This window comes from Corynebacterium sp. HMSC078A10, from assembly GCF_001811565.1.
Taxonomy (GTDB): domain Bacteria; phylum Actinomycetota; class Actinomycetes; order Mycobacteriales; family Mycobacteriaceae; genus Corynebacterium; species Corynebacterium hesseae.
On sequence record NZ_KV805230.1, the window covers coordinates 58164 to 113173 of the forward strand.

Below are 55010 nucleotides of genomic sequence, written 5' to 3' on the forward strand. Positions count from 1 at the left end.
GCGACCGCCAGCGTGCCCACACCGCGCCCGGCCACGATATCCCGAGTCAGCGGCTCCACCCCACGGGTGGGCCCGATTTCCAGAATCCAACGCGCCCCGGCCTGAAGCGCTGTGTCAACGCGCTCGGGCCAATCCACGTAATCGGACAATACCGCCCGCGCGAGCTGCGCGGTGGGCTCAGGATCCAGTCCGATCCGGTCCGCCCAGATTTCCACCTGTTCCACCGCACACTGCATGGTGGGATGGTGGAAAGCGGCTGACACGTCAAGGTCGGAAACGGTAACTGCGGCGGGCTTCCCTTCCTCCCCTTCCGCCTGAGTCGCGTCCTCTTGCAGCGCGTCCTTCACCCGGGAAAGCTCAGCCGGTGTTCCGACGATGACGAAGCGCCCCCGCCCGTTATCGAGTCCGATATGGGCGCCGGCGTCGCGTAGTTGCTGCTTCGTCGCGCCGGTCACCGCCGCCATGGGCGCGCCCTGCGGGGTGCGGACCAGCCCAGCACTGCGTGCGGTTGTCTCCAGAGCCGCGCCGATGAGGCGTGCCAGCGCCAGAGCCTCGGCTGGGCTCATGCGTCCCTCAACGACCGCCGCGGCAAGCACGCCCTGGGAATGTCCGATGCTGGTGACGGCATCCTCGAGTTCTATTCCCTGCGCACGCAGTGATTCGAGGACCGCTAGCTGCGCGGTGAGGATGCCGGGGGTGGAAAGCGAGGCGTCGGCAAGCGCGTGCGCCCACGCCGGCTCCTCGTCTGCCCAGGCCAAAGGGGCAAACCCGTGCGGAGCAGCAGCCAGAAGCTCCTCCTCCAGCGGGGCGAGGAGTTCCTCGGCCGCGGAGAGGAACGCCGCTATCATGGGTCGGACGCCGGTGGCGAGGGCATCGCGCAACGTCGGCAGCCAGGCATAACCCTGACCGGAGAAAGACAGCGCAAAGGGCTCGGAGCCCAAGCGCGCAGACAAAGGCGACAAAGGCGCAGAGACGTGAAAATCAGACACCTGCACTACTCCCCCAAGGTGTGGGCGACGAGTTGAACCGCCTCTTCGAGGGAAGACTGGGCCTTCGGCTCAGGCGCATCACAAAAGACCTGGCAGGCGTGGTCCGGGACAACCTCGGCCGAGCGCGTCAGACCGCGTTCAGCGAGGTACTCGTCAAAGAACATATCGATACTCATACCGTGTGCCGATTCTACCCACTAGGATCAATGCGTCATGGCCTCTCGTACCCCGTTCTTCATCGCCGCGCTGCTCAACGCCGCGGTAGCAGTACTAGTGGCCATCGGCCTTATCCTCCCCGCCCCAACCGAACCTACGCCCGAGCGGCCCAGCTCCACTACGTCAGCGGCGCCCACGCAGAAAGGCCCAGCAGAAGAACAAGCCGAAGAGGCCACACCCGCGCCAAGCATTGCGCCGGACATCGCCGAAGCTCTCGCCGCCTTAGAATCCTTGGAGGTCAAAGGCCGCGCGCCCAAAACCGGCTATGAGCGCGAAGAGTTTGGCCAGGCGTGGTCCGATGACGTCACGGTGGAGTTCGGCCACAACGGCTGCGATACCCGCAATGACATCCTTCGCAGGGACCTGGATCCAGAGAGCCTTGTTCTCAAGGAAGGAACTCACGACTGCGTGGCGCTTTCCGGCACCTTGCACGATCCCTATTCGGGCCAGGACATTGAGTTCCAGCGCGGGGCGCAGACATCCCGTGCGGTACAGATCGATCACGTTGTGCCGCTTGCCGACGCCTGGCAGAAAGGCGCCCAGCAATGGTCACCAGAAAAACGCCGCGACTTTGCTAATGATCCCCGCAACCTCCTTGCCGTCGATGGTCCCCTCAACCAGCAAAAAGGCGCTGGCGATGCCGCCACGTGGCTGCCACCTAACAAAGGATTTCGCTGCGAATATGCGCGCCGCATCGTAGAGGTGAAGGCGGCCTATGAAATCTGGGTCACGGCGGCGGAGAAGGATGCGCTCCGTCGGCTACTGAATGCTTGCTGAGTATTTTTACCCCTTTTAGATGCCCTGATACCCCTCCCACTACCCCCGAAATTATGCGCATAATATTCACTCACCCCTAAACGGTTATGCAGGGTTTTCGGCGGCGGGAACCTTGGTGCGCACTGCACCTACATTCCTCACGCCCGATAATTTCTATAGGCCTATTAATATGTAATAAATGCAACCTACGGACGTGCAGGTGATACCCCCCATGAAACAAAAACAATAAATCTTTCCCTCCTGTCTCACATTTCTTTTAATATGTGACACAGCACCTAGCCTGAGGTCTAGGTCACATGGATGCCGTGAGTTTTCACGGCTCCATACTTCCCAAACCCGTTGAGACCACACCCTGCGAAGGAATAGTGATGTTCAAGTACATCATCAAGAAGACCGCCAGCTGGCTGGTAGTCATCTTCCTCGCGACTAATATCGCGTACCTCCTGGCCGCAACCTTCCTTGATCCCCGATCAAATTATGTCGGCCGCAACCCACCGCTCGGGCCGGAAGAAATCGGCCGCATCCTCACGCCACTCGGCCTCAACCCGGAGACCCCTCTCATTGAGCGCTGGTGGGGATGGCTGTCCAACATCATCTTCCACTGGGACTGGGGTACCTCCCCTCTCGGTGACCCGGTCAGCGCACAAATCGGGCACCGCGCTCTCGTCTCGGCACAGCTACTGCTCGTGGCCACGATTCTCTCCGTCGTCATCGGCGTCGCCCTCGGCGTCTACACCGCCTCCCGCCAGTACAAGGCGGCCGACCGCTTCTGGCAGGGAGTCTCCATCATCACGATGAACACGCACGTCGTCGTGGCCTCCATCTTGGTCGTCGCCGGTGGTCTGTGGATCAACCGCGTGACCGGCCACCGCGTAGTCTACGTGACGGGCGCTTCCAGCCTCGGCGTCGAAGGCTTCTTCCCCAAGCTGCTGGATATGGCGCAGCACCTCATCTTGCCGTCCATCTCGCTCATCATCATCAGCTACGCCGGCTACCACATGATGCAGCGCACCTTGCTGCTGGATAACTTGAACGCCGACTATGTGCGCACCGCCCGGGCCAAGGGCCTCACGCGCTCCCAGGCCATCCGCAAGCACGCCCTGCGCACCTCCATCATTCCGGTCGCAACCTCCGTGGCCTTCTCCGTTCCCGGTATCTTCACCGGCGCCATCATGACGGAAACCATCTTCGCGTGGAAGGGAATGGGCCAGTACTTCATCGAAACCATCAGCCGCAACGACGTCAACGGCACCACCGCCGTCGCCGCATTCGGTGCCGTCATGATTGCCTTCTCCGCAATCCTGGCTGACCTCGTCGTCGTCGCCCTCGATCCGCGAGTAAGGGTGAGCTAAATGTCTCCAGAAAAGAAATCTACGTCGCCACGCTCCGAAGCGCGCCACACCGAGCGCCACCGCCGCAACGACCTCGCTATCGATACGGCAGCTGATAACCTCGGCGTGCGCCCGCATGCCGCCACTGCGGACTTTTCACCGCAGACCGAACCCAGCGCACAATCCGCACTCGGCTCCGGCGTCGACGTCGATGACGCACAGCGCAAGCAATTCTCCAGCAGCGATTTCCGCGGCACCTCCAAACTCAAGCTGTACGTTCGCCGCTTCTTCCGCAACAAGGCAGCTGCCGTCGGACTCGTCATCTTCGTGCTACTCGCGCTACTCTCCATCTTCGGCAGCTACCTCACCCCGTGGTCCTTCGACGAGCCTGACTTCTTCAACCTCTCCACCGGGCCTTCCCCGGAGCACTGGTTCGGAACCACGGACTCCGGAAACGATCTCTTTGCGCAGACCGTCCACGGCTTGGGCCGCTCGCTGATCATCGCACTCATCGTCTCGCTGGCTTCTACCCTGCTGTCCGCCTTCATCGGCGCGGCCGCGGCCATGTACGGCGGCGCGGTGGAAAAGGTCATCCTGGCAGTCATTCACTTCTTGCTGGCTATCCCGACCTTCCTGCTCATCGCCCTGGTGGTGTCTGATTCCGGCGGTGACTGGAAGCTGCTCATCGTGGTGCTCATCGCCTTCGGCTGGATGTACCCGGCGCGCGTCATCTGGGCCATGGCGCTCAGCGTGCGCGAGAACGACTATGTCCGTGCCGCCGACTACATGGGAGTCTCGCGTCTGCGCACCATCTTCCGCCACGTGGTTCCCAATATCGGCTCGCTGCTCATCATCCAGGCGGCCCTGGGCGTGGTGTCCACCATCATGTCGGAGACCGCACTGTCCTTCCTGGGCTTGGGCGTGAAGCTTCCCGACGTCTCCCTGGGCACCCTCCTGGCCGGCGGCGCCAACGCCGTCGAGGCCTCGCCCTGGCTCTTCTACTTCCCCGCAGGCATCCTCACGCTGCTGACCGTCTCCATGGCGTTCATCGCCGACGGCCTGCGCGATGCCATTGACCCCAACTCGAACTCCGGAGGCCGAGCATGACCCCGCAGAATACTGCACACACCGCCAACGCCGTCCCGGCCCGCCGCGCCACCGACTCCACTGCATCCACCGAGCCGGTGCTGTCCGTGCGCAACCTCACCGTCACCTTCCCCTCGGAGGCCGGCTCCGTCCACGCGGTGCGTGGCGTCGACTTCGACCTCATGCCGGGCCGCACCCTGGCGATTGTGGGCGAGTCAGGCTCCGGTAAGTCCGTGACCTCTTTGGCCGTCATGGGCCTGTTGCCCGACTACGCCAAGGTGGAAGGCTCCGTGGTCTATGCCGGCACCGAGCTCATTGGCAAGTCCGACAAGGAAATGTCGAAGATCCGCGGCAAGGATATCGCCATGATCTTCCAGGATCCTCTCTCCTCCCTGACCCCGGTGTTCTCCATCGGTGACCAGCTCATCGAAGCCATCCAAACCCACCGCGATGTCTCCACGAAGGAAGCGGAGAAAGAGGCCATTCGCCTGCTCGAGCTCGTCGGCATCCCGGAGGCGGAAAAGCGCGTGAAGTCCTTCCCGCACGAATTCTCCGGCGGCATGCGCCAGCGCGTCGTCATCGCTATTGCCATGGCCAACAACCCGCGCGTCATCATCGCCGACGAGCCCACCACTGCGCTCGACGTCACCATCCAGGCCCAGATCCTGGAGGTCCTCAAGGTGGCCCAGCGCGAAACGGGCGCCGCGGTCATCATGATTACCCACGACATGGGTGTAGTCGCCGGCACCGCCGACGACGTCCTGGTCATGTACGCCGGGCGCCCGGTGGAGCTCGGTGATGTCGACACTATCTTCAACAACCCCAAGATGCCCTATACCGTGGGTCTTCTCGGGTCGACGCCGCGCGTGGACAAGGCCACCGACGAACCACTGACCCCCATCGTGGGTACCCCGCCGCAGCTTATCGACGTCGCCGCCGAATGCCCCTTCGCGGACCGCTGCCCGGTGGTGAAGGATGAGTGCCGAACCTTGGAACCGAAGCTGCGCGCGCTTGACGACGTCCCCGGGCACTTCGCCTCCTGCCTGCGCTCCGATGAGATCGAGGACGGCACCATCGGCGGCGAGCGCATGTACCCGTTGCCGAAGATTTCCGCCGATACCCTGGGCGATACTCCCTACGAGCAGCGGCCGGTTACCTTGGAGGTCAAGAACCTGGTCAAAGACTTCCCGCTCATCAAGGGAGCAATTCTCAAACGCCGCGTCGGCACAGTACACGCGGTCAAGAACGTCAGCTTCGACGTGCACCAGGGCGAGTGCTTTGCCATCGTGGGCGAGTCCGGCTCCGGCAAGACCACCACCCTGCTGGAAATCATGGACCTCAACCCGCCAGAGGGTTCCACCATCGTGGTCAACGGCACCAACACCTCCGGTTTGAGCGCGTCGGCGCGCCGCAAGCTGCGCAAGGATATCCAAATCGTCTTCCAGGACCCGATGAGCTCGCTCAACCCGCGTATGACCATCCGCGAGATCATCGCCGAGCCGCTGGAGTCGCTGGGGTATGAGGGGGACGTCGGCCAGCGCGTGGCCGAGCTGATGCAGCTCGTCGGTCTTGAGTCCCACCAGGTGGACCGCTTCCCCGGACACTTCTCCGGCGGACAGCGCCAGCGCATCGGCCTGGCCCGTGCTCTGGCCACCAACCCCTCCATCGTGGTGCTCGACGAGCCCGTTTCCGCCCTCGATGTGTCCATCCAGGCCGGCATCATCAACCTGCTGCACGACCTGAAGAACCGCCTGGGCATCTCCCTGGTCTTCGTGGCCCACGACCTCTCCGTGGTGCGCCACCTTTCCGACAAGGTCGCCGTGATGTACAAGGGCGACTTCGTGGAATACGGCCCCACGGACGAGGTCTTTGACAACCCGCAACACGCCTATACCCGCGCGCTGCTCTCCGCCATCCCGGTGCCGGATCCAGCCGTGGAACGTGACCGGGTACGCGAGATTTACCAGCCCGCCGAAACCCCGGCTTAGCAAGACTTATAACTAAATACTCACCTTTGTCTCCATGTTTCCTCTCGAAAGGACACACACATGAATATGAAGCTCCGCAGGACCGCCCTCGCAGTGGTCACCGCCTCTGCCCTCATCCTGACCGGCTGCGCCTCCGATGGCGGCTCCGGCTCCGATGGATCAGGCAATTCCGCCTCCGGCGAGAAGCTCGACGTCAAGCTGGACGGCTCCTACAACCCCAAGGACCGCTCCGAGCTCAAGGAGGGTGGCGAGCTGCGCTTGGCTATCGACGAGATCTCCCAGCAGCAGAACACCTTCCAGGCCGACGCCACCTCATACACCCTGAGCCTGTGGAAGTACTACAACCCGCAAATTGGCCTCTTCGATGGCGCGGGGGAGTTCCACGTCAACAATGACTACATCACCGACGTCAAAGACGAAGAAAAGGACGGAAAGACTGTCGTCACCTTCACCATCCACGAGAAGGCGCAGTACAACGACGGTACTCCGATTGACTGGAAATCCTTTGAGAACACGTGGAAGTTCAACAACGGTGAGAACAAGGACGTCAACGTTAGCGCCACCGACGGCTACGAGCTCATCGAGTCCGTCAAGCCGGGTGAGAACGACAAGCAGGCCGTCATCACCTTTAAACAGGCCTATCCGTGGTGGCAGGGTCTGTTCAACGTCCTGCTCCCGCCACAGGTTGACTCCGCGGAGAAGTTCAACGAGGCCTACCTGGGCAAGGTCCACCCGGAGTGGGGTGCGGGCCCGTACAAGGTCGAAAGCGTCGACTTCAAGAACGGCAGCGCTACCTTCGTTCCGAACGAGAAGTGGTGGGGTGATAAGCCATTCCTAGACAAGGTGACCTACCGCCAGATGGAGGACCAGGCCTCAATCAACGCGTTCAAGGCCGGCGAAATTGACGCCACCGGCGTGGCCAACAAGGAACGCCTGGCGGCCGTAAAGGACATGCCAGACGTTGAAATTCGCACCGCCATGACCCCAGGCAAGAACCTGTACACGCTCAACTCCAAGAACGAGATCCTCTCTGATATCAAGGTGCGCGAAGCCATCATGACTGGCATCGACCGCGCCACGCTCTCCGGCATCCGCTTCAACGGACTCAACGGCTACACCGAGGACCTGCCAGGTTCCTTCAACCTCTACCAAACCCAGAAGGGCTACGAGGACAACGTTGGCGCGGTCATCACGTTCGACCCGGAGAAAGCTAAGTCGCTCCTCGATGAGGCCGGATGGAAGGAAGGCAGCGACGGCATCCGCGAGAAGGACGGCAAGAAGCTGTCCATGCGCTACACGCTGCTGGGAGATTCTTCCATCAGCAAGGCCATGGCCACCGCCACCCAAAAGATGATGAAGGATATCGGCGTGGACCTGAAGGTGGAGGAACGCCCAGTCTCTGACTTCTCCGAGATCACCTCCAAGTACGACTTCGATATTCTGCCTATGGGTTTCTCCTCCGGCGATCCCTTCGGTGTCGCTTACTTCGGCCAGACCTATCGCACCGGCTCCCAGCTCAACCGCTCCGGCACGGGCACACCAGAACTGGACAAGAAGATCGACGAGCTATCCCAGATCGCTGACCCAGACGAGCAGATCAAAAAATCCAATGAGCTGGAGAAAGAGGCCCTTGCCCAGTACGGCATCATTCCTATCTTCAACGGCCCGACCATGGTTGCGACCCACCCCGATATCGCAAACTTCGGCGCCAACTCCTTCGCCGTCATCGAGGTGGAGAACATCGGCTACACCAAGTAAGTAACGGCCGCCTAGCACCACCCAAGGCAGCGAAAGAGGGCCTTCCCCAAGCGGGAAGGCCCTCTTTTTATGTGCTGAGCTTAGTCTTAAGCGCTGTGCTTAGTTATTGCCCTTGTTGAGCTGGTTGCGCAGCTGGTCAAAATAGTCGCGCGCGCTCTGCGGCTGGTTATTGCCCTGCGGCGGGGAAGGGAAGCTCGGAATCTGGCTAAAGCCCTGGCCCTGCTGTGGTGCGTTCTGCACCTGCTGCTGTGCTTGTTGCTGCGCGCGCTGCGCCTGCTCCATCATCTCAGCATCGCGGCGGGCGCGCTCGTCGCGCTCATGGCGCTCCTGCTCCTCGCGGCGGCGACGTGCAGCACCGGAATCCTCACGGCTGTGCTTGTTGTCGGACAGGGAAACCGACGGCTTCGGCGCTTCATTAATAGCGTTGGTGGACAGCAGTGCGTCGCGCATACCGCCGAAGAGATCCTGCATGCCGCCCGGATTAGACGGCATGTAGAGCACATTGGTGTGGGCGCGGTCGGCCACGTCTACCATGGCGTCGAGGTACTGGGAGACCAGCATGAGGGTCTCGGGGTTCTCTTGCACGCCGGCAGCACGCAGCAGCTCATACTGCTGGGCAATACCTTCGACGATCTCCTTACGCTGGTCAGCCACACCGCGACCCTGCAGCTTCTTGGCCTCGGCAGCACCTTCGGCCTCCTTGACCACGCGGATCTTCTCGGCCTCTGCCTGGGCAACGGCCGCCTCGCGCTCACGCTGCGCCGCGTTAATGGAGTTCATGGACTCGCGCACGCGGGCATCCGGGCGGATATCGGTGACCAGGGTATTGACGAAGTTCCAGCCATAGGCGGCCATGTTATCGCGCAGGGACATCGCCACGTTGCGGGCGATGGTGTCCTTGGATGAGAAGGAATCATCCAGGTTCATGTTTGCCACGGAGGAGCGGACGTTGTCCTGAACGTAAGCCACGATCTGCTGCTCGTGGTTGGACAGGGTGTAGAAGGCCTGGCGCTCGCTGCCTTGAACTACCTCGTACTGCACGGCAACGGGGATCTGGACGAAGACGTTGTCCTTGGTCTTGGTTTCCACCATGACGTCGAGCTGACGGATCTGCAGGCTGATCTTGGCGCGCACGCGGTCGACATAAGGCACCTTGAAGTGCAAGCCCGCGTGAGCAACGTTCACGAACTTGCCCATCCGCTCAATGATGGCGGCCTCCTTCGTCCGGACGATGTAGAAACCGTCGAAGGCGGTGGCAATAATAATTAGAAGAATCACGCCGATGACGATGAGTCCGCCCATAGGCTTATCCTTTCTGCTTCGGTTGGATTTTCCTAACCAGTTTGCCACACGGTGACCACCACCACATCTTGGGGGAGATTGCTCCCCGAACGCACTCGACGCCCGTTAACGCTCGTCAGCCGCCCGGAAGAGCTCGCCCAAAATCCCCGCGCCGTCTTCGCTAATACCGTTGTGCTGGAAGCGGTTGGTCACCACCGGGCGCAAGTCACGATAGGTCTCCCCCGTGGCAAGGGAATCTTCGAAGGGCACGAAGATATCGTCAAGGTAGATGGCGGCGGAGGCGGTCACGGGGGCGTCGGCAAGCACGGCAGCATCGTACGGCGAGCTTACCCACTCGTGGGCGGCGAGTTCCTCGGCGGCCTGCTTGAAGGGGCGCAGCGCCGGGTCCTCGTCGAACTGCCAAGGGAAAATGTGCTCGCCGGTCAGATAGGTGCCTTCCTCGGCGAACTCGGGGAATTCCTCGCGCACGCGGTGCGCCGCCCAACCAGTCACAGCCTGGCCGCCGACGCCACCGTAAATGGACTCATGAATCGCCGCGTAGAGAGGACCGGCCTGGAAGCTCACGCGGCTACCGACGTTGTTGAGGAAGTCCGAACGCAAGCGCTTCTCGCCGTTCACGGTGCGGAAAGGCTCCTCCAGCAGGTAACCCAGAGAATCGAATCCGGTACCGCGGCCCAGTTCGATGCCGATAGTGCGGAAGCGGCGGGAGGACAGGCGCTCCCCTGTCGGCAGCAGCTCTTCCGAGTTGTCCAGGTGGTGGATGAGCTCCTCGATGCGTGCTTGAGCCCACGGGAACTGGGCATAGAAACGTTCGTGACGCACCTTGAGCTTGGCAAAGGTCGTGCGGTAGAGATCATCCGCACCTTTGGTCAGGGTGGGCAGGCCGCCGGTAAGGAAGGCGCGGCCGATGGAATCGGGGAACATCGAAATATAGGCGGTAATGATGAAGCCGCCAAAGGATTGGCCGTAGAGATCCCAGGAGTCCTCGCCGAGGTGCTCGCGCAGGTGCTCGGCATCGCGCACGATATTCTCCTGCCGCAGCTGCGCTAGGCGCGCAGCGCTGCGATCCTCAGCGGGGCTGAGCTCATCGATGCGGTGGCTGCGCCCAGTGCCGCGCTGGTCCATGAGGATCCAGCGGTAGCGCTCCAGGCCTTTCCCGATGAGCCCGGTGGCACCCGTCGGCCGCGGTGCCGGGAAACCCGGCCCGCCCTGGTTATAGAGCAGCGCCGGGTAATTCTCACCGCCCGGCGGGATGATCTCCCGGGCGTAGAGCTCGAACTCCCCCGCGGCTGGATTGTCATAGTCCCAGGGGACGGTGATGGTGTGTTCCTTGATGGTGTGGCCGAAGCGTTTCATGCTTCTAGTAGACCACGAAACCTTCCTTGCGGAACACCTCGCGAATCTTCTCCACGTCTTCCGGCTTCGGCGGCTTTGTATCCTCCAGGGTGTACGGGTAGCCCAGCTCGTGCCACTTGTCCGCGCCCATGTTGTGGAAGGGCAGCACCTCGACGCGCTCAACGTTGCTCTTCCAGCGGGAGACAATGTTGGCCACGTTGGCGACATTCTCGGGGCTGTCGGTAAGCCCCGGCACCACCACGAAGCGGATCCAGACCGGCTTGCCTATGGCGTTGAGGCGATCCCCAAAGTCGATCGTCGGCTGCAGCTCGCGGCGGGTGACCTTTTTATAGGTCTCCTCGTCACCAGACTTGACGTCGAGCAGCACCAGGTCGATGTTGTCTAGATCCTCATCGCGCAGGCGCGCGCCGAGGTAACCCGAGGTGTCGATCGTGGTGTGGATGCCTGCATCGTGGACTTCCTTGAGCAGGCGCCGCGCGAAGGCGATCTGGAAGAGCGGCTCACCGCCCGAAATGGTCAGCCCACCACCGGAGGCCTTGAAGACGGGCTTATAGCGCTTGATGCGCTTGACCACATCCTCGATGCGCTCCAAGGTTCCGACCTTCATCTCCATGGTGTCGGGGTTATGGCAATACTGGCAGCGCAACGGGCAACCCGACATGAACATGGTCATGCGGGTTCCGGGTCCATCCACGGCCGTCACCAGCTCCCAGGAGTGCACGAGCGCGACATCGCCAGAGCGGCGGGCCTGCATCAACTCCGGGCGGGTGTAGCCCTCGAGGTCATTATCCGTTCCTAAACCGGCGGCGGCGCCGCGCACCTTCTCCCCTTCTTCAGGGTTGAGGTGCACGACGCCGGTAATGCCATCTGCCATTTAGGAGCCCTGGTGGAAGGTACGGGAGATGACGTCGAGCTGCTGCTCGCGGGTGAGCTTCACGAAGTTCACCGCGTAGCCGGAAACGCGGACCGTGAGGTTCGGGTACTTCTCCGGGTGCTCAACGGCGTCCTCCAGGGTGGACTTGTCCAGGACGTTGATGTTGGCGTGGTAGAGGCCCGAGTTCATGTTGTTGGCGGTGCGGCTGGCCTTCATGGAAGCGAGGCGCTCGTCGAAAGTTTTGGTTGCCATGTTGTGTTCTCCTTAGGAAGTGGTGTGGATGTGGTCTATTCGGAATCCATGATGAAGCCGGCGTCGAGGACGCCCACCAGGTTGGTGATGCGCTCCTCCGGGGTGCGGCCCAATCCGGACGGGGTGATGGTGTTGGTCAGCGAGATGCCGTCGAGTGCATCCTTGTAGTCCAGCTTGCCTACCGACAGCATGGAGGCAACCATGCCGTGGCTATCCGCGCCGTTCTCCGGGTTGGCACCCGGCGCGAACGGGGTGCCCGCCTCGTGGCCGGACGGGAAGGCACCGGTGGCCTTGCCGTAGACAACGTTGGAGGTAATGGTCAGCACCGACTGGGTGGGGATGGCGTTGCGGTACATCGGGATGGCCTTAATCTTCTCCATCACGGTGTGAACGATGGTGGCAGCGATGTCATCGGCGCGGTCGTCATCGTTTCCGTAGAAGGGGAAGTCACCTTCCGTCTTGTAGTCCACGATCAGCCCGGAATCATCGCGCACCGGGTAGACCTTGGCGTACTTGATGGCGGAAAGCGAGTCAGCCACGATGGACAGGCCGGCGATACCGCAGCCCATGGAGCGCACGATATCGGAATCATGCAGCGCCATCTCGATGGCCTCGTAGGCGTACTTGTCGTGGCAATAGTGGATGATGTTGAGGGCCTCAACGTAGGTGCCCACAACCCAGTCCAGCATCTCCTCGTACTTCTGCCAGACCTCGTCGAAGTCGAGCGGTCCATCGCCCTTGATGGGCTCGTAACCGTCGACGACCTGCTTGCCACTGACCTCGTCGCGGCCGCCGTTGATGGCGTAGAGCAGGGCCTTCGCAGCGTTGACGCGGGCGCCGAAGAACTGCATTTGCTTGCCGACGGCCATCGGGGACACGCAGCACGCAATTGCGGCGTCGTCGCCCCACTGCTCACGAATCTGCTTATCGGACTCGTACTGGATCGAGGAGGTCTCAATCGAGATGTGGGCGCAGAATTCCTTGTAGCCCGCCGGCAGCTGCGGATCCCAGAAGATGGTGATGTTCGGTTCCGGGGACGGGCCCAGGTTGATCAGTGTCTGCAGCAGACGGAAGGAAGTCTTGGTCACCATGTGGCGGCCATCGTCGCCAAAGCCGGCATCGGACCAGGTTGCCCAGTACGGGTCACCGGAGAAGATCTGGTCATAGTCCTCGGTGCGCAGGAAGCGGACGATGCGCAGCTTGAGCACCAGCTGGTCGATGATTTCTTGGGCGTCTTCCTCGGTGATGATGCCAGCGGCAAGGTCGCGCTCGAAGTAGCAGTCGAAGAATGCGGAGAGGCGGCCGATGGACATGGCGGCGCCGTCCTGGGACTTGATGGAGGCCAGGTAGCCAAAGTAGGTCCACTGGACTGCCTCGTGGGCGGTCTTCGCGGGCTTCGAGATATCGAAGCCATAGGACTCAGCCATGACCTTGAGCTTCTTCAGAGCCTTGATCTGCTCGGCGTGCTCCTCGCGGTAGCGTGCCCAGTGCTCGGAGAATCCGATATCACCGACTGCGTGCTTGGATGCCTCCTTCTCAGCGATGAGGTAATCCACGCCGTAGAGGGCCACGCGGCGGTAGTCACCAATGATGCGGCCGCGGCCATAGGCATCCGGCAGGCCGGTGATGATGTGAGAGGAACGCGCTGCGCGGATGCGCGGGGTGTAGATATCGAAGACCGCGTCATTGTGGGTCTTGCGGTAGCGGGTGAAGATCTTCTCTACGTCTGGGTCAACTTCCTTGCCGGCCTCAAAGATAGCCTGCTTGACCATGCGCCAGCCGCCGTTGGGCATCATGGCGCGCTTCAGCGGAGAATCCGTCTGCAGGCCCACGATGACGTTGTCGTCCTCACAGATGTAGCCGGCCGGGAAAGCATCGATATCGCTCGGGGTGTGGGTGTCCACGTCGAAGATGCGCTTCTGGCGCTCGATGGACAGGTAGTTCTCCTCCAGGTGATTCCACACATTCTTGGTCTTCTCGGTGGGTCCAGCAAGGAAGGAGGAATCCCCGTCATAAGGGGTGTAGTTGCGCTGGATAAAATCACGAACGTCAATGTTCTCAGTCCACGGGCCGGGCTCGAAGCCCTTCCATGCCTCGAACTGCACGGACTGTTCAGTTGCGGTGGTCACTATATTGACTCCCTTCGTAGTTCACACGACGCGTAATGCTTAGTCGCAGAAGGGCTTTAGGTGACTTCAATTCACGGGCAATTCGGTCAACCCGTCCGTCACCGAACCCCTCTCTGTAGCCCATAGTAGGGGTAAAGACGCACAAGCTCATATCGGCAAATGCGGGCCGCGCACCACCAAGGGTGCCAGTGTGAGCACTGCACAGGTCAGCTCCGTCATAGGTAACGGCCGTACGGTTGGATGCGGGGGTAAAGTACCCCCTGACGTGGCCTTTCCCACACTTTTTGGGGCGAGCTCTTGGTGCGTGTCCTTGCCGCGCTCTATTGTTATGCGCAGTATCCTCGTCTCGCTTTTTAGCAAGGAGCCTCCCCGCGTGTCCGACATCGCAACCGCCCCTCAGCCCACACACCCGGTCGACGCCGTCCCACCAGCCCCGAAGTTGGCAGCGCTCGGACTCCAGCACGTCCTCGCATTTTATGCTGGCGCGGTCATCGTCCCGCTGCTTATCGCGGGCTCGCTGGGGCTGGATGAGGCCACAACGATCCACCTCATCAACGCCGACCTGTTGACCTGTGGTCTGGCGACGTTGATCCAGGCGGTGGGCGTCGGCAAGCACATCGGCGTTCGCCTGCCCATCATCCAGGGTGTGACCACCACGGCGGTCAGCCCCATCATTGCTATCGGACTCAGCGCGGGTGACCAGCCGCTGCCTACGATTTATGGCGCAATTATTGCCGCCGGTATTTTTACGTTTTTCGCCGCGCCGGTCTTTGGACGAGTGCTCAAATACTTCCCGCCGATTGTCACCGGCACCGTGCTCTTGGTCATGGGTACATCGCTGCTGGCGGTATCTGCAAATGACTTTGTCAATTACGCCGACGGGGTTCCGGCCGCGCGCGATCTGCTGTATGGCTTCGGCACGCTGGCCATCATCATCGTGGTTCAGCGCTTCTTCCGTGGCTTTCTGGGGACGCTGTCGGTGCTGCTTGGTTTGATCATCGGCACCGCTTTGGCGCTCGTGTTGGGTGATACGTCCTTCGACGGTGTGCGTGAGGCCGACGCCATCGGCATGACCACGCCTTTCTATTTCGGCATGCCGCGCTTCGACATCATGGCGATTCTCTCCCTCATCATCGTCATGATCATCACCATGGTGGAGACCACCGGCGATGTTTTCGCCACCGGTGAGATTGTAAAGAAGCGCATCAAGCGCGATGACGTTGTGCGCGCCATCCGCGCCGATGGCCTCTCCACCACCCTGGGCGGCGTGATGAACTCCTTCCCGTATACCTGCTTCGCGCAAAACGTCGGCTTGGTTCGCCTGACCGGTGTGAAATCGCGCTGGGTGGCAGCATCGGCAGCCGGTTTCATGATCATCCTGGGACTACTGCCCAAGGCCGCCGCCGTGGTGGCGGCTATCCCCTCCCCGGTGCTCGGCGGTGCCTCGTTGGCGCTCTTCGCCAACGTTGCCTGGGCCGGCCTGCAGACCATTGCGAAAGAAGACATCACCGACGGCCGCAACGCCGCCATCGTTACCACCGCGCTGGGCTTGGCCATGCTGGTCACCTTCAAACCGGACGTAGCCACCGCCTTCCCGGAGTGGGCGCAGATCTTTGTCTCCTCCGGAATGTCCATCGGCGCAATTACGGCGATTCTCCTCAACTTACTGTTCTTCCACGTCGGTGCGCAGTCGGGTGATGATGTCAGCCGCCTCGACGGCGCCGGCGTCTCCCTTAAGGAGCTCAACGAGATGGAGCGCGACAGCTTCGTCAGCGCCCTGCGCCCGCTCTTTAACAACGAGACCTGGCCGCTTGAGGCCGCCTGGGAGCTGCGCCCCTTCCAGGACGTCAGCCAACTGCGGGAAGCAATCCAGGTTGCGGTGCTCACCGCCCCGAGTGAGAAGCACCGCGCACTGATCCACGACTACCCGGCGATGGATGAGCTGCTGCTTGTCGACGCTGACTCGGCCGCCACCATCTCCGCCGACCGCGGATCCTTGGCCTTGGATGACCTCGATGATGTACAGACGCAGCAGCTTATCGACGTTTCAACGGCCTACCGCAAGCGCTTCGACATGCCCTTTGTGGCATACCTGGACACCAACGACTCGGCCGACCGCGTTATCGATGCGGGCGTGCGCCGCTTGTCCAACTCGGATGAGCTGGAACAGCGCGTGGTCTTGAGCGAAATCATCGAGATTGCCAACGACCGCTTCGACATCCTCCTCGCGGACGCCAACCCAGTTCGGGCTTATTGGGACCGCAAGTTCACGGAGGTCGAGTGACCAGAAGTCACTCGACGTAGAAAAGGTTCATTCCACGTACAAGGCCACTCGACGTTAATAGGTTCATTCCGAGTAGGAGAAGGTTCATTCCGCCTTCAAGGTCACTTGGCGGGCGAAGGTTTGTGGAACTCCATGGTGACCTGGGCTTCGGAGTCCACTCCGCGAATGATGCCTTCATAAAAGCTGCGGGCTTGGTCTTGTAAGAGCTCGCGGTTGTCGTTGATGTCCTTGCGCTTCTTATCGGCGCTGAGGACGTCCGACACCGTGGATGCGGCGTCGAGCGGCTGCGTGGTCCAGCTGAGAACTCCGTTGTTCTCCACGGCGGTCTTAAACTCCTCGTCGGTGTGCCCGATGAAGATAAAGTCCGGAATGTGGACCGTGTAGGAATGCTCGCCGGTTTCGGTGACGCTCACGTCCTTGCCCTCAATACCAAGCTTGGCTTTGTAGGAATACTGCACAAACTGGGTGCGGCCGGTCCACGGAACCCTCACGCCAAATACCTGCCCGGCGGAGGACTTCTCCGTGAGTCCTTGGATACCGAGGCTAAGCAAGACGACTTGCTCCTCGCGCTCGACTGCGTTGATTACCTGCGAAGTGGTTGACTCTACCGGCGCGGTGTACACCTCATGTGGTTGGCGCACGGCATACACACCTAAACCGGCACAGGCGAGTGAAAGAAGCACCACCAACGCGATGAGCGTGGTGCTGAGTTTGCGAGGAGACATGAGGCTTAGCCTTTCGTGCGTAGTAGAGATAGCTACGCTCCAGATTAGTCTCCGCAGTTTTAGTACACGTCACCTGCAACCACCGAGACGAGAGCCTGCTGCTCAGCGAAAGCAGCAAAAGCCATTAACAGGGTGTCGATATGCGTGCGCAGGTGACGATCCATGACCACCGAGCCCGACTTCCGAAGGCGCTCTTCGGCGGCTCCGTTGACGTCGCCAAGCACCAGCACAACCTGGCCGGGAAGAACACCAGCGAATTCTGTGGCGTCGACAATCACGCCGTCGCACGCACGCGCTTCCGTTTCGCTACCGATCCACCGGACAGAGACTCCTTGCGGCGCATAAGCGGCGATGTCATCAGCGAGCCGTTTGCTCATCATAAGCCCAAGGGTTATGGTCTTGCGCATTTCAATCATCTTCCTTAATCGTGCATGACGTGGCTTTTTGCCTTGACAAGCTACAGATTAAAGATTGAAGCGTTCACCGACCATGGTCATTTCATGACGATACAATCAAGCCCATGGACAAGGAAGAACGCCAGCGCAGAATCATTTGGGCCGTTGACTCAGGAAGCAAAACGGTCAGCCAATTACAAGAACTCACCGGAGCTTCCGCTATTACCATCCGCCGCGACCTCGCGGCGCTGGAAGAAGTAGGGGCCCTCGAACGATTTCACGGAGGAGCGCGCCCCGCGGTTCGAAGGGGCGCCCGCTATCCCCTGGAGGTACGCCGAAAAGAGGATCCCGCCGGCAAACGGGCGATTGCTGCTGAGGCTGCCCGCCTCGTTGAACCAGGCTCCTGCGTGCTCGTTGACTCAGGGACAACACCAACTGCCGTTGCCCGCAATCTCGCCGGCATGGACATCACAGCACTAGCGATGTCCCTGTACGCGGGCGCAGCATTAGCCAAGACGCCGGGCAGTGACGTCATCATTCCCGGCGGAACCGTCAACAGCGACGATCTTGCGGTGTACGGGGCGGAAGCGGTTGAAACAGTCCTGTCTATGCGCTTCGACCTCGCGATTGTCGGAATCTGCGCGTGTACTCCGTCGGTAGGCCTTATGTCCCCGAACCTCACCGAGGCGACCATTAAGCGGGCCTATTTCCAAGCCGCCCGACGAGTCATCGTTGTCACCACACCAGAGAAATTCACGCGCATGTCAGCCCACCGCGTGGCCACATTTGATCAAGTAGACACGGTCATCACAACGACTGACCTATCCCAGGATCTAGCCCAGGATGTGGTCGATGCCGGCGCCAACCTCACGATGGTGCCGGTGGAAGGCGCCTAAAGCTGGAACTTTTCGACGATTTCAGTGCGACGCTTGTGCTCCATCCAGAAGGACAGGAACGGGACAACACCGGCAAGCGCCGTGGTGAACAACTTGCTCACCGGCCACATGACACGCGGCCCAAGAACCAGGATGGAAACGAGGTAGACCATATAGGCCACGCCGTGGGCTTGGGCAATGAGCGTGGCCCACGACGGCATTTCCATGCCTACGCCGTACTGCAGGATCATGCGCACAACCAAAATAAGAAGGAAGATACCGGTAACCGTGGCGGCGATGGAAAAGAACTTCAGCGGACCACGGATGCGGGCCTGGCGGTCTGGGTGGACGGCGTTGCTCACTGAGTTGCTCATTAATTCTCCTCTTCGGTGCCGCGACGGCGGCGCTGTTTGTTCATGGCGTTGAAGGTTTCCACATCAACCTGCGGCCGAGGTGGCAGGAAATCCTCGTCGATCTTGGTCACGGCTTGTTCCTTGGTTGACCTCACGCTCTTTGCTTCATACTGAGCTGGTTCTTCTCCCCGCTCGAGGGCTTCGTTCTCTGCGTCGATACGCTCATTCTCGTAGCGCATAGCGGTGCGATATGCGTAGACCACGAACACCGCGAAGAGCGGCCACTGGAAGGCGTATCCCAGATTTTGGAAGGTTCCCGAGCCAGAGCGGAACCGAGTCCACTGCCAATAGGCAAGGAACAAAAAGAGCACGACAAAGAACACGATGAGGACGATGTGCCACCATCGAACCTTCATCCGCTTTTTCGGTGCTGGGTTGGTGCTCACCCACAACAGCCTACCCACCACGCCGTGAAAAGTGGATTTCCTTCCGCGGCCTGCTGCCCTGTAGGCTAGTGGACGTTGCGCAGAGAAGGTAGAACTCCGCAGCAACGAAACCAGCGCCCGTGGCGGAATTGGCAGACGCGCTAGATTTAGGTTCTAGTGTCTTATGACGTGTGAGTTCAAGTCTCACCGGGCGCACAATTTCAAACCCCGCTCGGCAAATTTCGAGCGGGGCTTTTGTTATTTCCAGTTCCGCGCGCTTAGGCTTGCCCGGCGAGGGCCGCCAAAGGTTCGCGCAGCTGCGCCAGTGCGCGGCCACGGTGCGACACCGCGTTCTTTTCCTCCGGGGACATCTCCGCGGCGGAACGGGATTCGCCCTCGGGCTGGAAGAGGGGATCGTAGCCGAAGCCATTCTCGCCCTGCGGCGCAGTGAGCAAGGAGCCTGGCCACCGGCCCTCCACCACGTGCTCCTGGCCATCCGGGGTCACCAGGGCACAGACCGACACGAATGCTGCTGCGCGACGCTCCGCGGGCACGTGGGACATCTGCCCCAACAGCAAACGATTATTCGCTTCATCGTCGCCGTGTCCGCCCGACCACCGGGCCGAGAGCACACCAGGCATGCCGTTGAGTTCTTCCACCGCGAGGCCGGAATCATCCGCAATCGTTGCCAAGCCGGTGTGCTGCACCCCGGCGCGCGCCTTAATCAACGCGTTGTCGGCAAAGGTGCGGCCATCCTCCACGGGCTCCGGGTAAGCTTCCACCGCGGACAGCGGGAGCAGCTCGATGCCCGCGATGCCGGCATCGGCGAGGATCTTCTCTAGTTCCTTGAGCTTCTTGGCATTATTCGAAGCGACGAGGAGCTTTACCATCCGAGGGCCGCCTTTTGAGCGTCGATAAGCTGGGCGCAACCAGCCTGCGCCACGTCCAACATGTCATTGAGCTCCGCGCGGCCAAACAGGCCGTGCTCGCCGGTGCCCTGAATCTCGACGAAGTCTCCGCCTTCCTGCATCACCACGTTGAGATCGACCTCCGCGCGGGAGTCCTCTTCATAAGGCAGGTCCAAGCACACGTGGCCATCGATGATGCCAACGGAGACCGCAGCGATGGGATCCAGCAGGGGCTCGCCCGGGACGACGCCTTCCTCCTTGAGGTAAGCAATCGCATCAGCCAGCGCCACATACGCACCGGTGATCGACGCCGTGCGGGTACCGCCGTCTGCCTGCAGCACGTCGCAATCCAGCTGGATGGTGTTCTCCCCCAGCTCAGACAGGTCCACCGCTGCGCGCAGGCTGCGCCCCACCAGACGTGAAATCTCGTGGGTGCGGCCCTTGACCTTGCCCTTCATCGACTCGCGCGGCATGCGCTCGTGGGTTGCAGAAGGCAGCATGGCGTACTCAGCAGTCAGCCAGCCCTCGCCGGAATCCTTCTTAAAACGCGGCACCCCGAATTCCACGGAAGCCGTACACATGACTCGGGTGTTGCCGAACTCCACCAGCACCGACCCAGCCGGATTGGTGGTGAAATTACGGGTAATGCGAACGCTACGGAGTTGGTCGAGCGTGCGACCATCAGCACGAGTGAAATCAGTCATGCCCACTACCCTACCGCGCGTGTTAGAACTCGAGCTCCATCCCAGCGGCGCCGACGACGATCTCTCCGTCGAACTCGCGGGCAGCGGCGGCATATGTTGCGGCGACATCGCCCCACGGCTGTAGGTGAACAAGCACGAGCTTCTTTACCCCTGCCTCACGCGCTAGGCGCCCAGCTTCTGCTCCCGACATGTGCATGTCTGGAGCCTTATCCTCCGAAGTCTCGCCCCATGCAGCCTCGCAGAGGAAAGCATCCACGCCTTGGGCAGCCTCAACGAGCGCGGGCGTATAAGCAGAATCCGCCGAATAACACACAGTTGCGCCAGTCTTCGTGTGCTCGACCCGCAGGGCATACGTTTCTACCGGGTGCACGGTACGGAAAGGCGTGATGTAGACATCGTCGACAAGCTGGCGCTCACGGTCCACCCACGGACTAAACGCAAAGGAATCACTCATATCATCCACCCCATCCGGGGCATCCGATGACAACCGACCCAAGTGGGTTTCAGTCGCCGCCGGGCCGAGACAAAAATTGCGGGAAGCTGCCGGGGCCGTGGGGTGGAAACGGCGCCAGACCATCAGCGACGGGAAGTCTAGGCAGTGGTCAGCGTGGAGATGCGTTAATGCCACGTGGGCATCGCAAGGATCCTGGAGTTCCTGCAGGCGAGCAAGCGTACCCGGGCCGAGGTCCATGATGATGGACGGAGCCGAGGGGAATGACAGGAGGTAGCCAGAGGCCGGATTACCCACAGTGGGCACCGACCCGGAACAGCCTAGGATGGTCAGCTTCATGCGTTCAATAGTTCCACGAAACAATGGGGGATGCGAGATTTGGCTCGATTGTACATCTTTGCCGGTGCTAAATCTTGGGTCCCAGGAATCGCGTAGCCAAACGCTCGAACGCCGCGTGGTCACCAGTGCACTCAAAACTGCGGGTTGGCACTTGCCCCGTCGGGGCAAGCATGTCCGTCTTGGTGAGGATGCGCAAAACGTCCTTCGTGGTCTCCTCGGCGGAAGACACCAAGGTGACGTTGTCACCGATAGCGAGCTGGATGACGCCTGTGAGCAGTGGGTAGTGCGTGCAGCCGAGGACGAGTGTGTCGACCCCTGCCGATTGCAACGGCGCGAGGTAGCCTTCCGCCACACCGAGGATCTGGCGCCCAGCGGTAATGCCGCGCTCGACAAAGTTCACAAAGTCCGGGCAAGCAACTGCCTCGCACTCGACGTTCGGGTTGACCGCAAAAAGATCTTGATAAGCACCTGAATTAATGGTGCCCTCCGTACCGATCACGCCGATCTTGCCGTTGCGGGTCGTGGCGATGGCACGGCGCACGGCTGGACGAATCACCTCGACGACTGGAATGTCGTAGCGCTCGCGGGCATCGTGGAGGAAGGCTGCGGTGGCGGTGTTGCACGCAATCACCAGCATCTTGCAGCCACGCTCCACGAGTTCATCAGCAATCGCGGTGGACAGCTCACGCACTTGGGCAATGGGCCGTGGACCATAAGGGGCGTGGGCGGTATCGCCGATGTAGACGATGGATTCGTCGGGAAGCTGCTCAATGATTGTGCGCGCAACGGTGAGTCCGCCTACGCCTGAATCAAAAATCCCAATGGGAGAGGTTGCATCAGGCATTAGTTCATCACTCCTCGAGGCGCAGGCTTAACCTTTCTCATCGGGTCATCAGAGGTGATCACCATGCCCGCGACGATGCCGCCAATGGCACCGAAAAGGTGGCCCTGCCAGCTCACTCCCTCATAGATGGGCAGCACGCCCCAGATGAGGCCGGAGTAGGCAAAACCAAGGCCTAAGCCAACGAGGAACTGGCTCAACGAGCGGTTAAAGATACCTCTTACGATGAGGTAGGCCAACCAGCCATACACCACGCCCGAGGCGCCAATATGCGAGGTTCCCGGCCCGCCCAGCAGCCACGTGCCAACACCGGCGATGAGTACCACGATGATGGTGACCTCCCACCACGCCTTACGTCCGGATAGGCCAATCAGGAAACAAAAAACCGCACCCGGCAACGAGTTACCGATGAGGTGCTCAAAGTTTGCGTGGAGCAGCGGCGCGGTGAAGATCCCCCAGATGCCGTTGAAATCCAGCGGGTGAATGCCGTACTGCCCCAGCTCGCTTCCAAAGAACAGGAAGTTGATGATGTGGATGATCCACTCGACGGCCAGGAAGCCCACCGTTAAAGACGCAGCCGTTTTTAAACGTCCGGTCCGGGTGTAGTTCTTCGAGTCCCCCTTGTTGAGTACGGGTTGGTGCCCCGTTCCCGGTCCTGCCGGGCGGGGTTGGAAAGGGTTGGGCTCATGCGATTGCTGCTGGCCAAAGGGTCCACTCGTGGTCATAATGCCTCCAACTTTAGCAAGCGTGAGGCAAGGACTACGTCTCCAATCCCGGCCTGTGCTTCTGCTAGTCCATGATGACGTTGAGCAGCGAATCCTGGCAGAAGGCCAGCCATTCCACGAGCGCATCGCGGTCTGCCCCGGGGGTATCCTGCGGTACGTCCCCCGCAGCGATGTAGAGGCGCAGGTCATTGAGGCCGGCGAGGAAAGCATGTGCCTCTTCCTCACTGATAGCCACCTCTACCCCGCCAGTGGGGCCAAGGGCGGTGTTAATCACCTGGAGATTCTCCAGCTTGGCGCGCGCGATGTCATTCTCGTGCAGCGAGCGCAGCAGCGAATTATCACCATCGAACTCCTCATCCCCTGGCTTCTGGAAGTCTGGAAAGAGACGGGCCAGTGACGGATCCTCCGGTGCTTCGGTGTGGCCAGTGGGCATGTCGAGCATGTCCGCTAATTCATCCTTCGGCGCTGACTGCGCGCGGGCGATGATGGCCTCGGAGACCGTCGCGGTGAGATCACCGAGGACTTCACGCTCCATGGGCTCGAATACGGTGGTGTACTTCGCACCACGCATGAAGGACTTTTTCTTCTTCCACGTCTGCATACTCTTATCCTGCCTGCTGCATCGTGGCCCACAGGCCGGCGACCTGTAGTTTCTTCACGTCAGCTTCAACCTTGTCGCGTTCGCCCGAGGACACCGCCGCCTTACCTTCGGTATGGACTTGCATCATCAGCTCGTTAGCTCGCTTCTTGTCATAACCCAAAACAGTCTGGAACACGTAGGAAACGTAGCTCATTAGGTTGACTGGGTCATCCCAGACAATGCACATCCACGGCAGGTTTTCGCTCGTGGCGACGTCGACGTCAATCGCCTCATCCAGCTCCGGGGTGGCCATGGGCGAACTCATCACCACGACTGCGGACGTTTCGTTGTGCGCTTTCATGTCCTCTACACTAGCCAAATTTTTTCATCGCGCGAACAGTTATACTGTCTTCGACCTTTAACCTGATTGTCGTTTGCAGGTGGCATCGATGAATTCTTTCTCCCTTCCCCCAGCCGTTACTGACATTCTCGCGGGACGCCAACCCTCAAGAGAGGACCTTGTGCCTCTCGTGCAGCGCATCATCACCGTATTGGTCCTCGGTGGCACGCTCGTGACCGCCGTGCTCAGCTTGACCAGCCCCTCCGATAACGGCAGCTCACAGGATTCTGAGCCTCCCACGCCGGCGACGTGCGATTACGAGCTTCCCGACGTCCCCGTCCAACGCCAGCTCGCCACCATCCAGGATGAGCTCATAGAGGCGCTCAACACGTGGCGTAAGGAGGATGGCCTAACCCCGCTGGTGCCCTGGATCGAACGCCAAACCGCTGCCCGCGAAAAGGCGGAGTGCAACGCGGTTACCAAGACGGAAGAGCACACGGATGAAAATGTGCAGATGGTCCAGCACCACCTACCTGTGGACAAGGCTAGCGGCTATGAATTTATGGAAGACATCCGTAGATCACCCGACAGTGTGGCCGCTTTGCGCGATCCCCGCATGACCACCGCTGCGGTGGGCACGGCTTACAGCGACGGCGAAGTCTACGTTGTCATTCAGCTCGAAGCATAGAACTGCTGATTTTTCGGTACGCGCTGAGTAGCATCTTCGATGTGACTACTACCTCAGACAACGTCCAGGATTCTGGGCTCGGGCCCAGCGATCGTTCTACGGCCCTGCTTACCGATAAGTATGAGCTGACCATGCTGCAGGCTGCGCTGCGCGATGGCTCCGCGCACCGCCAGGTGGCCTGCGAAGTGTTTGCCCGCCGCCTCCCCAACGAGCGGCGCTACGGTGTTGTCGCCGGCACCGAGCGTGTCCTTCGCGCAGTCCGAGACTTCCGCTTCACCGCTCAGCAGCTGGCGGAGATGGACTTCCTCGATGCAGAGACCAAGGAGTACCTGGCTAATTACCGTTTCTCCGGGCACATCGACGGCTATCGCGAAGGCGAGCTGTACTTCCCCAACTCGCCACTGCTGACCGTGCGCGGAACCTTTGGCGAATGCCTGATCCTGGAAACCGTGATCCTGTCCATCATGAATTCCGATTCCGCCGTGGCCTCTGCGGCCTCACGCATGGTGGTGGCTGCGGATGGCCGCCCCATCATCGAGATGGGCTCGCGCCGCACGCACGAGTATGCCGCCGTCACCGCCGCCCGCGCCGCCTACTTAGCCGGTTTCCAGGCCACTTCCAACCTGGAAGCTGGCTACCGCTACGACATCCCGGTCTCCGGTACTGCGGCGCATGCATGGACGCTCGCGCACGTCAACGAAGACGGAACCCCGAACGAGGAGGCGGCATTCCGCGGGCAGATCGAAACCCTCGGCGTGGGCACCACCCTGTTGGTGGATACCTACGACATCACCAAGGGCGTGGAAACCGCCGTGCGGGTGGCCGGCCCCGAGCTGGGCGGCGTTCGCATCGACTCCGGCGATTTGGCCGCTGTCACCCGCCGCGTGCGTAAGCAGCTCGATGACTTGGGCAACCACAACACGAAGATCGTTGTCTCTTCCGACCTGGACGAGTTCGCCATCGCCGGCCTGCGAGGAGATCCCGTCGACGTCTACGGCGTGGGCACCTCGGTGGTCACCGGCTCTGGCGCCCCAACCGCCAGCATGGTGTACAAGGTCGTCGAGGTTGATGGCCATCCCGTGGCCAAGCGTTCCTCCTCGAAGAAGTCGCAGGGCGGGGCAAAGCGCTCCCTGCGCACCTACCGCTCCTCCGGGGTGGCCGTCGAGGAGCTCGTACTCCCCTTCTCCGCCGAAGACCCAGACACCGGGACGCTGAGCACCCGCGACATGACGGTGCCGCTCATGCGCGACGGAGAGATCCTGGACAATCTCCCCAACCTCCACGAAGCCCGCGAGTACCTAGCCCAAGCCATCACCACTCTGCCGTGGGAAGGTTTAGCTCTGACCCGCGACGAGCCTGCGGTCCCGACCCGCTTCATCGGCTTCGACTCTTAAGAAGCCTGGCGAAGGCGACCGACTACACTGCCTGACATGCACGACTCAACGGTTGACCTCCTCGACGCCGCCGTTTCCGCCCTCGGAGGTGCGCGGCGTGCCGGCCAGGTGCGCATGGCGGAAGCCGTGACCACCGCGTTGGAAAAAGAGCGCCACCTCGCCGTGCAAGCTGGAACGGGTACGGGTAAATCACTGGCTTACCTCGTCCCTGCCTTTCGCCACGCGCAAGAAACCGGGCACACCGTGATTGTTTCCACGGCCACGCTGGCGCTGCAACGCCAGCTGGTGGAACGAGATCTGCCGCGCCTCGCCGAGGCCCTCGAACCGCACCTGGAAAAGAAGCCGACCTTCGCCATCATGAAGGGGCGTTCCAACTACGTCTGCCTCAACAAGGTCTCCCGCGCCGCTGAGCTTGACGACGAAGACGCCCTGCTTGACCAGGACGCCATCTCCAGCCTCGGCCGCCATGTCCAGCGCGTCTACGAGTGGGCGGAGGACACCGAGACGGGTGACCGCGAGGACCTCGAACCGGGAGTGCCCGATCTAGCCTGGCGGCAGGTCTCCGTCACCTCCAATGAGTGCCTTGGTGCTACCCGCTGCCCGCACGGCGAGGACTGCTTCGCGGAGCTCGCGCGGCGCCGCGCGGCAGACGTCGACATCGTCGTCACCAACCACGCGCTGCTCGCCATCGATGCGGTGGCAGACATCAACATCCTGCCAGAGCACGATGTCGTCATCATCGATGAGGCACACGAGCTAGATGGCCGCATCACCTCGGTCTCTACCGCCGAGATCACCGGGCGCGCCCTCAAAATGGCGGCCAACCGCGCCAAGTCCCTCGGCGCCAATGGCAAAGACCAGCGGCTGAGCGAACAAGCCAATGAGCTAAGCCAACTGCTCGGGGAATTCACGCCGGGCCGCTGGACCGATCTTCCGGAGGAAGCCAAGCAGCAACTCATGAGTCTCGCGGACACGTTAAGCGACTGCCGCGAGACCATCGCCCGCGCCCCCGAGGGCGAACAGGCCCAAGACCCAGAAAAATCTGCCGAGCGCCAAAACCTGGCCAATCACCTCGGCAGCCTCGTCGAAGCCATCGCCCGCATCCTCGACGTCTTCGCCACCGGTGACCCCGCAGCACACGCCGACGTGGTGTGGCTGGAACGCGATGAGCGCACGCTGAACGACACCCTGGCCGTTGCCCCGCTCTCCATCGCCGGCATGTTGCACGAAAAGCTCTTCGGCGAACAGACCGTCGTGCTGACCTCCGCCACCCTGGCCTTGGGCGGGCGCTTCGACGCCATGGCCGCACAATGGGGCCTGCCCAAAGGTACATGGGACAGTCTCGACGTGGGCTATCCTTTCGACCCCGCGCGCAGCGGCATCCTCTATACCGCAGCGCACCTGCCGCAGCCAGGCCGCGACGGACTCAGCCCGCAGACCCTTAAGGAAATCCGCGAGCTCATCATGGCCGCGGGCGGGCGCACCCTCGGTCTCTTCTCCTCACGCCGGGCCGCACAACAGGCAGCTGAGGAGCTCAAGCCCACGCTCCCTTTCGATATTTATCTCCAAGGCGAGGACTCCATCGGCGCGCTCGTGGATAAGTTCACGAAGAACGAGAACTCCTGTCTCTTCGGCACGCTCACTCTCTGGCAGGGTGTCGACGTCCCGGGCCCCGCGTGTTCCCTGGTGCTCATCGACCGCATCCCCTTCCCCCGCCCGGATAATCCCCTGATGCAAGCGCGCACCGAAGCAGCTAAGGCGGCTGGGCGCAACGGTTTTATGGAGGTTTCCGCTACGCACGCGGCGCTGCTTATGGCCCAGGGAGCGGGCCGCCTGCTGCGCTCCACTGCGGACCGCGGGGTCGTCGCAGTCCTCGATAGCCGCTTGGAAACCAAGCGCTACGGATCCTACCTGCGAGCCTCCATGCCGCAGATGTGGCCGACGAGCGACCCAGAGGTTGTGCGCGGCGCTCTCAAGCGCCTGGTTGAGGCCCGCTAGGGACGGCGCAGCGCGCACACCGTAGCTGAGTCTGGGGCGACCTCGGTGAAACCGGCGTCATGCACCACCACCGCTCCCGGACGCGCACAAGCCACGGCAAATTCCTCATGGGGGATTTCGCGGACGGACAGCGCAAAGTCCTCTGCCGCCCAGTTCTCCACTTCCTCGGCGCTCATCGCCGCGGCTAACAGCATCGAACCGTGTCCTACCTGTGCTGCGGCCTTTCCCGCGCTCATGGCGAGGGAGGCATCGACGTAGATCACGGGGGCGTCGCCAAGCGCGGGCCCTGGCTCATCCTTCGGCAGGTCGGTGTGGCCGATCTGCAGCTTCGCCACGAGTGGGTGCACGTCCTGCACCGCCGAGGGGAGGAAGACGCGCGCGCGATCATCCACGGTGACGCCGGGCAGGGACTGCACATCGCGCCAGGCCTTGTTGCGTGCGCGGCGCGCCACCTTGCGGATGCGGTGCCCGTACCACTGCCCTAGGGCCTCGGCGAAGGCCCCATCCTGGCCAGCCCTATCATCGAGACAGAGCTTGACGACGCCTTTAGCCGCCGCCTCGAGCACCTCCGTGCGCGCGGGCGGATCCTGCTTGGGCAGGTTGAGCGCGATCTGCATCGCCTGAATGGTCTCGGGTTTGTTCGGGTCCTCAGGATCATCGCGCCAACTGCGCTCGCTACACGCAGCCGCAAGACGGCGATGGGCCTCGCGGAGATTACTCACTGGCAACTTCTTCCATCGGGATACCGAGGATCTGCAGAATCTCATCCATGTATGGGTGGTTTACGGAGGTATCCGCAACCTGGCGCAGCGCTGGCTTGGCGTTGAAGGCGATGCCTAAGCCGGCGGCGGAAATCATGTCGATATCGTTAGCGCCATCGCCGACGGCAACGGTCTGCAGCATGCTCAGGCCCGAATCCGCAGCGAATTCGCGCAGGAACTTCTCCTTGGCCTTGCGGTCCACCACGTCACCGATGACGCGGCCGGTGAGCTTACCGTCCACGATTTCGAGCGTGTTGGCGCGCACGTAGTCGAGGTCGAGTTCCTGTGCCAGATCTTCGAGGACCTGGATAAAGCCACCAGAGACTACCGCAACCCGGTATCCCATGCGCTTGAGGGTGCGGATGGTGGTCCGCACGCCCGGGGTCAGGCAAATATCGGCGGCGGTTTCTGCGATGACGGACTCCGGCAAACCTTCCAAGGTGGCGACGCGCTCGCGTAGGGATTGCTCGAAGTCCAGCTCGCCGCGCATCGCGCGCTCCGTCACTGCGGCAACCTCGGCTTCCTTGCCGGCGTGGGCGGCCAGCATTTCGATGACCTCGCCGGTGATAAGGGTGGAATCGCAGTCAAAGCAGATAAGCCGCTTCGAACGGCGCTGCAGGCCGGAGCGCTCGATGGCGATGTCGACACCTTGCTCGGTAGCTAGGCGGGCCAGCATGGCGCGCACAGGATCGGCAGCACCATCGATCGTGATATACAGCTCCAAGCCATTGAGCGGATAAGTGGAGAGCCCGCGGATACGGTCGATGTTGACGTTGAGGTTAGCCAGTTCCTTAGCAATGGCGGACATCTGGCTGGCGTTGAGCTGGCGTCCCAGAACCACGACGACGTGCGTCGAGCGCGGGCGTGAGGTTGACTCTTCTTCTCGCAGATCCACGTTGATGGACTGCGCGTAGATGCTCAGCGTATTTCGCAATCCCTGCTCCAAAGCCTCGAGGCGCGAGGAACGAACCCGGATGTAGGCGGACAGCGAAATCCGACCGGAGAAGATAGCTTGCTCGGCGTCGACGAGCTCCACATCATGAGAGCCCAGTACGCGGAAGAAGGCCGCCGACACGCCTGGCTTATCGGGGCCGGAGGCGGTAACAACGGCGAAGACTTGTTCACTTTGATTATCCACGGGGCTTATTATCTCACACCACGTTCGTGACCTTTTCACCTACGGCAAACGCCGCCTCCCCATCGCAGTGATGGGGAGGCGGCGTTTTCAGGAGTACTCAGCTAGTGAGTGCTTAGTGGCCGACGTGTGCTTCCTCGCGAATGCGCTTAACCATGTGCGGGTAGTGCAGCTCGAAGGCCGGGCGCTCGGAACGAATGCGCGGCAGCGACACGAAGTTGTGGCGCGGCGGCGGGCAGGAGGTGGCCCACTCGAGGGAGTTGCCATAGCCCCACGGATCGTCCACGGTGACGATCTCACCGTAGCGCCAGGACTTGAAGACGTTCCAAATCAGCGGGATAACCGAGGCGCCGAGGACGAAGGAGAAGATGGTGGAAATCTGGTTGAAGACCGTGAAGCCATCAGACTCCAGGTAGTCGGCGTAACGACGCGGCATACCCATGTTGCCCACCCAGTGCTGGATAAGGAAGGTGCCGTGGAAGCCGATGAAGGTCAGCCAGAAGTGGATCTTGCCCAGGCGCTCATCGAGCATGCGGCCGGTAATCTTCGGGAACCAGAAGTACAGGCCAGCGAAGGCGGAGAACACCACGGTACCGAACAGGGTGTAGTGGAAGTGAGCAATCAGGAAGTAGGACTCAGCGAGGTGGAAGTCCAGTGCCGGGGAGGCCAGCATAATACCGGTCATACCGCCGAAGAGGAAGGTTGCCAGGAAGCCCATGGCGAAGATCATCGGGGTATCCCAGGTGATGTGGCCCTTCCACATGGTGCCGACCCAGTTGAAGAACTTCACGCCGGTCGGAACCGCAATGAGGAAGGTCATGAAGGAGAAGAACGGCAGCAGAATAGCACCGGTCACGAACATGTGGTGAGCCCACACGGCCATGGACAGCGCACCGATTGCCAGCAGGGCGAAGACCAGACCAATGTAGCCGAAGACCGGCTTGCGGGCGAAGACCGGCACAACCTCAGAAATGATGCCGAAGAACGGCAGTGCCAAGACGTAGACCTCCGGGTGACCGAAGAACCAGAAGAGGTGCTGCCACAGGATGCCGCCACCGTTAGCGGAGTCGAAGATGTGGCCGCCCAGCTTGCGGTCATAAAGAACACCCAGTGCCGCAGCGGTCAGCAGCGGGAAGATCATCAGAACGATGACAGATGCGGTAAACACTGCCCAGGTGAAGACCGGCAGACGGAACATGGTCATGCCCGGTGCACGCAGGGTGAGGACCGTGGTGATCATGTTGATGGCGGAAGCAATGGTACCGACACCGGTAGCGCCCACGCCGACGATCCACATGTCGGCGCCGATACCCGGGGTGTGAACCGAGTCAGACAGCGGGACGTACATGGTCCAGCCGAAGTCAGCAGCGCCGCCCGGGGTCAAGAAGCCCGCGAGCATCACGACGCCGCCGGTCAGGGTAATCCAGAAACCGAAAGCGTTCAGACGCGGGAAGGCCACATCCGGTGCGCCAATCTGCAGGGGCAGAACATAGTTACCGAATGCCCACACCACTGGTGTTGCAAACAGCAGCAGCATGACGGTGCCGTGCATGGTGAAGAGCTGGTTGAACTGCTCGTTGGACAGGAACTGCAATCCTGGGGTGAAAAGCTCAGCGCGAAGCAGCAGAGCCATGAAGCCACCGAGGAAGAAGAAGCTGAAGGCCATGATCATGTACATGATGCCCAGCTGCTTGTGGTCGGTGGTGGTTAGCAACATCCACGCCTTGGAACCGGTCTTTGCGTTACCAGTCGGCTCCGGACGTGTAGGCGCGACGTAATCGTCGAGCCGTGGCGCCACAGCGGTCATAAAATCCTCCTGAAGAACAAGCGTCTAACCACATCGGTATCACGCGTTTTATCGCGCCACACGCCCAGTGATTAAACACCTAGGTTTACTCGCCTTATATTAGGGCACCTCAGGGCCAAATTTCCAGCGCTCTAATATTCCCCGTAGCTCTTGCTAGCCCCGTTTTATCCGGATAACCCCTTGTACGTGGCAGACCCGCTACACCATGCCTCACCAGGCGGTGATCTAGAACACAGATGGCCGAGTGTGCGGGCCCCTAAAACCCGAAAACGCACCCCCTGAAAGAATCAAACTTTCGGTTGATCGTTCTAGGAGGTGCGGCGTGGCAGTGGATGCTACTTAGAAGTCCCAGTCCTCGTCGGTGGTTTCCTCCGCCTTGCCAATCACATAGGAGGAACCGGAGCCAGAGAAGAAGTCATGGTTCTCATCCGCGTTCGGAGACAAGGAAGACAGGATGGCCGGGGACACGCGGGTTTCATCAGCCGGGAAAAGCCCCTCGAAGCCTAGGTTATTGAGCGCCTTGTTGGCGTTGTAGCGAAGGAAGCGCTTTACATCCTCGGTCCAGCCCAACTCATCGTAGAGATCCTCGGTGTAGTCGATCTCGTTCTCGTAGAGTTCATAGAGCAGGTCGAAGGCGTAGCCCTTCATCTCTTCCTGCTCCGACTCCGAGAGCTTCTTGTAGCCCTGCTGGAACTTGTAACCAATGTAGTAGCCATGAACAGCCTCATCGCGGATGATGAGGCGGATGATATCGGCCGTGTTCGTCAGCTTTGCGCGCGACGAGAAGTACATCGGCAGGAAGAAGCCTGAGTAGAAGAGGAAGGATTCCAGCAAGGTGGACGCAACCTTCTTCTTCAGCGGATCATCGCCCTGATAGTAGGACATGACGATTTTTGCCTTGCGCTGGAGGTTTTCATTCTCTTCGGACCAGCGGAAGGCGTCGTTGATCATGGGAGTCGACGCCAACGTCATGAAGATATTGGAGTAGGACTTCGCGTGAACGGACTCCATGAAGGCGATGTTGGTGTAGACCGCCTCTTCGTGGAGAGTGGTGGCGTCGGGAAGCAGCGATACCGCACCGACGGTGCCCTGGATGGTATCGAGCAGAGTGAGACCAGCGAAGACACGCATGGTGGTCTCCTGTTCCTTCTCAGTCAGAGTTTTCCAGCTCTGGATATCGTTGGACACCGGCACCTTTTCCGGGAGCCAGAAGTTACCGGTGAGGCGATCCCACACCTCGAGATCCTTCTCATCTGGAATCGTGTTCCAGTTAATTGCCTTCACCGGAGCCTCGTGGCTAGCGATGTAATCGTCGTACTCGTGAGACACGCACGTCACCTCGTCTTACTAGTTATTGTGAGTCTGGTGCCATGGTACCCGGTAAAACTAGGGGCCAAAATTCCTGCGTGTTTTATACTTAAGCCCTGTTCACACGCCCCCGAATGTCGATGGAGGTACCGACTCCCCGTGACTGAGCCCTCCGCTCCCCTACTCAGCACCGTTCTAGACACCATCGGCGCCGACATCGTCAGCGGCACCCTTGCCGCCGGCGAGCGTTTTACGCTCACCGATCTCTGCGCACGTTTCGGAGTTTCCCGGACCGTAGCCCGCGAGGCAATGCGCGCACTAGAGCACTTAGGCATGGTCTCTTCTTCACGCCGCGTAGGTATCACGGTGCTGCCTATCAGCGAGTGGGCGGTCTATGATCCCGCCATCATTTCGTGGCGCCTGAGCTCAGAGAAATCCCGCGACAGGCAGCGCTCCTCGCTCAACGAACTGCGCCTTGCCATTGAGCCCGTCGCTGCCAGCCTCGCTGCGCTGCATGCGTCCCAAGAAGATAAGGAAGAGATCTTAGAGCTGGCCCAACGCCTCCAAGACACGCCAACGCGGCGCGTCGGTGAGCACCTCGCTACCGACCTGCGTTTTCATGCCATGGTTCTCCATGCCTCGGGCAATGAGATGTTTTCAGCTCTCAGCCCCTATCTGCTGTCCATGGTGCGCGGGCGTTCCCTCTTTGGCTCCCGCAAACGCAACCCCACGGCCGGCACCGAACAGCGTCACCTGGATCTAGCGGAGGCAATCCACCGCGGCGACTCCCCCGAGGCAGAAAAAATCGCACGCGCCATCCTGATTGAGGCGCGTGCGAACAAGGACTAACAGGGACTAGAGCATGCAGGAAACGCAGCCCTCAACCTCGGTTCCCTCCAGAGCCATCTGGCGCAGGCGGATGTAGTAGAGGGTCTTAATACCCTTTCGCCATGCGTAGATCTGGGCGCGGTTGATATCGCGGGTAGTGGCGGTGTCCTTGAAGAACAGCGTCAGCGACAGACCTTGGTCAACGTACTTCGTAGCCTCGGCGTAGGTGTCGATGATCTTCTCGTAGCCGATCTCATAGGAGTCCTTGAAGTACTCAAGGTTGTCGTTGTCCATGTGCGGCGCCGGATAGTAGACGCGGCCGATCTTGCCCTCCTTGCGAATCTCAATCTTGGAGGCGATCGGGTGAATCGAGGACGTCGAGTTGTTGATGTACGAAATCGATCCGGTCGGCGGCACTGCCTGCAGGTTACGGTTGTAGATGCCGTGCTTGGCGACGTCCGCCTTCAGCGCAGCCCACTCCTCCGCCGACGGGGTGTGAATCGAGGACTTAGCGAAGAGCTCCTTGACCTTTTCCGTGCGCGGAGCAAAGTCAGCCGGATCATAACGGTCGAAGAACTCACCGCTGGCATAGTCAGACTCGGGGAACTCGGTGAAGTACTCTCCACGCTCGCGGGCCAGCTTGTTGGATGCACGCAACGCGGCGTACATGATGGCGGCGAAGTAAGCGTTGGTGAAGTCCAAGCCTTCATCGGAGCCGTACTCAATGTGCTCGCGGCCAAGGTAACCGTGCAGGTTCATCTGCCCCAGGCCAATCGCGTGGGAATCATCGTTGCCCTTGCGCACGGAGGGAACGGAGTCGATAGAGGTCTTGTCCGACACAGCCGTCAAGCCACGGATAGCGGTTTCCACTGTCAAGGCGAAGTCCGGGGAATCCATGGTAGCCGCGATATTGAGGGAGCCAAGGTTGCAGGAAATATCGCTACCCAGGGTCTTGTAGGTGAGGTCGTCGTTGAGCTCTGACGGGGCGTTCACCTGCAGAATCTCGGAGCACAGGTTCGACATGTTGATGCGCCCAGTCTTGACCGGGTTGGCGCGGTTCACGGTGTCCTCGAACATGATGTAGGGGTAACCGGACTCGAACTGCAGCTCCGCGACGGTCTGGAAGAAGTGGCGAGCGTTGATCTTCTTCTTGCGGATACGCGGATCCTCGACCATCTCTTCGTAGTGCTCGGTGATGGAAATATCGCCGAAGGCCTTGCCGTAGACGCGCTCGACATCGTACGGGCTGAACAGGTACATGTCATCGTTACGCTTTGCCAGCTCGAAGGTGATGTCGGGGATCACGATGCCAAGCGAAAGGGTCTTGATACGAATCTTCTCGTCCGCATTCTCACGCTTGGTGTCAAGGAAGCTCATAATGTCCGGGTGGTGCGCGTTGAGGTACACCGCACCAGCGCCCTGGCGAGCGCCCAGCTGGTTGGCATAGGAGAAGGAATCCTCCAACAGCTTCATCACGGGGATGACGCCGGAAGACTGGTTCTCAATATGCTTGATGGGCGCACCGGATTCACGGATGTTGGACAGCAACAGGGCCACGCCGCCGCCGCGCTTGGACAGCTGCAGAGCGGAGTTAATAGAGCGCCCAATCGACTCCATGTTGTCCTCGATGCGCAACAGGAAGCAGGACACCAGCTCGCCACGCTGAGCCTTGCCGGCGTTAAGGAAGGTCGGGGTAGCCGGCTGGAAGCGACCGGTCATGATTTCATCCACGAGGTGTTCAGCCACCTCCGTGTCACCATCCGCCAAGAAGAGTGCGGTCATGGACACACGGTCTTCGAAGCGCTCGAGGTAGCGGCGGCCGTCGAAGGTCTTCAGGGTGTACGACGTGTAGTACTTGTAGGCGCCAAGGAAGGTCTTAAAACGGAACTTAAAGGCATAGGCGCGCTTGAACAGGGACTTGATGAAATCGAAGTCGTACTGCTCGATCAGCTCCGGCTCGTAGTACTTGTTTTCCACCAGGTAGCGCATCTTCTCTTCCAAGTCGTGGAAGTAGACAGTGTTCTGGTTGACGTGCTGGAGGAAGAATTGGTTCGCGGCCTCGCGGTCCTTGTCGAACTGAATCTTGCCGTTCTCGTCATACAAGTTCAGCAGCGCGTTAAGTGCATGATAATCCAGTTGCTCGGCCGGCTTCACAGGTTCGGCGACGGTCTTACCCAGTTGCGTGGTCACGACGTTCACGGGCCTTTCTTTGCTATGGCGAAATGGAGAGACGAAATAGTACGGATGAGGCTTTAGGCAGCCAAACCTAAAGCGGCCGCGTTGGCCAGGAGGCCTTCACGGCAAATTGTGACATCTTCCTCGGTTCCGAGAAGCTCGAAGCGATACACATAAGGAACCTTACACTTGGCGGCGATAACGTCACCCGCCTTGCCAAAGTCACTGCCGAAGTTGCTGTTTCCTCCGGCTACAACGGCGCGAATGAAGCTGCGGTTGTGTTCATCATTCAGGAAACGAATGACTTGTTTGGGTACAGGCCGCGTGTTCTGCCCGCTTACCGACGCCCCTCCCCCGTATGTCGGGCACACCAAGACATAAGGTTCATTCACGGTGAGGGGCTCGTCATTAAGGCGCAGCGGGATGCGGGCGCTGGGAAGGCCGAGCTTCTCGACGAAGCGGTGGGTGTTTTCCGTAGCGGAAGAGAAATACACGACCAACATGGCGTTAACCTAGGCGCTCGCCACCATCGCAGTGAGGGCCTTGATGCGATCCGGGCGGAAGCCGGACCAGTGCTCGCCGTGCGCTTCCACGACCGGCGCTTGGACGTATCCGAGGGCCATGACGTAGTCGCGGGCATCATCATCGAGGGAGATATCCACCAACTCGTACTCGAGACCAGCACGGTCGAGAGCCTTCTTGGTGGCGTTGCACTGGACGCAAGCGGGCTTAGTGTAGACAGTGATGCTCATGTGACGTTCCTTTGGCTTCCTTCGGCGCTACACGCGGAGTGACTGTTGAATTCGGTACTGGCAGAGCGTTCAACGGCTCTGCCTACAGGCTCTGAACAGCGATATCGGACCGCCGCTCGAGCAACATCAACGACACTATACTTTGTGCCCGCACCCCGCAACTAGCACTACATGTAGTAGTTACATGCCTGGTATTCCCAGGATGTAACTTGGCCCGACCCCACATGTTGACACCCCATCACTCCGCCCGTCCCCACGGCGGTAACTACACCGTTGATATTCCCTGCACGTTTACCGAAGATTCACTTAGTTTGTGACAAAGTCCACAAAAGGGCACGGCTCTAGGCCACGCCCTCGATACCGGCCCCTCTATTGCCAATGAAATCTAATCAAGCATTGGCTCGACACAGGTTCCAGAATCAGCCCCTTGCCCCGCCTCGCGGGTCAGACCAAAGAGCACCTGGCTCATCGTCATGGGATCCCGCGGCAGGTCCGGATGCAGCGGCTCCGCTCCGCACAGCTCCCCTAGATCGATGTTGACCACGTCGGCGCCGTCGACAGGTGTAAGCATGGAGGAAGAGTTCGGGGTCACCGTGACGTCGGCAGGCGAATAGATCGATGTATAGAGCGGCCCCGGCGCCGTATCAGGCAGCGCATTGAGGTTCTCCATGAACTCGGAGCCGACAACCTGCTGGATGCCTGCAGAGCTCGCCAAGAACCGAGCAAAGTGTGGCATCGCCGCAATCATCTTGGCCAGAACCTCGCCCATCCCGTTGAGGGTTGTGCCATGGAGGTTGCCACCAATGGCCACAGCGTGGGAAACGTGCTCAGCCGAACCGTACATCTGCGTGTAGGTCTTGATGTGCAGCCCGCCCTGCGAGTGGCCCACCAGATTAACCTTGTCGCTTCCGGTCACCTCGCGCACGTAATCAATCTGCCCTGCAATTTCGCGCGCAGACTCATCCAAGTCCGCAATCGCCTTGGCACGAGGATTCGCGTTCTGCAGCGTCACGTCGTCCGCGCCGTAGTCAAAGGCCCACACGCACATCCCCTCCTCCTGCAGGACCGGGATCAGTTCGTTCCACGTCGAGGAATTGTCCGACGTGCCGTGGAGAAGCACCACCGGCTCACGCACCTCGCCGCTCGGCTCGCACGAGGGATCATTGATTCCCAGCGAGGAATCCGCCAAGCTTTCAAACTCAAAGTCCGCAGCATGAGCTACCGGGACAGTGAACCCAACTGCAGCAGCACACACCGCCGCCGCGAGACGCTTCTTCATTATTCTTCTTTCTTTCAACTATCTTTCGGACCCCTGCTGAAGTCCGCCCGATAATTATATTCATTAAATCGCATCTGTCCAGGCACGTGGGCATAAAAAATCCGCCCTCCCCACAAAGCGGGGAGGGCGGAGACGAGGAAACTCGTTTCTTAGCCCTGGCGAGCCTTGAAGCGCGGATCCTTCTTGTTGATCACGAAGACCTTACCGTGGCGGCGAATAACCTGGGCGCCCGGCTTCTTCTTCAGCGACCGAAGCGACTTGCGAACCTTCATCGGGCGCTCCTTTCGTTATGCGCAATCTTGATGCGATTGATTAGTTCAAAGCACAGCTGGGAAGACACCCAGCAATGACACGAGGAAAAATGTTACCCCACGCGCGCGTCATAACCAAAACACTCAGCTTTCGGAGTAGCGGGCGCGAAGCTGCTCGGCAACATCCTCGAGGCTCTCCCTCGCCGTTTCCGGAACGAGTGCGCGGGTATATCCCACCGCGACGAGACCTAAGACCGCGAAGATTCCGAAGGCCAGCGAACCTCCGAGCCACTCGACCACCGGCAAGAAGAACTGCGCCACCGCCCAGTTACTCACCCACAGTGCCAGCCCAGCAATTCCCATGCCCACGCCGCGGACCTCTGGCGGCACGATTTCTGACATGAGCAACCACGTGGCCGGGGAGACTGCCGCCTGCTGAAAGGCAATGAACGCCGCCATGCACGCCAACGACAGCATGGCCAGCGGAATGGAGTCATGGGCGAAGTGATAGGCCACCGCGAGGACCACGAGTGAGACCACGTTGCCGCCTAGGCCCGCCAACAGCAGCCGGCGGCGTCCCAGCCGGTCAATCACGCGCATGCCCACGAGGCACGCTACGACGGATACCGCACCGATCACCATCGACGTATATACCGAGTTAGTAGTGGAGATACCCACCTGGTTCATCATCGTGGGCGCGAAGTACACAATGGCGTTCACACCCGTAATCTGCTGAGTCACCCCCATGAGCATGGCAAGCGCGATGGCCCAGCGCATCCAACGGTGGCGTCGCAAAGCTCGCCATTCACCCGTGCTCGGACGTGGACTAAGCTCCAACTCCGCTCCCTGCGCGCCGACCCGAGCGCTGACCGCGGCAGCTTCACGCGGTCGCCCTTGTGCCGCGAGCCATGCCGGGGTATCGGGCAGGAAGACCATGCCGAGCGCCAGCGCCGCGCCCGGGACCGCGGCCAGCCCCAGCATCCAATGCCAGCTGCCGCTTTCAGCCAATAGCGAGTTCACGCCATACGCCAGCAGCTGCCCCACGACGATCATGAGCGTATTGAGGGAGACCATCCGGCCCCGCACAGCCGCCGGGGTGATTTCAGAGATATACATCGGGGAGACGATCGACACCGCACCCACTGCCACGCCGAGGAATGCGCGGGCGGCAGCGAGTTCAGCGGCCGAGCTTGAAAGCGCGCACCACACGGAACCAGCCACAAAGATGAGCCCACCGGCGATGAGAGTGCGACGCCGCCCGATCATGCTCGCCACACGCCCAGCGACCAGCGCGCCGGCTGCCGCGCCAACCAAAAGCATCGAGGTCACCAGCCCCTCCTCGTGGGCGGACATGCCAAATTCCGGCCCAACGAAGAGGAGGGCGCCGGACATCACTCCGGTGTCATATCCAAAGAGCAGGCCACCCAGGGCGGCGACGCCTGCGACCATCATGACGTACGTATCTTTGTTCACGGGTTCCTATTGTCGCAGGCGGCTACCATTGGCGTCATGTCACATGAATCCATAGACCTCCAGCACGACATCATCGGGGCCCTCGGCGTAAAACCCAGTATCGATCCGGCAGAAGAGGTTGAGCGCCGCGTCGCCTTTTTGGTGGACTACCTACGCACAACCGGCGCGAAGGGCTTTGTCCTGGGCATCTCTGGCGGCCAGGACTCCACCCTGGCTGGGCGCTTGGCACAGCTAGCGGTGGCCCGCGTCGATGGCGCGGACTTCTGGGCCGTGCGCCTTCCCCACGGCGTACAGGCCGACGAGGATGACGCACAGATCGCCCTCGACTTTATCGAGCCCGACCACTGCCTCACCGTCAACATCGCCGAGGCCACCGCGGCTCTCGACGGCGCCGTGGCCAACGCCCTACACCAGGACTCCCTGGGGGACTTCAATCGAGGCAACCTCAAGGCCCGCCTGCGCATGGCCGCGCAGTACGCGCTGGCCGGCGAAGTCGGCGCGCTGGTCATCGGTACAGACCACGCCGCCGAAAACGTCACCGCCTTCTTTACCAAGTGGGGCGACGGCGCTGCCGACGTCCTGCCCCTCGCCGGACTCAACAAGCGCCAGGGCGCTCAGCTTCTGAAGCATCTCGGCGCACCAGATTCCACGTGGAAGAAGGTTCCCACCGCAGATCTAGAGGATGACCGCCCCCTACTCTCTGACGAAGAAGCGCTCGGCGTCACCTACTCCCACATCGATGACTACCTCGAGGGCAAGGACGTGCCTGCCGCCGCCCAATCGCGCATCGAGACCTTGTGGCGCCGCGGCGCCCACAAGCGCACCATGCCGCCTGGGCCGCAATAATCTTCTGCCGGTTGCAGGGCGCTCTTAAGCAATGGAATCGCGCTAACGCAACGCGTCGAGCGTGGCCTCCGCTGCTTGTTCGAGCGGGCCGTAATACGCGGGCCCATGCGTTAAGGAATGCACTGCCAGCGGGTGCAGCTGATGCATGGGCACCCACTTCTCGTATTCCTTGGGTGCCCCGTACCCGCGGAGGATTTCCTCGTAGAACGGCGTGCCAAACAGTTCGAGCATGGCGAGGTCCGTCCACGGGTGGCCGCCGTGTGCGGCTGGGTCGATCATCACGGCCGAATCGGCAGTAAACAGTACGTTGCCTGCCCAAAGGTCACCGTGAATGCGAGCCGGTTTCACGTCCCAGTCCGCAGCTTTTATCGCCTCGCATGCTTGTCGGACAATCCCCTGCACCCCCTGAGGCAGTCCATCCACGAAAGGCAGCACTCGCTGCTCAGCATAAAACTCGCCCCAGGATTCGCATGGTTCGCAGGGTTGCTCCACGCGCCCAATGAAGTTCGCGCCCTCCCAGCCCGCCGGCGGCGCGCCGAAGGCGGGCGCTCCCGCTTCATGGACCGTGCGCAGCGCAGCGCCAAAGGCGCGGGCAGCAGGAGCGCTCGGCCGCGCCTGCTCCACCCGCCGCGTGCTAAGAGAACTAGAGGTGACTTCGGTGACGTCCACGACGACGGCGGCAAGCGCCTGCGCCAGCCATCTCAACCCAGCAGCCTCGGCGCCAGCTTGATCAGGACGGGACACGGTCTTGGTGAATACATCCATGGCCCCAGCATAGAAAAAGGCCGCCCCCATTCAAGGAGACGGCCGAAAGTGGAGCTAACGGGATTCGAACCCGTGACCCCCACACTGCCAGTGTGGTGCGCTACCAACTGCGCCATAGCCCCAAAGCTGTATTGAATTGTGAAGTGGAGCTAACGGGATTCGAACCCGTGACCCCCACACTGCCAGTGTGGTGCGCTACCAACTGCGCCATAGCCCCTTATACGAGGTGCAACCTTTGTGATTGCAACTCGTATCAATATATCGCCTCCGTTTTCACTCACCAAATCGCGAGTTTAGGTGCGGTATTTGCACGCCCCTACTTAGCGGCGACGAGGTCGACCCACTCCATGATGGAGGTCTTGTCATCCTCCGGAATGTCCTTGCCATCCTTGATGATGCGCGGCGAGGACACGCTGCCGGTGTCGGCTTCCAGCTTCTCGTAGTTCGCGGTTACTAGGGCGTTGCCCTTGCCCACCGGTGCATCCTCGATGGCTTTGACGGTGTCCTTATCCGCGCCCAAGGACTTAGCGGCCTGCGCGAAGTCCTTCATCTCCCACTTGTTGTACACCTTGGACTGCTCATCCATGAGGTACTTACGCAGGTTCCAGTAGAGCTGTACGTCACCGGACTTGGCTACCTGCTCCATCGCAGCCGCGGCCTTGGAGGAGTGTCCCTCGTTGGACTTGATGCTCTCGATGCCATTCGGGCTGCCATCCAGGAAGTTGAGGGTGCGCACCTTAACGATGAGCTTGCCCTGTTCAATCTTTTCCTTCATCTGATCATCGGTCTGCTTGGCCAGATCAGAGCAGTGAGGGCAAGAGTAGTCCTCGTACAGCTCGACCTCCGGCGCATCCTTGGCGTCGGCAGCCTTGAGGGTCACGGCGTTATCAGCAAAGGACATCTCCATATTGACGTCCTGCTTGGTGTAGCCTTCCAAGCCCTCAACGCTGGCACCACGGTTTTGGTAGAAGATAAAGCCGAGCACGACGGCAATAATCACCAGCAGAACACCGATGCCCCACAGGAATCCGCTGTTGTTATTGGCGGTGGGGTCTTTAACTGTACTCATTGAGAAACCTTGTCTTGTATGACGTAAATGGAACGAACCGAAATCCTACACACCGCTGTTAAGGGTGCAATGCAAACTTGGTGAAGGGACGCTTGATTGTCCACACCATTAACACAGAATAGAAGACATCACGCAGCAGTGTCATCATGTAGTTCATCACCTGCGCGTCTTCATCGGGGCTAACGGAGAAACAACCGCAGTCAATCCCGAGTCCTCGCATCCACGCCTGTGCAATGCCAATCATGAATAGAACGAGGACAATCTGTCCCACCCATGCTGATTGTCGCAAGAACAGCCCCAGCAGCAGCAACAGGCCGCCGCACACTTCCAACGGGCCAATCAGGTAAGACAAATATTGAGACCACTCTGGTGTAAAGATCTCATAGGCCTTGATGCTTTGCGATACCGCGAGCTGATCCGACAGCTTCGACGCTCCCGCTTTGATCCACACATAGGCCATATAAAAGCGCGCGAATGCACTAATGACGTCAAGCACAAGGGCGGCGCTGATTTTGTCTTTGATCACGAGCACAGCCTAACAAGTTAAGGGTGGAGAGCGTAACGGCGATACGGGCGCCAGATTGTCCAAAGGGTGAGGACCAAGAAGGTTGCATCACGTAGCAGCGTCAGCGCGTAGTTCATGCCTTGGCTCACGTCGGCGGGGTCATAGCCGAAACAACCGCAATCGATCACCAGCCCACGCGCCCATGCCTGGGAGATTCCCACCATGAAGAGGACTAAGACCACCGCCGCGACTGCCGACGCCTCCCTCAAGAACAACCCCAGCAGCAACAGCACCCCACCCATGAGTTCCAAGGGGCCGATGAGGTAGGCCAAGTATCCGGACCATTCCGGGGTGAAGATGCCGTAGGCCTCGATGGCCTGGGTCATCTCCATCCTGGCGTCCAGCTTCTGAATACCGGCGATAATCCACACGGCAGCCATTCCAAAACGCACCAGCGCGCTCATCAGATCGGCGGCCGACATGGATTTTGCGGATGTCATAATTCATTAGCCTAGTCTCGGACCCAGACTTCAGACCTAGCCTTCGAGAACCTGCGACACCAGCGCCTGCGCCTCTTGCTGCACCTGCTTGAGGTGTTCTTCGCCACGGAAGCTCTCGGCATAGATCTTGTACTTGTCCTCCGTGCCGGAAGGGCGGGCAGCGAACCACGCGTTCTCCGTCGTCACCTTCAGGCCGCCGATCGCTGCGCCGTTGCCGGGGGCCTCGGTGAGTTTGGCCACGATCTTCTCCCCAGCCAGCTCAGTCGCCGTCACCTGCTCCGGGGAGAGCTTCTTCAGGATGGCCTTCTGCTCGCGGGTAGCTGGGGCGTCGGTCCGCGCATAGGCTGGCGCACCGTATTCTTCGGCCAGCTCCGCATAGCGTTGAGACGGGGTCTTGCCCGTGACCGCCAGGATCTCGGCAGCCAAGAGATCCATGATGATGCCATCCTTATCGGTGGACCATACGGTTCCGTCGAAGCGCAGGAAGGAAGCACCGGCGGATTCCTCGCCGCCGAAGCCCAGGGTGCCGCCGACAAGCCCCGGCACAAACCACTTGAAGCCCACCGGAACCTCCACGAGCTCACGGCCCAGGCTGGCCACGACGCGATCGATCATGGAGGAAGACACCAAGGTCTTGCCTACCCCGGCCTCACCCCACTCGGGGCGGTGGCTAAACAGGTACTCGATGGCCACCGCTAGGTAGTGGTTCGGGTTCATCAGACCCGCATCCGGGGTGACGATGCCGTGGCGATCAGAATCCGCGTCGTTGCCCGTGGCCAGGTCGTACTTGGAGCGGTTCTCCACCAACGAAGCCATGGCGTCCGGGGAGGAGCAGTCCATGCGGATCTTGCCGTCAGTATCCAGAGTCATGAAGCGGAAGGTGCCGTCTACCTCTGGATTCACCACCGTCATGTTGAGCCCGTAGTGCTCAGCAATGGCCGCCCAGTAGTCCACCGAGGCGCCGCCCATCGGGTCCGCGCCGATGCACACACCGGCCTTTTTAATGGCCGCCATGTCCACAACGTTGGCTAGGTCAGCCACGTAGGAGTCGAGGTAGTTGTGCTTCACGCAGCGCTCATCGAGCACGCCGTCAACCGCCACGCGCTTGACGCCCTCCAACCCGGCGCGCAGATAGTCGTTGGCCTTGGCTGCAATCCAGTCGGTGGCATCCGTGTCTGCTGGGCCGCCCGTCGGCGGGTTGTACTTGAAGCCACCATCGCGCGGCGGATTGTGGGAGGGAGTGATCACGATGCCATCGGTGCCCGGGTTGGTCAGGATGGCGTGGGAGACGGCCGGGGTCGGGGTGTAGCGGCCGCGGTCATCCACGCGAACCTCCAGCCCATTGGCAAGGAGAACCTCAAGGGCGGAGACCATGGCGGGTTCGGACAAAGCGTGGGTATCGCGGCCGATGAAAATGGCGCCCGTGGTCCCCTGCTCAGCGCGGTAGTCCACGATGGCCTGGGTAATCGCCAAGATATGAGCCTCGTTGAAGGCGGTATCCAAGGCGGAGCCGCGGTGCCCTGAGGTGCCGAAGGCGACCTGCTGGTCGGGGTTATCTGCATCGGGGGTGCGGGTGTAATACGCGGTGACTAGTTCTGCGATATCGATGAGATCGGAAGGCTGGGCTAGCTGGCCGGCGCGCTCGTGTGCCATGGTGGGTTCCTCCTTGGAGACGTGGATACACCCTAAGCTTGCCTGCTTCACGCTGGTTTCGCATCCCATTTAGGATGGTGCCTATGCCACAGATCCTTCTTGTGGGCTGCGGGACCGCGCTCGGGGCGCTGACTCGCTTCGTCCTCACTACGCTTCTCGGGGGTGGCGCGCTGCCGCTGCTACTCATCAACGTTCTTGGCAGTGCTGTCATGGGCTATGCCAAGCCGCCAGCGTTCTGGGGCACGGGTTTCTTAGGCGGCTTCACTAGCTTTGCCGCTTTCGCCTTCCTCACCTCGTGCTTTAGCCCGGCGCAGGCGGGGGCCTACGTGCTGGCGACGGTCGTCGGCTGCACCGGGGCCTACCTCATAGGTGACCGCCTGCAGGATCGGAGGCATGCATGATCCTCTCCATCCTGGCCGTACTCGCCGGCGGCTTTATGGGCGGCTGCGGGCGCTACTTGCTCACCCGTGTGCTCCCCTCCCCCACGTGTACCTTTGCCGCCAACCTCGTCGGCGCGGCGGTGGCCGGTGTGGCCTATGGCTATGCCACGCATGCACACGCCCCCGAGTATTTCCTCCCCCTGCTGGCGGCCGGACTCGCCGGCGGGCTATCCACGTGGTCCACGATGGCCAAGGAACTCGGTGAAATGATAAAGGCCAAGCGCTGGTGGCGCTTGGCGCGTTATCTCTTCTGGACCATCGGCCTAGGAATCGTGGTGGCCTGGCGCGGAGCGTGGGTCGGCTCGCTGCTGGCCTAACCCGCCTCCCACGCCCCTTGTGCAGCCACGGGCTGCGCTAGTCGGCGATGGCGTCCAACGGCGGGGTCTTCGCCGCGCGCTGCGCCGGCCACAGGGCCGCCAGCACACCGACGATTCCCGAGCCCACGAACATGACCGCGAGCATCATCCACGGCACCGTCGCGGAATCGAGGCCTTCGTCGGAAAGCACGGAGATGAAGGACCACCCCATCCCCAATCCCATGAGGATGCCCATGAGCGCGCCGAAGAGGGCGATCTGTACCGATTCCACCGTGATCATTGTGCGAATCTGGCGGCGTTGAGTACCCACCGCGCGCAGCATACCGATCTCTTGACGGCGTTCGATCACGCCGAGGGTGAGGGTATTGACAATGCCCAGGACAGCGATGACCACGGCCAAAGCCAGCAGCGCGTAGAGAATCGTGAGCATCTGGTCAATCATTCCGGCGGCCTCGCCAGCATATTCCTCGCTGGTGCGCACCTGTACCACAACGAGGTCCTTGACGGACTTCTCCAGGTTGGCTCGCAGCTTCTCCTTGTCATAGCCTTCTTCCGCGTTCACGGAAACCACAGTGACGTCGAGGCTGCTGGGGTCGATGACCTCTTCTGCCGCGGATTGGGACACGGCCAAGCCCGGGAGCATCTGGAAAGGTTCATAGGTGCCGAGGAGTTTTACCTGCGCAGTGCGGGATGGATCCGGCCCCGCCAACTCATAGGACTGGCCGACCTCCCAGCCTTGCTTCTCAGCCAAGACAGAGTCGGCGATGAAGCCCGGTTCCTCACCCGTATTCAGGGCACCATCTACCAAGGTCAGGTTGAGCATGTCATCGGCGTTGCCATCGATGATCTGGCTGATCATCATTTCCGGGCCATAATTCATCGAAGCCTGACCATCCACCTGCAGGGGTGCTGTGCTCATCGCCACGAGCTGTCCGACGCCCTCGGTATCGCGGGCGCGCTGCACCGTCTCGTTCGGCGTCGGGAAGTTTCCAGACGTCGGGCCAGACAGCAAGAAGTCTGCGCGGGCGTCCTGCTCGACGGCGTCGGCCACCGAGGCTTTCATCGTCGCACCCAACATGCCGATCGATGTCACCAGCGCCACGCCCAGCATGAGAGCGAACGCAGTCGCCGCGGTACGGCGCGGGTTGCGCGCCGAGTTCGTCGATGCCAGCTTGCCGACCGCGCCAAAGGGCGCGCCAACCACGCGGCCGATCGCCGGAACGATAGGCAAGGAGATGGCCGGTCCCGCAAGGAAGAAGCCGAGGATGAGGTTGAGCGAGCCGAGGCCCACGAGTGTGGCGCGGATGCCCGTGGAGGCGTCGACAAGCACGCCCACGAGCGCAAAAATAATGCCGACGACGAGCAGCAGCCCGCCCAGCACGCTGCGCACCAGCAGCGAAGCGCCCGCCGCGGACTCGGTGGTGCGCATGGCTTCCACGGGCTTGACCGCGCCTGCCCGGCGCGCCGGTGCCCACGCGGAAACGATGGTGACCAATGCGCCCAGAATCAACGGCACAAGCACAGCGCTCAAGCTCAGGCCCAGGCCGCCGCCCATGGGCATGCCCTTGGCTTCGAAGACGGCCTTAATGATCGCCACCAGGCCCATGCCCGCTGCCACGCCCACGGCAGAGCCCACGAGGCCCACGATGAAGGCCTCCGTCACCACCGAGCGCGTAATCTGGCCGCGGGATGCACCGAGTGCGCGCAGCAGCGCGAACTCCTTGGTGCGCTGAGCCACGATCATGGAGAACGTGTTCGCGATGATGAACGTGCCCACCAGCAGCGCGATGAGGCCGAAGGCGATGAGGAAGTAGTTGACGAATTTCAGGGCAGAGGAAATCTGATCCGAAATCTCATCGGCCAGCTTCTGGCCAGATTCCGCCTTAACCTCGAAGGTCTCGTTGAGGTGATCCACGAGCTCATCGGCGCTCACTCCCTCGGCCGCAGCGACCTTCAGCTGTTCGGAATTGCCGTATCGCTCGACGAAGGCCTCGTGGTCCATGAGCAGCGTCAGGCTAGGGCCTTGGTCCACCACAGGCTTGACGACGCCCACGACCTTCACCTCATCACGCTGGTCCGGGTGGACCACGAGGAGGCTGTCGCCGATCTTGATGTCGAACTCTTCCGCAGCCGAGTCGTTGATGAGAACCTCGCCGGTCCCGTGAGGCGCGGAGCCGTCGACAAGCGTGGCGGGCTCACCGACGGATTGGTCCTCCGGGTAGTAGGGCTGCACGCTGGAGGTGCCGCCGCCGGTTTGAAAGGCCTCGGCATCCTTGTTGGCAACCACGACGGTCTGGCTGCTTTGCATGTTGACTGCGCGCACGTCGGGGTCGGCGGCGATGTCATCGCGCATCTTCTGGTCGAGGATTGGGCCGCCTTCCTTCTGGCTTACGGCCGCATCCACACCGGTAAATGCCGTGGATACCGCAGAGTCGAACGTGTTCGACAAAGATTTGGTGAACATGAAGGAACCCGAGATGAAGGCGGTGCCGAGCACCACCGCCAGCAGGGTCAAGGCAAGGCGCAGCTTGTGCGCGAGAATATTGCGCACGGACACCGTGCGCATGGTGTTCTTTGTGGCCATGCTCTAGCCCTCGATTTCTGCCATCACGGCGTGGATGGACTCCATGGTCGGGTTGTTCAGCTCGTTGACCAGCCGGCCATCGGCAAGGAAGACCACGCGGTCTGCGTAGGATGCGGCCTTCGCATCGTGCGTGACGATAACAACGGTCTGGCCATCCTTGTCCACGGCAGTGCGCAAAATGTCGAGCACCTCGGCGGAGGAGTTCGAGTCCAGGTTGCCGGTCGGCTCATCGCCGAAGATGATCTCGGGGCGCGAAACCAGGGCGCGCGCGCAGGCCACGCGCTGCTGCTGGCCGCCGGAGAGCTCTGCTGGGCGGTGATTCAAGCGCTCGGACAAGCCTAGGCGGGAAGTGACCTCATCGAACCACTCTTTATCCACCTTGTTGCCAGCGATATCGGTGGGCAGCGTGATGTTTTCTGCCGCGGTCAGTGTGGGCACCAGGTTGAAGGACTGAAAAATGAAGCCCAGGCGGTCGCGGCGCAGGGCCGTAATATCCTTGTCGCTGAGCTGCGACATATCGGTGTCACCGATGAAGGCCGAGCCGGACGTCGCCGAATCGAGCCCCGCCATGGTGTGCATGAGCGTGGACTTGCCGGAGCCCGAAGGGCCCATGATGGCGGTAAAAGTGTTGCGCGCGAACTCAACGTCGACGTGGTCCAACGCGGTAACTGCGGTATCTTCCTGACCGTATTGTTTGAACAGGTCGACGGCACGAGCCGCAGCAGTCATCGTTGGGGTTGTCATGGACGTGTTCTCCTTATAGATGGGGAAAGTAACGTCCCTACCCTATCCTGCCCTGGGTAAGTTATGTGACGCGTGTGGTCTAAAATATGCTCCATGCGCGCATCTCTTTCCGCTCTGGAACATTACGACCGCTGTGCCGAAGCCGCCGCGGCTCAAATCATGCGCCACTACTCCACCAGTTTTTCCCTGGCCACGCGGCTTCTTTCCCCCAGGGTCCGGGTGGACATCCGCAATTTATACGCCATGGTGCGCACCGCCGATGAAATCGTCGACGCCGGGCTCGATCCCCAGGACGCCGCCGTGCTTCTCGACGCCTACGAAGCCACCGTCCGCGCCGCCCCGTCCCAGCGTTTTCACGCTGATCCGATCGTGCATGCCTTTGCGCTTTCCGCGCGGCGTTGCGGGTTCAGCGATGAGCACGTTGCACAGTTCTTTTCCTCCATGCGTTGCGATCTTACGCACCACACGCACACCCACGACTCCTTCGAGGATTACGTCTGCGGCTCCGCGGAGGTCATTGGGCTCTTGTGCCTGGACGCCTTCTACGCCGGCGGGCCCCGCCCGTCCGGAATCGAGGAAGGCGCGCGGCGCCTGGGCGCGGCCTTTCAGAAGATCAATTTCTTGCGCGACCTGCGTGAGGATTCCGCAGAGCTGGGCCGCTCCTATTTCCCGGACCTGCCGGACCCGGCCAGCTTGGATGAGGAGCGGAAAACGGCAATCATCGCTGATATTCGGCGCGACCTGGCTGTAGCGCGCGGCGCGATGGAGAAGTTGCCGCGTGGTTCGCGGGTGGGCGTGGCGGCTGCGACGGCCCTGTTTACCGAGCTCACCGACCAGCTCGCGGCCACCCCCGCCGCCGATATTCTCACGACACGAGTCTCCGTCTCGCCGGCGCGCAAGGCATTCTTGGTGAGCCGGGCAGCGGCATCGGCGGTGAAGTAGCTATGGGCAAGCGTGTTGTCGTCATCGGCGCGGGCATCGCTGGCCTGGCCAGCGCGGCGCTGTTGCTGCGTGAGGGTTGGGACGTGGTGGTCGTCGAGAAGCAGCACAGCGTCGGCGGGCGCGCAGGCGAACTGGAGGTCGACGGTTTCCGCTTCGATACGGGCCCATCCTGGTACCTCATGCCCGAAGCCTTCGACGAGTTTTTCAAGGCCTGCGGGACGAACACCGAGCGCGAGCTGGACTTGGTTGACCTCTCCCCCGCGTATCGCGTCTACAACGACGACGGCGCCTTCCTCGACATTCACAGCGGCGTGGACAACGTTGTTCGGCTTTTTGAGTCCATCGAGCCGGGCGCAGGCGAGCGCGTGCGCGCCTACTTAGCGCGCTCCTCTGATATCTATGCCGTGGCGCTAAGCAGCTTTTTGTACACCACGTTTTCCCACCCCACGCAGCTTTTAACCCGGGACGTGCTCACGCGGCTGGGTACGCTGGCGCTACTTCTCACTCGGTCCTTGGACCGGCTGGTGGCAGCACAGTTTCAGGACTACCGCCTGCGCCAGGTGCTGACCTACCCGGCGGTGTTTTTATCCACGGAGCCAACAGCTGCACCGGCGCTGTATTCCTTGATGAGCCACACCGATTTGGTCGAAGGCGTGCGCTACCCGCAAGGTGGTTTCGCCGCGGTGGTCGCGGCGATTGCGCGCCAGGCACAAGGCGCCACCTTCCTCATGGATACGGCGGTGACGGCGATTGAGTGCGCAGAAGGTCGTGCGACTGGCGTGCGGCTGGACGACGGCCGCTTCATCTCCGCCGAGGCCGTCGTGTCCGCGGCGGACCTGCGCCATACTGAGACTGCTCTGCTGCCTCAGTCAGCGCGGACATATCCCGAGAGCTATTTCGCGCGACGCGACCCGGGCCTCGGCACGGTGTTGGTCTTCCTCGGTGTGCGGGGCGCGCTGCCGGAGCTGGCCCACCACACCCTTCTTTTCAGCAAGGACTGGGAGCCCGATTTCCGGGCGGTGTATCACGCTCCGGAGGCTTCGCGCCCGCTGGGGGCGTCCGAGTCCATCTACGTGTCGAAGACCTCCGCGACGGATCCTGCCGTGGCACCGGAGGGCTGCGAGAATCTCTTTGTGCTGGTCCCCGTGCCGGCGGAGGAAAACTTCGGCGCGGGTAACGCCTATGGCGAAGAAGAATCACCCCGCGTTGGCGCAATTACCGATGCCGCGATTCACCAACTCGGCACGTGGCTTGGCATCCCGGATTTTTCTGAACGCATCGTGGTGCGCCGGACGGTCGGCCCCTCTGATTTTGCGCGGCGCTACAACTCCTGGGCAGGCGGCGCGGTGGGACCCGCGCATACGTTGCGGCAATCCGCCTTCTTCCGCGGGCGCAATGCCTCGCGAAAACTCAAGAACCTGTACTACGCGGGCGGTACGACGGTACCGGGTGTTGGTGTACCGATGTGCCTCATTTCCGCGCACAATGTCATCACGCGGATGCGTGAACAGCACTAAGCGTCGAGCTCAAGGGCTGCGGGTGCACCGCTCCGTTTTGTCTTCACCGTCACGGCGTGCCCACCAAAAAGATAGCCATCATCGAATTCCACGCTGAGGTGTCCGCGTTGGGGGACCTCAACGGCAACGGGCGTGAGTTTGGCGTATACGTCGCCGGCCGTGAGCTCAGGTGCCGGGGCGTTGGCGCCTTCAGACAGGGCGACGTCATGGCGCCAGCGGTTCGCGGCTCGAAGAGCTTTTTTGGCGGCAAAGCGCCGGGCCTCATCAATGAACTCGGCGCTGAGGACCTTGTTGATAACGGTGAGGGGTGCCTTGAATTTACGCCCAAGCTTCGCGCTCTCCGCGAGAAGAAGCTCCTCCCCTTCGTACGAGATGCTGAAATCAACTCCGAGCTCTTCTGCCCTACCGTCGAACGTGTTCGTACTGCGATCGAGCACCAACGGACCGAACTTGGAATCAAGCTCTACCGGAACGGCAATCCGAGCGAGGAGTTGCTCCATTGCCCCGTCTTCCGCATCTGGGAGGATCTCCCAGATATCGACGTAGTGTTCCTTGCTCCTCTCGTGGAAGTGGTGGCTACCCCGAGCATGAATCACCGTGAAAGGCTCAAGCTCTGCAACTTCGCGCGGATCCCACAGCGTCTTTCCCGCGACTGTCTGGAAGAGCTGCGGATAGCGCACGCCGACGTCACCAGTAATCAGCTCGCCCCCGGGCAGCATCTTTAAGGCGACTCCAGGCATGTTCATGAGCTGAATATGCGTCTTGTCCTCAGCGTAGGGATCATCGCTCACCCACTTCTTCGGCACATCTGCCACAACGAAGAGGAACTCTGTTTCCTCGTAGCCCAGAATAGAGCTGACGACGTCATTGTCCGAGAAATCACGGTAAAGGGAAAGCATGCCGCAATAGTACATACGTGAAAAAGCTACGCAGCGCTCCATGGCGTAGTCTGAGGAGGTTGACGTCGAGTAGAAGGGCGAAAAGCCGATGGCAGAAACGATTGAGCAGGCCACCGAAATTGTTGAGGAGTGGCTCAAGCAAGAAGACGCCATCGACCCCCAAAAGGCTCCTCGGCTCCAAGAGCTCTTAGCTCGCGTTCCACGTCAAGAGCTCATCGCGATTGTGGAGCGCCAGAATGCTCTCCGCGCTGCATTGGCGTTAAGGCTGCTGCCGCGTCAAAAATCTATCGCGGTCTTCGATGCACTTGATGCCAAACACCAAGCGGACATCATTGACGAGTTAGGCAACGCCGATGTCTACGAATTCTTCGACGAGCTGGATCCCGAAGACCGCGTGGCCCTGCTGGACGAGCTTCCTGCGGAAATTGCGGATCGCCTCCTCCGTTCGCTGACTCAGACTCAGCGCGATGTGACCGGAGTGATTCTCGGGTACACGAAGGGATCCGTCGGCCGGCGTATGTCGCCGGAGGTCCCCAATATCCACCCGGAAATGAGCATGGAAGATGCCCTGCGCACCCTCCGCGACAACGCCGATGAACTAGAAACCATCTATACCGTTCCTGTGACGCGTAAGGACCGGCGTCTGGTGGGCGTCGTCAGCCTGCGCGAGCTCTTCACGGCTGAACGCGGCATTCTCATTGAGGACATCATGAACGAGCCGGTGTATGCATACGCGACTGCCGACGCCGAAGAGACCGTCCGCTGGTTCTTGCCCCTCGACATGCTGGCGCTGCCGATTGTGGATGATTCGCACCGCCTCGTTGGCCTTCTTACCTGGGACGATGCCACCGACATTATGGAGGAAGCGGACAGCGAGGACTCGGCTCGTTCCGGTGGTACGGAAGCGCTCCAGCAGCCGTACTTGTCGACGCCCCTTCTCAAGCTCGTCCGCTCCCGTATTCTCTGGCTGCTCGTTCTCGCCGTATCGGCTCTGTTGACCGTGCGGGTGCTCGATTCTTTCGAAGACACACTGGCTAAAGCGGTGGTGCTGTCACTATTTATCCCGTTGCTAACAGGCACGGGTGGAAACACGGGAAATCAGGCAGCAACGACCGTCACACGAGCGCTCGCGCTTGGCGACGTCCGCACACGCGACCTCTTGGCAGTCATGTGGCGGGAATTGCGCGTCGGAATGTTGCTGGGCGCTGTGCTGGGGCTGGCCGGGCTTGTCTTGGCGACGGTCATCTATGGCCTAGATATCGGCCTCGTCATCGGCTCCACCCTGTTTCTCATTTGTTCGATGTCCGCGACGGTAGGCGGACTCATGCCCATTGTGGCTAAAACTGTTGGCGCGGACCCTGCGGTCTTCTCTAACCCATTCATCTCCACCTTCTGTGATGCAACGGGCTTGATCGTCTACTTCTTCATTGCGAAGTCTGTCTTGGGAATCTAACTGGATACAGAAGGGTGTCCGCCAGGCCGTACAACGCCTGCTACATGACGAATAAGCCCGCGCCCCAATCTTTGGTGCGAATTGACAGCCACTAACCGCCCTGAGCGCCCGCGCACAATCCTTCGCTTATCCCGCAAGCAGTCCAATTGCAAGGTTAATAGCAGCGTGCAATATCGCGCATTCAATGACGCTTCCCGAGCGGTATCGCACCACTCCCAGGATCCACCCGCAGAGAAACTGAACCGGAAGTATGGGCCACAACTGCGCATCGAAGCTCAACAACATCAAATGAGGCAGAAGAAAAACTCCCGCTTGGAGCGTGTTACCACCCCAGAACCCCCAGGATCGAAGAAGTAAGCCGCCAACAAATCCTCGGAAAAACACTTCCTCGCCTATAGCCCTGAAAATGACAGCAAGGCTTACCCCTTGAGACAGAACCACCCCCGGTATGGCCAGACTAGCCGACGACACCACACGGATACCGGCGTATCCTATTCCAAGCAACACGGGGAAAAGGATGATGCTTAGTACTACTGTTTGCCAATTTCCCAATCGCCAACCCACATTTGCCCGAGCTTGAGAAACCCCAATTCTCTTGCGCTGAAAAATGATATAAAGCACTGAAGGAACGAGAAACAAAAGGAATTCAAACATCTTCTCCGTACCCTAATCCCGGACCGGGTTGGCTACTTAGCCAGAAAGCTCGGTGCCCAGTTTACAATTCTGTATGAGGACGAGACGCCCGAGCATTGGTGGGGTAGATCATACTTCCGTGGCCCTTTCGCAGTAGTTAGGAACTAGGCAGCTACCCGGGTGGGTATGAGCCTTGTTTATCAGCGCTTTCAGGTGAACATGATTAGGCCCAATTGCCGAGGCGGGGCCTAATGACTCGGTCACTAAAAAGCTATTTGTTCAGACCTGGAA

At 60.9% G+C, this 55010-nt stretch carries 54 protein-coding genes and 3 tRNA genes (1 of these 57 only partly in view); 18 read left to right on the forward strand and 39 right to left on the reverse strand.

Going from position 1 to position 55010, the window contains the following annotated elements:
- Positions 1-989, reverse strand: the beginning of a protein-coding gene (locus HMPREF2808_RS12560; RefSeq protein WP_070625034.1) for a type I polyketide synthase. The gene continues 7951 nt to the left of window position 1, outside the view; the window shows 989 of its 8940 coding nt (coding positions 1-989); it begins with the start codon at positions 987-989; the stop codon falls past the left edge of the window.
- Positions 990-994: 5 nt separating this feature from the next.
- Positions 995-1165, reverse strand: a complete 171-nt coding sequence (locus HMPREF2808_RS13570) for a hypothetical protein (RefSeq protein WP_154737095.1) — start codon at positions 1163-1165, stop codon at positions 995-997.
- 37 nt (positions 1166-1202) lie between these two features.
- Between HMPREF2808_RS13570 and HMPREF2808_RS12565 the strand changes: the two genes are divergently transcribed.
- The 5 genes from HMPREF2808_RS12565 (at position 1203) to HMPREF2808_RS12585 (ending at position 8145) form a co-directional block, all read left to right on the forward strand.
- A complete protein-coding gene (locus tag HMPREF2808_RS12565; RefSeq protein WP_070596645.1) occupies positions 1203-1982 on the forward strand; it encodes an HNH endonuclease family protein in 780 nt (259 codons plus the stop codon).
- 368 nt (positions 1983-2350) lie between these two features.
- Positions 2351-3334 carry an ABC transporter permease gene (locus HMPREF2808_RS12570; protein ID WP_070530021.1) on the forward strand — a complete coding sequence of 328 codons (984 nt, stop codon included), beginning with the start codon at positions 2351-2353 and terminating at the stop codon, positions 3332-3334.
- Positions 3335-4420: an ABC transporter permease gene (locus HMPREF2808_RS12575; protein ID WP_070522354.1), complete on the forward strand. Its 1086-nt coding sequence runs from the start codon at positions 3335-3337 to the stop codon at positions 4418-4420.
- Positions 4417-6387: an ABC transporter ATP-binding protein gene (locus tag HMPREF2808_RS12580; protein ID WP_070624982.1), complete on the forward strand. Its 1971-nt coding sequence runs from the start codon at positions 4417-4419 to the stop codon at positions 6385-6387. The genes HMPREF2808_RS12575 and HMPREF2808_RS12580 overlap by 4 nt, the downstream gene beginning before the upstream one ends.
- Before the next feature lie 60 nt (positions 6388-6447).
- Positions 6448-8145: an ABC transporter family substrate-binding protein gene (locus HMPREF2808_RS12585; protein WP_070624984.1), complete on the forward strand. Its 1698-nt coding sequence runs from the start codon at positions 6448-6450 to the stop codon at positions 8143-8145.
- Positions 8146-8244: 99 nt separating this feature from the next.
- Here the strand turns inward: HMPREF2808_RS12585 and HMPREF2808_RS12590 are convergent, their stop codons facing one another.
- The 5 genes from HMPREF2808_RS12590 to pflB form a co-directional block, all read right to left on the reverse strand.
- Positions 8245-9447, reverse strand: coding sequence for an SPFH domain-containing protein (locus HMPREF2808_RS12590; RefSeq protein ID WP_070624987.1), 1203 nt, complete (start codon positions 9445-9447; stop codon positions 8245-8247).
- A 105-nt stretch (positions 9448-9552) separates the two neighbouring features.
- On the reverse strand, positions 9553-10803 hold the full coding sequence (locus HMPREF2808_RS12595; protein WP_070624989.1) for an alpha/beta fold hydrolase: 1251 nt from the start codon (positions 10801-10803) through the stop codon (positions 9553-9555).
- Between the two features lie 4 nt (positions 10804-10807).
- Entirely contained in the window at positions 10808-11677 is an 870-nt protein-coding gene (pflA, locus tag HMPREF2808_RS12600) for a pyruvate formate-lyase-activating protein (RefSeq protein ID WP_070624991.1), read from the reverse strand.
- Positions 11678-11929, reverse strand: coding sequence for an autonomous glycyl radical cofactor GrcA2 (grcA2, locus tag HMPREF2808_RS12605; RefSeq protein ID WP_070525314.1), 252 nt, complete (start codon positions 11927-11929; stop codon positions 11678-11680).
- A 35-nt stretch (positions 11930-11964) separates the two neighbouring features.
- Positions 11965-14058, reverse strand: coding sequence for a formate C-acetyltransferase (pflB, locus tag HMPREF2808_RS12610; RefSeq protein ID WP_070530034.1), 2094 nt, complete (start codon positions 14056-14058; stop codon positions 11965-11967).
- A 373-nt stretch (positions 14059-14431) separates the two neighbouring features.
- Here pflB and HMPREF2808_RS12615 point away from each other — a divergent pair, with 373 nt between their 5' ends.
- On the forward strand, positions 14432-16342 hold the full coding sequence (locus HMPREF2808_RS12615; RefSeq protein WP_070530036.1) for a solute carrier family 23 protein: 1911 nt from the start codon (positions 14432-14434) through the stop codon (positions 16340-16342).
- Positions 16343-16443: 101 nt separating this feature from the next.
- On the opposite strand, the gene HMPREF2808_RS12620 is transcribed toward HMPREF2808_RS12615, so the two are convergent.
- The gene (locus HMPREF2808_RS12620) at positions 16444-17067 is read right to left on the reverse strand and encodes a hypothetical protein (RefSeq protein WP_070624993.1); all 624 of its coding nucleotides are present in this window, start codon (positions 17065-17067) and stop codon (positions 16444-16446) included.
- A 59-nt stretch (positions 17068-17126) separates the two neighbouring features.
- Entirely contained in the window at positions 17127-17474 is a 348-nt protein-coding gene (locus HMPREF2808_RS12625; protein ID WP_227486231.1) for a hypothetical protein, read from the reverse strand.
- A 113-nt stretch (positions 17475-17587) separates the two neighbouring features.
- Between HMPREF2808_RS12625 and HMPREF2808_RS12630 the strand changes: the two genes are divergently transcribed.
- Positions 17588-18358: a DeoR/GlpR family DNA-binding transcription regulator gene (locus HMPREF2808_RS12630; RefSeq protein WP_070624996.1), complete on the forward strand. Its 771-nt coding sequence runs from the start codon at positions 17588-17590 to the stop codon at positions 18356-18358.
- Here the strand turns inward: HMPREF2808_RS12630 and HMPREF2808_RS12635 are convergent.
- Both HMPREF2808_RS12635 and HMPREF2808_RS12640 read right to left on the reverse strand, forming a co-directional pair.
- Positions 18355-18711 (reverse strand): DUF3817 domain-containing protein, encoded by a 357-nt coding sequence (locus HMPREF2808_RS12635; protein WP_070530046.1) that lies wholly within the window; start codon positions 18709-18711, stop codon positions 18355-18357. The genes HMPREF2808_RS12630 and HMPREF2808_RS12635 overlap by 4 nt on opposite strands.
- Positions 18711-19106 carry an SURF1 family protein gene (locus HMPREF2808_RS12640; protein WP_070530048.1) on the reverse strand — a complete coding sequence of 132 codons (396 nt, stop codon included), beginning with the start codon at positions 19104-19106 and terminating at the stop codon, positions 18711-18713. Before HMPREF2808_RS12640 ends, HMPREF2808_RS12635 begins: the two co-directional genes overlap by 1 nt.
- A 143-nt stretch (positions 19107-19249) precedes the next feature.
- Here HMPREF2808_RS12640 and HMPREF2808_RS12645 point away from each other — a divergent pair.
- A tRNA-Leu gene (locus tag HMPREF2808_RS12645) sits at positions 19250-19331 on the forward strand.
- A 62-nt stretch (positions 19332-19393) separates the two neighbouring features.
- On the opposite strand, the gene rdgB is transcribed toward HMPREF2808_RS12645, so the two are convergent.
- The 7 genes from rdgB to clpS form a co-directional block, all read right to left on the reverse strand.
- The gene (rdgB, locus tag HMPREF2808_RS12650; protein WP_070516103.1) at positions 19394-20005 is read right to left on the reverse strand and encodes an RdgB/HAM1 family non-canonical purine NTP pyrophosphatase; all 612 of its coding nucleotides are present in this window, start codon (positions 20003-20005) and stop codon (positions 19394-19396) included.
- Positions 19999-20727 carry a ribonuclease PH gene (rph, locus tag HMPREF2808_RS12655; protein WP_070530053.1) on the reverse strand — a complete coding sequence of 243 codons (729 nt, stop codon included), beginning with the start codon at positions 20725-20727 and terminating at the stop codon, positions 19999-20001. The genes rdgB and rph overlap by 7 nt, the downstream gene beginning before the upstream one ends.
- 22 nt (positions 20728-20749) lie before the next feature.
- A complete protein-coding gene (locus HMPREF2808_RS12660; protein ID WP_070561735.1) occupies positions 20750-21517 on the reverse strand; it encodes an MBL fold metallo-hydrolase in 768 nt (255 codons plus the stop codon).
- A 67-nt stretch (positions 21518-21584) separates the two neighbouring features.
- Entirely contained in the window at positions 21585-22361 is a 777-nt protein-coding gene (gene murI / locus HMPREF2808_RS12665; RefSeq protein WP_070624998.1) for a glutamate racemase, read from the reverse strand.
- Entirely contained in the window at positions 22361-23083 is a 723-nt protein-coding gene (locus HMPREF2808_RS12670) for a rhomboid family intramembrane serine protease (protein WP_070562138.1), read from the reverse strand. The genes murI and HMPREF2808_RS12670 overlap by 1 nt, the downstream gene beginning before the upstream one ends.
- 64 nt (positions 23084-23147) lie before the next feature.
- The gene (locus tag HMPREF2808_RS12675; RefSeq protein ID WP_070522403.1) at positions 23148-23684 is read right to left on the reverse strand and encodes a DUF2017 domain-containing protein; all 537 of its coding nucleotides are present in this window, start codon (positions 23682-23684) and stop codon (positions 23148-23150) included.
- 4 nt (positions 23685-23688) lie between these two features.
- Complete coding sequence (gene clpS, locus HMPREF2808_RS12680) at positions 23689-24024, reverse strand: ATP-dependent Clp protease adapter ClpS (RefSeq protein WP_070522406.1); 336 nt, start codon at positions 24022-24024, stop codon at positions 23689-23691.
- A gap of 88 nt (positions 24025-24112) precedes the next feature.
- Here clpS and HMPREF2808_RS12685 point away from each other — a divergent pair, with 88 nt between their 5' ends.
- The 3 genes from HMPREF2808_RS12685 to HMPREF2808_RS12695 are packed head-to-tail and all read left to right on the forward strand — an operon-like array spanning position 24113 to position 28083.
- A complete protein-coding gene (locus HMPREF2808_RS12685) occupies positions 24113-24691 on the forward strand; it encodes a CAP domain-containing protein (protein ID WP_070625000.1) in 579 nt (192 codons plus the stop codon).
- A gap of 41 nt (positions 24692-24732) precedes the next feature.
- Positions 24733-26085 (forward strand): nicotinate phosphoribosyltransferase, encoded by a 1353-nt coding sequence (locus tag HMPREF2808_RS12690; protein ID WP_070625002.1) that lies wholly within the window; start codon positions 24733-24735, stop codon positions 26083-26085.
- Positions 26086-26121: 36 nt separating this feature from the next.
- Positions 26122-28083, forward strand: coding sequence for an ATP-dependent DNA helicase (locus HMPREF2808_RS12695; RefSeq protein ID WP_070625004.1), 1962 nt, complete (start codon positions 26122-26124; stop codon positions 28081-28083).
- Here the strand turns inward: HMPREF2808_RS12695 and HMPREF2808_RS12700 are convergent.
- The 4 genes from HMPREF2808_RS12700 to nrdF form a co-directional block, all read right to left on the reverse strand.
- Positions 28080-28805 carry a peptidyl-tRNA hydrolase gene (locus tag HMPREF2808_RS12700; protein ID WP_070625006.1) on the reverse strand — a complete coding sequence of 242 codons (726 nt, stop codon included), beginning with the start codon at positions 28803-28805 and terminating at the stop codon, positions 28080-28082. The genes HMPREF2808_RS12695 and HMPREF2808_RS12700 overlap by 4 nt on opposite strands.
- Positions 28798-29991, reverse strand: a complete 1194-nt coding sequence (gene serB / locus HMPREF2808_RS12705; RefSeq protein WP_070530098.1) for a phosphoserine phosphatase SerB — start codon at positions 29989-29991, stop codon at positions 28798-28800. Before serB ends, HMPREF2808_RS12700 begins: the two co-directional genes overlap by 8 nt.
- A gap of 103 nt (positions 29992-30094) precedes the next feature.
- The gene (gene ctaD / locus HMPREF2808_RS12710; protein ID WP_070625008.1) at positions 30095-31786 is read right to left on the reverse strand and encodes an aa3-type cytochrome oxidase subunit I; all 1692 of its coding nucleotides are present in this window, start codon (positions 31784-31786) and stop codon (positions 30095-30097) included.
- A 339-nt stretch (positions 31787-32125) separates the two neighbouring features.
- Positions 32126-33115 (reverse strand): class 1b ribonucleoside-diphosphate reductase subunit beta, encoded by a 990-nt coding sequence (nrdF, locus tag HMPREF2808_RS12715; protein ID WP_070522424.1) that lies wholly within the window; start codon positions 33113-33115, stop codon positions 32126-32128.
- A gap of 138 nt (positions 33116-33253) precedes the next feature.
- Between nrdF and HMPREF2808_RS12720 the strand changes: the two genes are divergently transcribed.
- Positions 33254-33943, forward strand: coding sequence for a FadR/GntR family transcriptional regulator (locus HMPREF2808_RS12720; protein ID WP_070625010.1), 690 nt, complete (start codon positions 33254-33256; stop codon positions 33941-33943).
- A gap of 6 nt (positions 33944-33949) precedes the next feature.
- On the opposite strand, the gene nrdE is transcribed toward HMPREF2808_RS12720, so the two are convergent.
- The 6 genes from nrdE to HMPREF2808_RS12750 form a co-directional block, all read right to left on the reverse strand.
- Entirely contained in the window at positions 33950-36112 is a 2163-nt protein-coding gene (gene nrdE / locus HMPREF2808_RS12725; RefSeq protein WP_070522502.1) for a class 1b ribonucleoside-diphosphate reductase subunit alpha, read from the reverse strand.
- Between the two features lie 62 nt (positions 36113-36174).
- Positions 36175-36600, reverse strand: a complete 426-nt coding sequence (nrdI, locus tag HMPREF2808_RS12730) for a class Ib ribonucleoside-diphosphate reductase assembly flavoprotein NrdI (RefSeq protein ID WP_070522431.1) — start codon at positions 36598-36600, stop codon at positions 36175-36177.
- A gap of 9 nt (positions 36601-36609) precedes the next feature.
- A complete protein-coding gene (gene nrdH / locus HMPREF2808_RS12735; protein ID WP_070522434.1) occupies positions 36610-36849 on the reverse strand; it encodes a glutaredoxin-like protein NrdH in 240 nt (79 codons plus the stop codon).
- 385 nt (positions 36850-37234) lie between these two features.
- Entirely contained in the window at positions 37235-38128 is an 894-nt protein-coding gene (locus HMPREF2808_RS12740) for an esterase/lipase family protein (RefSeq protein WP_070625012.1), read from the reverse strand.
- Positions 38129-38277: 149 nt separating this feature from the next.
- Positions 38278-38400, reverse strand: a complete 123-nt coding sequence (gene ykgO, locus HMPREF2808_RS12745) for a type B 50S ribosomal protein L36 (protein WP_003847162.1) — start codon at positions 38398-38400, stop codon at positions 38278-38280.
- Between the two features lie 123 nt (positions 38401-38523).
- Positions 38524-39852 carry a sugar porter family MFS transporter gene (locus HMPREF2808_RS12750; protein ID WP_070625014.1) on the reverse strand — a complete coding sequence of 443 codons (1329 nt, stop codon included), beginning with the start codon at positions 39850-39852 and terminating at the stop codon, positions 38524-38526.
- A 36-nt stretch (positions 39853-39888) separates the two neighbouring features.
- Here HMPREF2808_RS12750 and nadE point away from each other — a divergent pair, with 36 nt between their 5' ends.
- Complete coding sequence (gene nadE / locus HMPREF2808_RS12755; protein WP_369821981.1) at positions 39889-40698, forward strand: ammonia-dependent NAD(+) synthetase; 810 nt, start codon at positions 39889-39891, stop codon at positions 40696-40698.
- A gap of 42 nt (positions 40699-40740) precedes the next feature.
- On the opposite strand, the gene HMPREF2808_RS12760 is transcribed toward nadE, so the two are convergent.
- From HMPREF2808_RS12760 to pgm, 7 genes are all read right to left on the reverse strand, one after another.
- Positions 40741-41463 (reverse strand): fructosamine kinase family protein, encoded by a 723-nt coding sequence (locus tag HMPREF2808_RS12760; RefSeq protein WP_083309071.1) that lies wholly within the window; start codon positions 41461-41463, stop codon positions 40741-40743.
- Positions 41464-41512: 49 nt separating this feature from the next.
- Positions 41513-41585: transfer RNA gene (locus HMPREF2808_RS12765), tRNA-Ala, on the reverse strand.
- A 22-nt stretch (positions 41586-41607) separates the two neighbouring features.
- A tRNA-Ala gene (locus HMPREF2808_RS12770) sits at positions 41608-41680 on the reverse strand.
- A gap of 99 nt (positions 41681-41779) precedes the next feature.
- Positions 41780-42532, reverse strand: coding sequence for a DsbA family protein (locus HMPREF2808_RS12775; protein WP_070625018.1), 753 nt, complete (start codon positions 42530-42532; stop codon positions 41780-41782).
- 58 nt (positions 42533-42590) lie between these two features.
- Positions 42591-43058 (reverse strand): MauE/DoxX family redox-associated membrane protein, encoded by a 468-nt coding sequence (locus tag HMPREF2808_RS12780; protein WP_070522450.1) that lies wholly within the window; start codon positions 43056-43058, stop codon positions 42591-42593.
- A gap of 17 nt (positions 43059-43075) precedes the next feature.
- Positions 43076-43537, reverse strand: a complete 462-nt coding sequence (locus HMPREF2808_RS12785; RefSeq protein WP_070522452.1) for a MauE/DoxX family redox-associated membrane protein — start codon at positions 43535-43537, stop codon at positions 43076-43078.
- 36 nt (positions 43538-43573) lie between these two features.
- Positions 43574-45190 (reverse strand): phosphoglucomutase (alpha-D-glucose-1,6-bisphosphate-dependent), encoded by a 1617-nt coding sequence (gene pgm / locus HMPREF2808_RS12790; protein WP_070625036.1) that lies wholly within the window; start codon positions 45188-45190, stop codon positions 43574-43576.
- An 83-nt stretch (positions 45191-45273) separates the two neighbouring features.
- Here pgm and HMPREF2808_RS12795 point away from each other — a divergent pair, with 83 nt between their 5' ends.
- Both HMPREF2808_RS12795 and HMPREF2808_RS12800 read left to right on the forward strand, forming a co-directional pair.
- Positions 45274-45591, forward strand: coding sequence for a fluoride efflux transporter family protein (locus tag HMPREF2808_RS12795; protein WP_070625019.1), 318 nt, complete (start codon positions 45274-45276; stop codon positions 45589-45591).
- Positions 45588-45947, forward strand: coding sequence for a fluoride efflux transporter FluC (locus HMPREF2808_RS12800; protein ID WP_070625020.1), 360 nt, complete (start codon positions 45588-45590; stop codon positions 45945-45947). Before HMPREF2808_RS12795 ends, HMPREF2808_RS12800 begins: the two co-directional genes overlap by 4 nt.
- Before the next feature lie 37 nt (positions 45948-45984).
- On the opposite strand, the gene HMPREF2808_RS12805 is transcribed toward HMPREF2808_RS12800, so the two are convergent.
- Together HMPREF2808_RS12805 and HMPREF2808_RS12810 are read right to left on the reverse strand one after the other, a co-directional pair.
- Complete coding sequence (locus tag HMPREF2808_RS12805) at positions 45985-48531, reverse strand: ABC transporter permease (RefSeq protein WP_070625021.1); 2547 nt, start codon at positions 48529-48531, stop codon at positions 45985-45987.
- Positions 48532-48534: 3 nt separating this feature from the next.
- On the reverse strand, positions 48535-49275 hold the full coding sequence (locus HMPREF2808_RS12810) for an ABC transporter ATP-binding protein (protein WP_070522468.1): 741 nt from the start codon (positions 49273-49275) through the stop codon (positions 48535-48537).
- 93 nt (positions 49276-49368) lie between these two features.
- Between HMPREF2808_RS12810 and HMPREF2808_RS12815 the strand changes: the two genes are divergently transcribed.
- Positions 49369-50217, forward strand: a complete 849-nt coding sequence (locus HMPREF2808_RS12815; protein WP_070625022.1) for a phytoene/squalene synthase family protein — start codon at positions 49369-49371, stop codon at positions 50215-50217.
- 2 nt (positions 50218-50219) lie between these two features.
- A complete protein-coding gene (gene crtI / locus HMPREF2808_RS12820) occupies positions 50220-51734 on the forward strand; it encodes a phytoene desaturase family protein (protein WP_070625024.1) in 1515 nt (504 codons plus the stop codon).
- On the opposite strand, the gene HMPREF2808_RS12825 is transcribed toward crtI, so the two are convergent.
- Complete coding sequence (locus tag HMPREF2808_RS12825; protein WP_246818587.1) at positions 51731-52633, reverse strand: DUF2262 domain-containing protein; 903 nt, start codon at positions 52631-52633, stop codon at positions 51731-51733. The genes crtI and HMPREF2808_RS12825 overlap by 4 nt on opposite strands.
- 88 nt (positions 52634-52721) lie before the next feature.
- Here HMPREF2808_RS12825 and mgtE point away from each other — a divergent pair, with 88 nt between their 5' ends.
- Positions 52722-54086, forward strand: coding sequence for a magnesium transporter (gene mgtE, locus HMPREF2808_RS12830; RefSeq protein ID WP_070596627.1), 1365 nt, complete (start codon positions 52722-52724; stop codon positions 54084-54086).
- A 126-nt stretch (positions 54087-54212) separates the two neighbouring features.
- On the opposite strand, the gene HMPREF2808_RS12835 is transcribed toward mgtE, so the two are convergent.
- Entirely contained in the window at positions 54213-54740 is a 528-nt protein-coding gene (locus tag HMPREF2808_RS12835) for a CPBP family intramembrane glutamic endopeptidase (protein WP_070625026.1), read from the reverse strand.
- Between the last annotated feature and the right edge of the window lie 270 nt (positions 54741-55010).

Coding starts and splice junctions, on each gene's coding strand:
- HMPREF2808_RS12825 (WP_246818587.1), bottom strand. CDS start 52,633: ATGCTTTCCCTTTACCGTGATTTCTCGGACAATGACGTCGTCAGCTCT.
- HMPREF2808_RS12775 (WP_070625018.1), bottom strand. CDS start 42,532: ATGAGTACAGTTAAAGACCCCACCGCCAATAACAACAGCGGATTCCTG.
- crtI (WP_070625024.1), top strand. CDS start 50,220: ATGGGCAAGCGTGTTGTCGTCATCGGCGCGGGCATCGCTGGCCTGGCC.
- HMPREF2808_RS12625 (WP_227486231.1), bottom strand. CDS start 17,474: ATGCGCAAGACCATAACCCTTGGGCTTATGATGAGCAAACGGCTCGCT.
- grcA2 (WP_070525314.1), bottom strand. CDS start 11,929: ATGGCAACCAAAACTTTCGACGAGCGCCTCGCTTCCATGAAGGCCAGC.
- HMPREF2808_RS12640 (WP_070530048.1), bottom strand. CDS start 19,106: ATGAAGGTTCGATGGTGGCACATCGTCCTCATCGTGTTCTTTGTCGTG.
- HMPREF2808_RS12785 (WP_070522452.1), bottom strand. CDS start 43,537: ATGACATCCGCAAAATCCATGTCGGCCGCCGATCTGATGAGCGCGCTG.
- HMPREF2808_RS12810 (WP_070522468.1), bottom strand. CDS start 49,275: ATGACAACCCCAACGATGACTGCTGCGGCTCGTGCCGTCGACCTGTTC.
- murI (WP_070624998.1), bottom strand. CDS start 22,361: ATGCCTGATGCAACCTCTCCCATTGGGATTTTTGATTCAGGCGTAGGC.
- HMPREF2808_RS12570 (WP_070530021.1), top strand. CDS start 2,351: ATGTTCAAGTACATCATCAAGAAGACCGCCAGCTGGCTGGTAGTCATC.
- HMPREF2808_RS12660 (WP_070561735.1), bottom strand. CDS start 21,517: ATGAAGCTGACCATCCTAGGCTGTTCCGGGTCGGTGCCCACTGTGGGT.
- HMPREF2808_RS12760 (WP_083309071.1), bottom strand. CDS start 41,463: ATGGATGTATTCACCAAGACCGTGTCCCGTCCTGATCAAGCTGGCGCC.
- HMPREF2808_RS12595 (WP_070624989.1), bottom strand. CDS start 10,803: ATGAAACGCTTCGGCCACACCATCAAGGAACACACCATCACCGTCCCC.
- HMPREF2808_RS12685 (WP_070625000.1), top strand. CDS start 24,113: ATGAATTCTTTCTCCCTTCCCCCAGCCGTTACTGACATTCTCGCGGGA.
- HMPREF2808_RS12695 (WP_070625004.1), top strand. CDS start 26,122: ATGCACGACTCAACGGTTGACCTCCTCGACGCCGCCGTTTCCGCCCTC.
- pgm (WP_070625036.1), bottom strand. CDS start 45,190: ATGGCACACGAGCGCGCCGGCCAGCTAGCCCAGCCTTCCGATCTCATC.
- nrdI (WP_070522431.1), bottom strand. CDS start 36,600: ATGTTGGTCGTGTATTTCTCTTCCGCTACGGAAAACACCCACCGCTTC.
- HMPREF2808_RS12815 (WP_070625022.1), top strand. CDS start 49,369: ATGCGCGCATCTCTTTCCGCTCTGGAACATTACGACCGCTGTGCCGAA.
- HMPREF2808_RS12590 (WP_070624987.1), bottom strand. CDS start 9,447: ATGGGCGGACTCATCGTCATCGGCGTGATTCTTCTAATTATTATTGCC.
- pflA (WP_070624991.1), bottom strand. CDS start 11,677: ATGGCAGATGGCATTACCGGCGTCGTGCACCTCAACCCTGAAGAAGGG.
- HMPREF2808_RS12835 (WP_070625026.1), bottom strand. CDS start 54,740: ATGTTTGAATTCCTTTTGTTTCTCGTTCCTTCAGTGCTTTATATCATT.
- HMPREF2808_RS12740 (WP_070625012.1), bottom strand. CDS start 38,128: ATGAAGAAGCGTCTCGCGGCGGCGGTGTGTGCTGCTGCAGTTGGGTTC.
- rph (WP_070530053.1), bottom strand. CDS start 20,727: ATGACTGATTTCACTCGTGCTGATGGTCGCACGCTCGACCAACTCCGT.
- HMPREF2808_RS12670 (WP_070562138.1), bottom strand. CDS start 23,083: ATGACCACGAGTGGACCCTTTGGCCAGCAGCAATCGCATGAGCCCAAC.
- rdgB (WP_070516103.1), bottom strand. CDS start 20,005: ATGGTAAAGCTCCTCGTCGCTTCGAATAATGCCAAGAAGCTCAAGGAA.
- clpS (WP_070522406.1), bottom strand. CDS start 24,024: ATGAAAGCGCACAACGAAACGTCCGCAGTCGTGGTGATGAGTTCGCCC.
- HMPREF2808_RS12635 (WP_070530046.1), bottom strand. CDS start 18,711: ATGAGCAACTCAGTGAGCAACGCCGTCCACCCAGACCGCCAGGCCCGC.
- HMPREF2808_RS12580 (WP_070624982.1), top strand. CDS start 4,417: ATGACCCCGCAGAATACTGCACACACCGCCAACGCCGTCCCGGCCCGC.
- ctaD (WP_070625008.1), bottom strand. CDS start 31,786: ATGACCGCTGTGGCGCCACGGCTCGACGATTACGTCGCGCCTACACGT.
- HMPREF2808_RS12805 (WP_070625021.1), bottom strand. CDS start 48,531: ATGGCCACAAAGAACACCATGCGCACGGTGTCCGTGCGCAATATTCTC.
- HMPREF2808_RS12620 (WP_070624993.1), bottom strand. CDS start 17,067: ATGTCTCCTCGCAAACTCAGCACCACGCTCATCGCGTTGGTGGTGCTT.
- HMPREF2808_RS12585 (WP_070624984.1), top strand. CDS start 6,448: ATGAATATGAAGCTCCGCAGGACCGCCCTCGCAGTGGTCACCGCCTCT.
- HMPREF2808_RS12575 (WP_070522354.1), top strand. CDS start 3,335: ATGTCTCCAGAAAAGAAATCTACGTCGCCACGCTCCGAAGCGCGCCAC.
- HMPREF2808_RS12795 (WP_070625019.1), top strand. CDS start 45,274: ATGCCACAGATCCTTCTTGTGGGCTGCGGGACCGCGCTCGGGGCGCTG.
- HMPREF2808_RS12565 (WP_070596645.1), top strand. CDS start 1,203: ATGGCCTCTCGTACCCCGTTCTTCATCGCCGCGCTGCTCAACGCCGCG.
- HMPREF2808_RS12630 (WP_070624996.1), top strand. CDS start 17,588: ATGGACAAGGAAGAACGCCAGCGCAGAATCATTTGGGCCGTTGACTCA.
- nadE (WP_369821981.1), top strand. CDS start 39,889: ATGTCACATGAATCCATAGACCTCCAGCACGACATCATCGGGGCCCTC.
- ykgO (WP_003847162.1), bottom strand. CDS start 38,400: ATGAAGGTTCGCAAGTCGCTTCGGTCGCTGAAGAAGAAGCCGGGCGCC.
- HMPREF2808_RS12675 (WP_070522403.1), bottom strand. CDS start 23,684: ATGCAGACGTGGAAGAAGAAAAAGTCCTTCATGCGTGGTGCGAAGTAC.
- mgtE (WP_070596627.1), top strand. CDS start 52,722: ATGGCAGAAACGATTGAGCAGGCCACCGAAATTGTTGAGGAGTGGCTC.
- nrdH (WP_070522434.1), bottom strand. CDS start 36,849: ATGAGCATCACTGTCTACACTAAGCCCGCTTGCGTCCAGTGCAACGCC.
- HMPREF2808_RS12800 (WP_070625020.1), top strand. CDS start 45,588: ATGATCCTCTCCATCCTGGCCGTACTCGCCGGCGGCTTTATGGGCGGC.
- HMPREF2808_RS13570 (WP_154737095.1), bottom strand. CDS start 1,165: ATGAGTATCGATATGTTCTTTGACGAGTACCTCGCTGAACGCGGTCTG.